The organism is Shewanella sp. A32, from assembly GCF_029167175.1.
GTDB classification, from domain to species: domain Bacteria; phylum Pseudomonadota; class Gammaproteobacteria; order Enterobacterales; family Shewanellaceae; genus Shewanella; species Shewanella yunxiaonensis.
Genome location: NZ_JARFTS010000029.1, coordinates 1 through 44960 on the forward strand (window position 1 = coordinate 1; position 44960 = coordinate 44960).

At 48.0% G+C, this 44960-nt stretch carries 37 protein-coding genes, 3 tRNA genes and 1 pseudogene; 18 read left to right on the forward strand and 23 right to left on the reverse strand.

Translation table 11 applies throughout. The features are described from left to right. Positions 1-77: 77 nt before the first annotated feature. Positions 78-239, reverse strand: a pseudogene (locus PY479_RS15880) (transposase); the annotation flags it as partial. A 196-nt stretch (positions 240-435) separates the two neighbouring features. On the opposite strand from PY479_RS15880, the gene PY479_RS15885 reads away from it, so the two are divergent. Together PY479_RS15885 and PY479_RS15890 are read left to right on the forward strand one after the other, a co-directional pair. After that, positions 436-1260: a hypothetical protein gene (locus PY479_RS15885; RefSeq protein ID WP_275484363.1), complete on the forward strand. Its 825-nt coding sequence runs from the start codon at positions 436-438 to the stop codon at positions 1258-1260. Beyond that, positions 1253-1783 (forward strand): hypothetical protein, encoded by a 531-nt coding sequence (locus tag PY479_RS15890; RefSeq protein WP_275484364.1) that lies wholly within the window; start codon positions 1253-1255, stop codon positions 1781-1783. Before PY479_RS15885 ends, PY479_RS15890 begins: the two co-directional genes overlap by 8 nt. A 189-nt stretch (positions 1784-1972) precedes the next feature. Here PY479_RS15890 and PY479_RS15895 read toward each other — a convergent pair. From PY479_RS15895 to PY479_RS15910, 4 genes are all read right to left on the reverse strand, one after another. After that, positions 1973-2059: transfer RNA gene (locus PY479_RS15895), tRNA-Leu, on the reverse strand. An 11-nt stretch (positions 2060-2070) separates the two neighbouring features. Next, positions 2071-2144 (reverse strand) — tRNA-Cys (locus PY479_RS15900). Positions 2145-2149: 5 nt separating this feature from the next. Further along, a tRNA-Gly gene (locus tag PY479_RS15905) sits at positions 2150-2225 on the reverse strand. 200 nt (positions 2226-2425) lie between these two features. Next, complete coding sequence (locus PY479_RS15910) at positions 2426-3868, reverse strand: glyceraldehyde-3-phosphate dehydrogenase (RefSeq protein ID WP_212593500.1); 1443 nt, start codon at positions 3866-3868, stop codon at positions 2426-2428. 245 nt (positions 3869-4113) lie between these two features. Here PY479_RS15910 and PY479_RS15915 point away from each other — a divergent pair, with 245 nt between their 5' ends. Both PY479_RS15915 and gap read left to right on the forward strand, forming a co-directional pair. After that, a complete protein-coding gene (locus tag PY479_RS15915) occupies positions 4114-4947 on the forward strand; it encodes a DUF2989 domain-containing protein (RefSeq protein ID WP_275484381.1) in 834 nt (277 codons plus the stop codon). A gap of 211 nt (positions 4948-5158) precedes the next feature. Next, positions 5159-6169, forward strand: a complete 1011-nt coding sequence (gene gap / locus PY479_RS15920; protein ID WP_212593502.1) for a type I glyceraldehyde-3-phosphate dehydrogenase — start codon at positions 5159-5161, stop codon at positions 6167-6169. Between the two features lie 57 nt (positions 6170-6226). On the opposite strand, the gene PY479_RS15925 is transcribed toward gap, so the two are convergent. The 4 genes from PY479_RS15925 to dapA all read right to left on the reverse strand — a co-directional run bounded on the left by PY479_RS15925 (position 6227) and on the right by dapA (position 12707). Then, complete coding sequence (locus PY479_RS15925; protein ID WP_275484365.1) at positions 6227-9319, reverse strand: efflux RND transporter permease subunit; 3093 nt, start codon at positions 9317-9319, stop codon at positions 6227-6229. Positions 9320-9334: 15 nt separating this feature from the next. After that, positions 9335-10387: an efflux RND transporter periplasmic adaptor subunit gene (locus tag PY479_RS15930; protein WP_275484366.1), complete on the reverse strand. Its 1053-nt coding sequence runs from the start codon at positions 10385-10387 to the stop codon at positions 9335-9337. A gap of 315 nt (positions 10388-10702) precedes the next feature. After that, positions 10703-11818: an outer membrane protein assembly factor BamC gene (gene bamC, locus PY479_RS15935; protein WP_212593505.1), complete on the reverse strand. Its 1116-nt coding sequence runs from the start codon at positions 11816-11818 to the stop codon at positions 10703-10705. Between the two features lie 4 nt (positions 11819-11822). Then, the gene (gene dapA, locus PY479_RS15940; RefSeq protein WP_275484367.1) at positions 11823-12707 is read right to left on the reverse strand and encodes a 4-hydroxy-tetrahydrodipicolinate synthase; all 885 of its coding nucleotides are present in this window, start codon (positions 12705-12707) and stop codon (positions 11823-11825) included. A gap of 172 nt (positions 12708-12879) precedes the next feature. Between dapA and PY479_RS15945 the strand changes: the two genes are divergently transcribed. Beyond that, a complete protein-coding gene (locus PY479_RS15945; protein ID WP_212593507.1) occupies positions 12880-13428 on the forward strand; it encodes an ACT domain-containing protein in 549 nt (182 codons plus the stop codon). 25 nt (positions 13429-13453) lie between these two features. Continuing rightward, complete coding sequence (gene bcp / locus PY479_RS15950; RefSeq protein WP_275484368.1) at positions 13454-13924, forward strand: thioredoxin-dependent thiol peroxidase; 471 nt, start codon at positions 13454-13456, stop codon at positions 13922-13924. Positions 13925-13977: 53 nt separating this feature from the next. On the opposite strand, the gene PY479_RS15955 is transcribed toward bcp, so the two are convergent. Then, a complete protein-coding gene (locus tag PY479_RS15955) occupies positions 13978-15069 on the reverse strand; it encodes an AI-2E family transporter (RefSeq protein WP_212593509.1) in 1092 nt (363 codons plus the stop codon). 308 nt (positions 15070-15377) lie between these two features. Between PY479_RS15955 and PY479_RS15960 the strand changes: the two genes are divergently transcribed. From PY479_RS15960 to PY479_RS15970, 3 genes are all read left to right on the forward strand, one after another. Next, complete coding sequence (locus PY479_RS15960) at positions 15378-16838, forward strand: M48 family metalloprotease (RefSeq protein WP_212593510.1); 1461 nt, start codon at positions 15378-15380, stop codon at positions 16836-16838. Between the two features lie 92 nt (positions 16839-16930). Continuing rightward, the gene (arsC, locus tag PY479_RS15965) at positions 16931-17281 is read left to right on the forward strand and encodes an arsenate reductase (glutaredoxin) (protein WP_275484369.1); all 351 of its coding nucleotides are present in this window, start codon (positions 16931-16933) and stop codon (positions 17279-17281) included. Positions 17282-17429: 148 nt separating this feature from the next. Further along, the gene (locus tag PY479_RS15970) at positions 17430-19352 is read left to right on the forward strand and encodes a hypothetical protein (protein WP_275484370.1); all 1923 of its coding nucleotides are present in this window, start codon (positions 17430-17432) and stop codon (positions 19350-19352) included. Between the two features lie 32 nt (positions 19353-19384). Here the strand turns inward: PY479_RS15970 and hda are convergent, their stop codons facing one another. Next, complete coding sequence (gene hda / locus PY479_RS15975) at positions 19385-20095, reverse strand: DnaA inactivator Hda (RefSeq protein ID WP_212593513.1); 711 nt, start codon at positions 20093-20095, stop codon at positions 19385-19387. Positions 20096-20146: 51 nt separating this feature from the next. After that, positions 20147-21223, reverse strand: a complete 1077-nt coding sequence (locus tag PY479_RS15980; protein ID WP_275484371.1) for a DUF2066 domain-containing protein — start codon at positions 21221-21223, stop codon at positions 20147-20149. A gap of 206 nt (positions 21224-21429) precedes the next feature. On the opposite strand from PY479_RS15980, the gene PY479_RS15985 reads away from it, so the two are divergent. Continuing rightward, positions 21430-22659 carry a uracil-xanthine permease family protein gene (locus PY479_RS15985; protein WP_212593515.1) on the forward strand — a complete coding sequence of 410 codons (1230 nt, stop codon included), beginning with the start codon at positions 21430-21432 and terminating at the stop codon, positions 22657-22659. Positions 22660-22713: 54 nt separating this feature from the next. On the opposite strand, the gene ruvB is transcribed toward PY479_RS15985, so the two are convergent. The 5 genes from ruvB to aspS all read right to left on the reverse strand — a co-directional run bounded on the left by ruvB (position 22714) and on the right by aspS (position 27498). Continuing rightward, positions 22714-23721 carry a Holliday junction branch migration DNA helicase RuvB gene (gene ruvB / locus PY479_RS15990; RefSeq protein WP_212593516.1) on the reverse strand — a complete coding sequence of 336 codons (1008 nt, stop codon included), beginning with the start codon at positions 23719-23721 and terminating at the stop codon, positions 22714-22716. Positions 23722-23736: 15 nt separating this feature from the next. Beyond that, positions 23737-24351 (reverse strand): Holliday junction branch migration protein RuvA, encoded by a 615-nt coding sequence (gene ruvA / locus PY479_RS15995; RefSeq protein WP_212593517.1) that lies wholly within the window; start codon positions 24349-24351, stop codon positions 23737-23739. Further along, positions 24348-24869: a crossover junction endodeoxyribonuclease RuvC gene (gene ruvC / locus PY479_RS16000; protein ID WP_212593518.1), complete on the reverse strand. Its 522-nt coding sequence runs from the start codon at positions 24867-24869 to the stop codon at positions 24348-24350. Before ruvC ends, ruvA begins: the two co-directional genes overlap by 4 nt. Positions 24870-24877: 8 nt before the next feature. Then, entirely contained in the window at positions 24878-25627 is a 750-nt protein-coding gene (locus tag PY479_RS16005; RefSeq protein ID WP_212593519.1) for a YebC/PmpR family DNA-binding transcriptional regulator, read from the reverse strand. Between the two features lie 92 nt (positions 25628-25719). After that, the gene (gene aspS, locus PY479_RS16010) at positions 25720-27498 is read right to left on the reverse strand and encodes an aspartate--tRNA ligase (RefSeq protein ID WP_212593520.1); all 1779 of its coding nucleotides are present in this window, start codon (positions 27496-27498) and stop codon (positions 25720-25722) included. 299 nt (positions 27499-27797) lie between these two features. On the opposite strand from aspS, the gene cmoA reads away from it, so the two are divergent. From cmoA to PY479_RS16030, 4 genes are all read left to right on the forward strand, one after another. Beyond that, the gene (gene cmoA / locus PY479_RS16015; RefSeq protein ID WP_275484372.1) at positions 27798-28529 is read left to right on the forward strand and encodes a carboxy-S-adenosyl-L-methionine synthase CmoA; all 732 of its coding nucleotides are present in this window, start codon (positions 27798-27800) and stop codon (positions 28527-28529) included. Beyond that, complete coding sequence (gene cmoB / locus PY479_RS16020) at positions 28526-29494, forward strand: tRNA 5-methoxyuridine(34)/uridine 5-oxyacetic acid(34) synthase CmoB (RefSeq protein WP_275484373.1); 969 nt, start codon at positions 28526-28528, stop codon at positions 29492-29494. The genes cmoA and cmoB overlap by 4 nt, the downstream gene beginning before the upstream one ends. A gap of 95 nt (positions 29495-29589) precedes the next feature. Further along, positions 29590-31344 carry a M3 family metallopeptidase gene (locus PY479_RS16025; RefSeq protein ID WP_275484374.1) on the forward strand — a complete coding sequence of 585 codons (1755 nt, stop codon included), beginning with the start codon at positions 29590-29592 and terminating at the stop codon, positions 31342-31344. A 133-nt stretch (positions 31345-31477) separates the two neighbouring features. Next, entirely contained in the window at positions 31478-32383 is a 906-nt protein-coding gene (locus tag PY479_RS16030) for a LysR family transcriptional regulator (protein ID WP_212593524.1), read from the forward strand. Positions 32384-32404: 21 nt separating this feature from the next. On the opposite strand, the gene PY479_RS16035 is transcribed toward PY479_RS16030, so the two are convergent. After that, positions 32405-33385 carry a putative metalloprotease CJM1_0395 family protein gene (locus PY479_RS16035; RefSeq protein ID WP_275484375.1) on the reverse strand — a complete coding sequence of 327 codons (981 nt, stop codon included), beginning with the start codon at positions 33383-33385 and terminating at the stop codon, positions 32405-32407. 58 nt (positions 33386-33443) lie between these two features. After that, positions 33444-33722 carry a chemotaxis protein gene (locus tag PY479_RS16040; protein WP_212593526.1) on the reverse strand — a complete coding sequence of 93 codons (279 nt, stop codon included), beginning with the start codon at positions 33720-33722 and terminating at the stop codon, positions 33444-33446. Between the two features lie 300 nt (positions 33723-34022). On the opposite strand from PY479_RS16040, the gene PY479_RS16045 reads away from it, so the two are divergent. Next, positions 34023-34688, forward strand: a complete 666-nt coding sequence (locus PY479_RS16045) for a hemolysin III family protein (protein WP_212593527.1) — start codon at positions 34023-34025, stop codon at positions 34686-34688. Between the two features lie 10 nt (positions 34689-34698). Here the strand turns inward: PY479_RS16045 and PY479_RS16050 are convergent, their stop codons facing one another. From PY479_RS16050 to imuA, 3 genes are read right to left on the reverse strand one after another with little or no spacing between them, the layout of a single operon-like run. Further along, positions 34699-37803 carry an error-prone DNA polymerase gene (locus tag PY479_RS16050; protein WP_275484376.1) on the reverse strand — a complete coding sequence of 1035 codons (3105 nt, stop codon included), beginning with the start codon at positions 37801-37803 and terminating at the stop codon, positions 34699-34701. Then, positions 37803-39443 (reverse strand): hypothetical protein, encoded by a 1641-nt coding sequence (locus PY479_RS16055; protein ID WP_275484377.1) that lies wholly within the window; start codon positions 39441-39443, stop codon positions 37803-37805. Before PY479_RS16055 ends, PY479_RS16050 begins: the two co-directional genes overlap by 1 nt. After that, on the reverse strand, positions 39436-40176 hold the full coding sequence (gene imuA, locus PY479_RS16060; RefSeq protein ID WP_275484378.1) for a translesion DNA synthesis-associated protein ImuA: 741 nt from the start codon (positions 40174-40176) through the stop codon (positions 39436-39438). The genes PY479_RS16055 and imuA overlap by 8 nt, the downstream gene beginning before the upstream one ends. Before the next feature lie 158 nt (positions 40177-40334). On the opposite strand from imuA, the gene PY479_RS16065 reads away from it, so the two are divergent. Both PY479_RS16065 and PY479_RS16070 read left to right on the forward strand, forming a co-directional pair. Continuing rightward, positions 40335-40697, forward strand: a complete 363-nt coding sequence (locus PY479_RS16065) for a methylated-DNA--[protein]-cysteine S-methyltransferase (RefSeq protein WP_212593531.1) — start codon at positions 40335-40337, stop codon at positions 40695-40697. Between the two features lie 16 nt (positions 40698-40713). Continuing rightward, complete coding sequence (locus PY479_RS16070) at positions 40714-41448, forward strand: DUF3108 domain-containing protein (protein ID WP_228730300.1); 735 nt, start codon at positions 40714-40716, stop codon at positions 41446-41448. Here PY479_RS16070 and PY479_RS16075 read toward each other — a convergent pair. Continuing rightward, complete coding sequence (locus PY479_RS16075; protein WP_275484379.1) at positions 41389-42192, reverse strand: class II glutamine amidotransferase; 804 nt, start codon at positions 42190-42192, stop codon at positions 41389-41391. The genes PY479_RS16070 and PY479_RS16075 overlap by 60 nt on opposite strands. Positions 42193-42428: 236 nt before the next feature. Between PY479_RS16075 and fadE the strand changes: the two genes are divergently transcribed. Continuing rightward, a complete protein-coding gene (fadE, locus tag PY479_RS16080; RefSeq protein WP_275484380.1) occupies positions 42429-44879 on the forward strand; it encodes an acyl-CoA dehydrogenase FadE in 2451 nt (816 codons plus the stop codon). Positions 44880-44960 lie beyond the last annotated feature (81 nt).

Consider the following 44960-nt stretch of genomic DNA (forward strand, 5'->3'; position numbering starts at 1 on the left):
AAAATGATGTCACCTAGAGAGTATCGAGCTCTTAAAGTGGCGAGTTAAGCTGTCCGTTTTGGTGGGGGCAACTACAGGGCCATGAGTGATGCATCCATGCCTCCGAATTTAGCCCGCCATTTGTAAAACGTCGCAGAGCTCATGCCATGTTCGCGACACAGTTCTGGAACTGGCGCTCCGGCTTCAGCTTGTTTAAGGATCGACATGATTTGGCTGTCGGTGAATTTTGATGTTTTCATAAAGAATCGCCTGCGCATATGGTACGAGAAAATTCTACTTTTGACGCCAGCTAATTTAAGGGGGGATTACCCATGCAATCGTATTGAGTCATTAACGGAAGATGGAAAGTCTTTTCGGTTCATAAATAGGTACCAAAATTACGACAATGACATGCTGCTATGCCAGGTTGTCCAATACGAACAAGGCCAGAGTCAAATGACCATTTTGATAGACGAAAAGGCCAACATGTTCGAAGTAAACCCAATCTCAGCACAAGATATCAAACGAAGTAAAGTCAGTAGTAACGATAGTAAATCAACCGAGTTTTTAGAGTCCATGGCTTACTTTGGGGTGATGGGTAATCACATGGTTGTAATGGGTTCACAATCTCTAAAGTCCAAGGAGTTGGAACGACATTTACAGTGGTACCTAAACACGCTAACGGAACAGAATATTAGTTCAGCGATAATTTTAACTGATAGGCCCACAGCAAAAGCGATGAAACAACTTGAAAAGTCGCCGGCTAAAAGCGTGTCCATAGGGTCAGATATTATTTATAAGCAAGAATCTGTCGAACAATCAGAAAGTCCAAAATTCGAACAATATGAGCACGATGTAAAAGAGGCCAAGAGTGTTAGGTGGACCCCCTATGGCTTAGGCGCTTCGATTCTAGAGCTACTCAAAGATAATGGTTATATCGGTAATTTCAATTTTGATGAAACTCTCGATGATGCAAATTTACAGGTCAGTATTGAGTTCAAATACAACCGAAAAACGACTAAGTCAGGTCAAAGAGTTATCGATACATTATCAACATCATTACGCCATTTAGATAAGGAAGATGTTAAAATTAACCTTAAGGGGGGTGGCGAGATCAAAGGGGAAGACTTGAAACTAAGTCACCAAATCAATGTCGGTTTTTTTGATGGGAAAGTTGATGAGTCTGACTTGTACTATCAAATGAAAGCCTGGCTTAAATCAAAGGTTACAACTCTAGAAGTGGAATCAGACATACAGGATATTTTGCACAGCGATGACTAGTGCGGGAAAACAGAGAGGAAACGTCTTTGCATTTTTACTACCACTCTTCGTGGCAGGGACTGTTTGTGCCTTAATCTTTCGAGCTTACGCTGATGTCATCCCAGCAGGAGGACCAGTTCCCTATGTATTTGTTTCGCTTTTTATTTTCCCTATAGCTGCAATTTGGCCGTTGGTTAAGGACTTAACTGAGCTTCAAGAGATTAGCTATATAACCCCCCCAGAACGCCGTAGACTGTCTAATCTGGTTAAGGACATACAAAAATACTTAATCGCTAGTGCGGTATTGTTACTCATCTTTGCTTGTATCACAGCGACCGCTCTATACTTGGTGGTGATTAAAAGTGTAGAAACAAAAGCAGCTATGAGCGGTATCGGGTTCTTCTTCGGCTGCGAGATATACATTTTTATTTTTCTTTTCACAATGCGACTAAAAGTTCAAAACTATAAAGCGACTCTTGCAGCGCGCATCGAAGAACTAAAACAGTCTAAAAAGCTACTTGCCCGATTTAAAGACAAGAAGTAAACACTCCACGCGTTCCACTGCTTCAGCTCAATCCCTATCTCTGAGGTTCGTGATTTGCCGTTTAAAAAATGCATGATGTTAGGAAATCATCTTAGGAAAATGTTAGGAAATGAGCGTTTTGAGAAATTAAGGCATAAAAAAAGAGGTAAGCTATTTAAGCTAACCTCTTAATTATTATCGATAAGTAGGTGGTACCCGAGGCCGGACTTGAACCGGCACGCTGTAACCAGCGAGGGATTTTAAATCCCTTGTGTCTACCGATTCCACCACTCGGGCTCATCGATAAATGGAGGCGCGACCCGGAGTCGAACCGAGGTCCACGGATTTGCAATCCGCTGCATGACCACTCTGCCATCGCGCCTTTTTTGGAGCGACATACCGGGTTCGAACCGGTGACCTATACCTTGGCAAGGTATCGCTCTACCAACTGAGCTAATGTCGCATTCCTTCTGCATTCAGAGCTTTTGTCCTGACTGCGGTTTGGCATTCTACCGATTTAACCTAGGGAGTCAATCTGCATTTTGGCATTTTATTGCAATGCTGAATCGTATGCTGGCTATTTGGCCAATTGATTGATTTTCCCGTGCATTCAGTAACCAGTGGACGTCCTTGTCCACGGTATTCATGTCTTACTTTTAAAGCTTATTTTTCAATTTTTGGCAAACTAACAAACTCTAAACCAAGCATCTTGCGCATTACGCCAACCACCTGGCAGCTGTAACCAAATTCGTTATCGTACCAAACGTACAGAATTGCACGATTGCCTTCGGCAATGGTGGCCTGAGAATCGACAACCCCGGCATAACGAGACCCGACTAAGTCGCTGGACACAATTTCGTGTGACTCAGTGAAGTCTACCTGATTTTGCAATTCAGATTGCAGTGCGATACCTCTCAGGTATTCGTTGATATCTTCTTTGCTCGTTTCTGTTTCCAGATTCAGACTCAGGATCGCCAATGATACGTTTGGTGTTGGAACACGAATGGCGTTACCAGTGAGTTTACCGGCTAATACAGGCAATGCTTTCGCAACAGCTTTGGCGGCACCAGTTTCAGTAATTACCATGTTCAGCGGAGCGCTGCGACCGCGACGATCGGCTTTGTGGTAATTGTCGATCAGGTTTTGGTCATTCGTGTAGGAGTGAATAGTTTCAACGTGACCATTCACAATGTGGTATTTGTCGTTGACAGCTTTCAATACTGGAGTAATGGCGTTAGTGGTACAGCTGGCAGCAGATACAATGATATCTTCTGGCAGGATGTCGTTGTCGTTGACACCATAAACAACGTTCTTGATGGCACCTTTAGCTGGTGCAGTCAGCAATACTTTGCTGGCACCTGGGCATTTCAGATGTTGTCCCAACCCGGCTTCATCTTTCCAGATACCGGTATTATCAACCACCAGCGCATCTTCGATGCCATATTTAGTGTAATCCACTTCATCGGGTGAATTAGCATAAATCACTTGGATGAATGTGCCGTTCGCGATAATGGCGTTATTTTCTTCATCCACTTCTACTGAGCCATTAAATGGACCGTGAACGGAATCGCGACGCAGCAGACTAGCACGTTTTTCCAAATCGCCAGCACGGCCACCACGAAGAACGATTGCGCGCAGACGTAATTTGTTGCTGCGGCCAGTACGCTCAATCAGTAAACGAGCTAATAAGCGACCAATTCGGCCAAAACCATAAAGCACTACGTTACGTGGTTCTACTTCATCCTGACAGGCAATCGCTTCTGCCAGTTCTTCTTTCATGTAACTTTCAATCGCTTCAGTACCAGTATGGTCAGCCCAATATTTTACGGCCAGCTTACCGATATCCACTTTACACTGTCTGACGGGCAACTTGCTGAGCGCTTCCAGGAATGGAAAACTTTCGCGCAACCGCAGTTTTTCACCAACATGGCGTCTTACCAGACGATGGGCTTTGATAATATCGATTGTGGAAGCGTTCAGTAACGGTTTGCCATAAACCACCACTTCAACGCCCTGATTACGGTACAATTTACCCAGCATCGGCTGCATAGCTTCAGCCAGTTCAAATCGTTCTTGCCAACTTTGCAGGTACTTATCAGCGCTCATTTACAGTTCCTTTAGGTCCCAATCTCCAAAAATGACAGGAAATGATTGAGTAACAAATAAAAACGACCAATAATCGGAACGATGACACCTATGCCAGCGTTTTTTGGTCGGCGCTATTTTAAAGAAATCTTGTTTAACAGGCCAGCTTCGAATTTTTGGCAAGCGTGTAGTTTTATTATATTTTTCAGGGTGAAAAGATGCTTTCAGGAAGAAATTTTGTATTAATTACATCATTTTCTACAATAATGCTGCTTTGTGGCTGTGACAGGCTCACTACAACAGCCAAAATCTGTAAGAATAATCCTGAAATTTGTATGGATTTGCATAAAGATGGCTGGTGTCGCTCGCAACGTTCTGAACTTGTTTTTGACCGACTGGAGGTCAAAGAGGCACAGTCCCCGACTGGTGAGCAGTTATATCGGCTACTGATCGCGACTGAAAAATACAATCGCTGTGTCTGGTTGGGCTCAGGTGTCAAACACATCGAGCATCAGGAGCGCAGCAATGATCGCGCGCGTGCATATGGTCTGAGTTCTCAAGCATTGAGCAAACTTGAAGATCAAATCAAAAATCGTCAGGAGCCGATACTGGTATTTTATCGCTGGAGTCGGCTTGGGGATGAATCAGCACTGGACATTCTGCTGCAACAAGAAGCCGAGCAGCAAGTGACCAGACCCGAAATACTGGCGGCGTTGGGTGGTTATTACCTGAAACGAGATTCGCAGAAAGCATTATCGCTATACCTCGATGCCATGCGCCGAGTATCAAAAGAAGAGTTTGACAGCGACTGGCTGTTGGGTGCAGCACAAGCTTATCTGCAGTTAGGCTTACCGCAACAAAGTTACTTAATGTCAAAAACCAATCTGCTTCTCAGTGATAATCCTGTCAATGAAACCCAGTTAAATGCGCTGGTAGGTGACAAACGACAATTGGCCAAACTTAATGAAGATGCTAAAGCCTTAGCCAATACACTCAGCAGCGGCACATACGCCGATAGTCACTGGCCGGAACGCTTGCGACAAGCAGCAAAACCCGCCGCCATATCGACGACGAGTGATCAGAAATCGGAACAGCAATAACAGTCGTGACATCTTGGCGATTATCAACTATTACGCAAATCCCCTGCCAGTTAGTTATTCCTACATAATTTATTTTCATCAAATGGTAGATGAGATTAATTTTTGCTGAATTTACCCACAAATACTGCCAAAAACACGCTTTTCCCTTGACTGAATTGTGCAGTTTTGTAATTTTATTACTAAATGATATTAATGGTCTGAGGGATGATTTATGACTATCCGCATCGCAATTAACGGCTATGGCCGTATCGGACGCAATGTACTGCGCGCGTTATATGAGAATGAAAAGCACTATCCCATTGAGATTGTTGCAATTAATGATCTGGGTGACTCAAGTATTAACGCGCACCTGACGAAATATGATTCGGTACATGGCCGGTTTAATGCCACCGTTGAACATGACGACGAAGCCATATATGTCAACGGCGATAAAATTCTGACCTATTCAGAACGTGATCCCGCCAATCTGCCATGGGCAGCACTCAATATTGATGTGGTATTCGAATGTACCGGAATTTTCACCTCTAAAGAAAGTGCTCAGCCTCATATTGATGCAGGTGCGAAAAAGGTGATCATTTCCGCCCCGGCAAAAAACGTGGATGCGACTGTAGTTTACGGTGTTAACAATCAAATTTTGACTGCTGATATGACCGTGATTTCCAACGCTTCATGCACCACTAACTGTCTTGCCCCCATCGCAAAACCACTCAACGATGCATTGGGGATTGAATCAGGGTTGATGACAACAATTCATTCCTACACCAATGATCAGCGCCTGTCAGATGTATACCATAAGGATTTACGACGCGCTCGCGCAGCAGCCTTGTCAATGATCCCCACCAAAACCGGAGCAGCGGCAGCAGTTGGGCTGGTAGTGCCAGAACTGCAGGGTAAATTTGATGGCTTGGCCGTCAGGGTTCCCACCGTCAATGTATCGCTAGTGGACCTGTCGTTTATTGCTTCTCGAGATACCAGTATTGAAGAAGTGAATGACATTGTTGCCAAAGCAGCACAACAGGCACCGATGAGTGAAGTGCTGGCAATCAATACTGAACCACTCGTTTCTATCGATTTTAATCATAACCCCTACTCTTCTAATTTTGATGCCACGCAAACACGTGTTAAGGGCCGCCTAGTGAAAGTGATGTCCTGGTACGATAACGAATGGGGTTTTAGTAATCGGATGCTAGATAATGCCGTGGCACTGATGAACGCCAAATAACGGTTCAATCAACGACAAAAAAAGGCCTGCGATATTGCAGGCCTTTTTGCATCAATGTCATTCATTTAATTGCTGTTCTAGCTTCCGGCTAACCGCTAATGGTGAACCTGAATGGCGTGCAAGTAACGAATACGCTACGGGGATCACTAACAAGGTAAAGAGCGTCGCCAACAAAATACCAAAAAGTACTACGACACCAATCACAAAGCGGGTTTCAGCACCGGCACCGGATGCCATCACCAACGGTACTGCCCCCGCCGCCGTAGTGATCCCAGTCATCAGAATCGGCCGCAGTCTTTGCCGCGACGCTTGAATGATCGCGTCATGAAAGGCAATACCGCGGTCACGCAACTGATTGGCAAATTCCACAATCAAAATACCGTTCTTGGCCGCCAACCCCACCAGCATAATAATGCCAATCTGACTGTAGATGTTCAGACTTTGTCCAGTCAGCCAAAGTCCGATTAATGCACCCGACATCGCGAGCGGGACCGTTAGCATAATGACTAACGGATGAATATAACTTTCAAATTGTGCTGCCAGCACTAAAAACACCACCCCTAACGCCAGTAAGAACACAAAATACATTGAGTTACCAGACTCCTGGTAATCGAGCGATTGTCCTTTGTAACTGATGACCGCCTCGGCAGGAAGATTCTGGCGAACCAAATCATTTAGGTAATTCAGCGCTTCACCCAGGGAATACCCCTCCGCCAAACTACCTTCAATAGTAATGGCCCGCATACGGTTGTAGCGGTTCAGCTCACTGGCATCCGCAAACTCTTGTACTGACACCAAATTAGATAAGGGAAGGAGTTCATTTGTGCGTTCTGAGCGGACGTAGATATTCTGTAAATCCGCCGGGGTATTCTGATGACTGCGTTCCCCTTCAATAATCACATCATATTCTTCGCCGTCACGCATAAAGGTAGTGACCAGACGTGACCCCAACATGGATTCGAGTGTACGACCTATTTGGGCGTTAGACACCCCCAGATCAGCTGCGCGGTCTTTATCAATCACCACTCGAAGTTGTGGCTTGGTTTCCTTATAGTCAAAGTCCAATCCTGTCAGCCCAGGATTTTCTGCGGCTTTTTGCATCAGAATATCGCGCCATTGTGCAAGTTCTTCATAAGTGGGGCCGCCCAGCACAAATTGCACCGGCTTATTTACCCCCCGACCAAATGCCTGTCGCATCACCGGAAATGCACGAATACCTGATAAGTCCTTCAGCCGGTTATTAATATCCGCAATAATCGCTTTCGCAGGCCGTCGTACCGACCAATCGTTGAGTACAATAACCGCCATACCATTTGAGAAATTTGCGCCGCCGCCCCAACCTCTTGGAGCCCTGACTAATAAGCGTTTAATTTCCCCGCTATCGACCAGCGGCATCAATCGTTTCTCGACTTCATCCATATAACCCGCAATGTATTCATAGCTGGCCCCTTGAGGGCCATTCACCATCAGAAATAATGAGCCGCGATCTTCCTGAGGGGCGAACTCTTGCGGTACCTGTTTAAACAAAAAGCCACTCACTGCAAACGCAAGGATGACCAATGTGCTGGTCGCAATGGGTCGAGCCATCGCGCGTTCAAGACTTACCTGATAAAAAGCACCGAGTTTGGTCATGCCGTTGTCAACCAACCGCATTAATGCCGTATCCTGCGACGAAGGTTTTAGCACTTTGGAACACATCATAGGACTGAGTGTTAATGCCACCACTGACGAAAATATAACCGCAGCACTCATGGTGACCGCAAACTCTTTAAACAGTTTGCCCAGATCCCCTTCTAAGAAACTGATCGGCATAAATACTGCTACCAGCACAGCGGTGGTTGCTATCACCGCAAACGCCACTTCCCGAGCACCGAGAAAAGCGGCTCGCAGCGGCGGTTCGCCGGACTCGATACGACGATGAACGTTTTCAAGCATAACGATGGCATCGTCTACCACCATGCCAATCGCTAAAATTAACGCCAGCAAAGTAAGCAAATTGATGGTGTAGCCTAGTGCATAAAGCACGATGAAGGTCGCCAGTAATGACACTGGAACTGCTAATGCGGGGATCAGCATTGCCCGTACGCTGCCGAGGAAGATGTAGATCACGACCACAACCAGCGCAACAGCAATGAACAGTGTTTGATAAACCTCTTTGATGGAGGCCTCAATAAACACCGAACTATCGTAAGAACGCTTAATCTGCATGCCTTGAGGCAACGTCGGATTGATTTCATCCACCAAACGATTTACTGCGCGAGCGACCTCTAAGGTATTGGCAGTCGATTGTTTAGAGACCCCAAGGCCAATCATCGACTCACCGTTACCACGAAACATAATGCGATTTTCTTCGGAGCCAAGCTCCACTCGCGCGACATCCCCCAGCGTCACCAAATAACCGTCATCACCGCGCTTTACTACTAATCTGGAAAAATCCTTTTCGGTCATAAAGCCACGTTTTAGACGTACGGTAAAATGACGTTCCTGCGATTCGATTGAGCCTGCGGGTAGCTCCACGTTCTCGGCACGCAGCGCCGCTTCGACATCTGCGACCGTAAGATGCCGCGCAGCCAAGGCTTGACGATCCAGCCATATCCGCATCGCATAAACTTTACCGCCACCAATACGCATCATTGCAATGCCGTCGATAACTGAAAAACGGTCAGTCAGATAACGCCGCGCGTAATCGGTCAGTTGGATAGTCGACAGTTGATCGGACACCAAGTTAAGCCACATGATAACTTCATCACCACCATTGGCTTTTTGCACTTCTGGAGGATCGGCTTCTTCTGGCAAATTATTAAGCAGGCCCGACACGCGATCCCGAACATCGTTGGCGGCCGCTTCAATATCGCGACCGATATCAAACTCCAGCACTACCGATGAACGGCCGTCACGGCTACTGGAGCTGATGTGGCGAATCCCTTCAATGCCGCTGATCCGGTCTTCCACCAACTGGGTAATACGACTTTCCACCACCGCAGCACTTGCACCGCGATAATTGGTTTCAATCGAGACGATGGGCGGATCGATGTTTGGGTATTCTCGTAATGGCAGTTTTTCAAAAGCAACCAGACCAAAGGCAATCAATAGCAAGCTGATAACCGAGGCGAATACCGGGCGTTTTACCGAAATATCAGAGAGGATCATGTTTAGTGCCTCTCATCAGTTGAAGCTTTCAGCGGGTTTGGGGATCACGGATTGACCATCTCGTACTTTCATCAAACCGCGTGTAATGACATATTCCCCTTGTTGCACACCATCGGTAATCTCGACCCACCCACGGCTGCGCAAACCAAGCGTAACATCTCGCTGTTGTGCTTTGTTGTCAGCGGTAACAACATAGACCTGATGTCTTTCCTGAATGGGTACAATAGCTGATTCCGGGATCAATAACCCTTCACGCTGCTGCTTAATCAATTTTACCTTCATCAACATCCCGGGCAGCAGCTGATTATCCGGATTTGGCATCACAGCTCTAACAGTGACCGCACGCGTTTGGGGGTTAATCCGGCTATCGACGGTCGTGACTTCACCACTGTACACTTTGTCGTCGTAGGCAACGGCACTTGCCTGCACTTTTTTGCCTGGCTGCAATTGCGCGATAAATCGTTCGGGTACCGGAAAATCCAATTTAATGGTGGCAATATCATCAAGGGTAGTCATCAACGTTCCTGGCGTGACTAAGCCGCCTTCAGATACTTCCCGCAGCCCCAGTTTTCCTGAGAATGGGGCCCTAATCTGCCGATCATTCACCGCAGAATTAGCCACCTCCACTTGCGCGATGGCACTATCAACCAGCGTTTGCAGCCGGTCCTGCTCAGAAGCGGCAATGGTGCGGCTTTCCACCAATCCACGTATCCGTTTTAATTCACGGCGATTTTCAGCTAATTGAACCTGGGCGAGTTTGAGTTGTGCTTGTTGTTGCGCATCATTGAGTTGCACCAGCAGTTGTCCTGCAGTCACGATGTCGCCGTCATTAAAGTAAATTTTAGTGATTAAATCACTCACTTTGGGGGTGATGACTACTGACTCGTTCGCTTTAACCGTGCCCAGCGCTTCAACTTCATCTTGAATCGAATGCATATCCGCTTGATAGACTACAACCTCTACCACGGCCTTATCAGCTATACCCGGACTGGGGGCATTTTGGTTAACTAACCACCCGATCCCCAAGGCACTTATCATCACTAAAACCAACCACACGCTTTTTTTCATTAGTTCCTCGGGTATGGATTTTGTCAGCGTTACTACAGCTGTCGTTAAACAGATGACCAATGAGCTGAATGTTGAAAGCGCATTATGAAAATTGACTTAAAATTGTTAGGTCGCCATTTCAACATCCCCATGTTTTTATTAAGGATATATGTCGATTTAACTGTCAATCTTATCTAATTTCAGTCAATTATAGACAAATCTGATGGTTCACTGAGGATAGTCTGACAGTGGTCCGATGGGCAGGGTTAAGTGTAAACAAATGCAACAACAATAAAAAAAGCGCCTAATTAGGCGCTTTTTTTATCAATGAGTTAATTAACGTACTTTGCGATCTTCGCTCATGACATTGGAAACAGCTTTATAAACACTTTCGACTTTATCATTACTCAGTGGTTGATCTTCGTTGTCACGGATCCTGATTTCAGTCTTATTACTGTCTTTGGCGTCTTGCTTGACCAACAGACGGTAGTTGTCTTTATTCTTCAGCTTAATTTCGTCATCGCTGAACAGCGAACTCCAGAAACCAGATGTGTCATTGAATTTCACATAGTACAAGCCTTTGGCTGAATCCATGTCGATGACTTCAAAACCAACTTCAGGTAATACTATCGCCAGTCTGTCCCATGTGCTTTTCAATGGTGCATCAGCGAGCCAGAAGCTCTCATCTTTGTCCGATGCCGCTGTAACGTAGGTTACGTCGATACCCTTGCTCTGTTTTACACGCATATTCTGAACGATACGAGAACGCTCTTTGGCCATGTAACCGATGGTGCTATTCAGCATGTCAATGGCATAACGCTTTTTATCTTCGTTGTTCAGCAATACCTGGCTATCTTCACCATTGTAACTTTGTTGATGATCCAACAGGTTGATAACCAGATTACCGGTACGACCATGCGGCCTAACTTCCAATAGGAACTCGTAACGCTGACGAACTTTGTACACTTTGTCCGCACCAATCCATGGGCTGTCGATGACTTCATCATGTTCGATCCAGTCAGTATCGATGACGCCGTTATCGTAATCTTCCTTGGCAATGGCGTAGTCTTTGCTTTTAAGGAAACCTTCCACAACCGCAAACATCTCTTTCTTAAGATCAACGGTGCTATCAATGGTTTCCACTACAACTTTAATGTTATCAGCACCTTCTTCGATATGCGTGCCATCTGCCATCGGCAAAATCTGCAGCGGTGGACGGATATCCAGAGCATCACCTACCAACGCCTTATTCGATTTCGTCCCGACGGCTGGAATAGCATAGTCCTGGCTGAATTTGGGGCTTAATAAACCTTCAGGGATTTTCAGAGGACCGGTGCTTTGGGCATTGATATAATCAAAATTGCCATCAGCCTGACGACGAGTTAACGGTGTGGTACAGGCTGTTACCGTAAGTGCAGCGAGAACCAGTGAAATTTCCTTCAATTTTAACATTAAGTTATTTGACCTCTATGCGGGCTTTTTTCATTGCTTGAAGCAACAGACCATGAAACTCCTCAGAAAGTTCAGTCAAAGGCAAACGAATTGTGCCATAACTGATCAATCCCATACGATGGGCAGCCCATTTTACGGGGATTGGGTTAGCTTCACAAAACAGTGCTTTATAGAGATCTTTAATGTCGGCTTCAGCCGCAACCGCAGCGGCGTCATCACCACGCAAAGCCGCGTCACACATCGCTTTAAAGGCTGCTGGCACAATGTTATTAGCCACGGAGATAACGCCATTACCACCAAGTTCCAAAAACTCTCTGCCCGTCGCATCATCACCACTAAACAACAAGAAATCATCGCCGCAAAGTGCCCGCAATTTTTTCACCCGAGAAAGATCACCGGTAGCTTCTTTTACCGCAATGATGTTGGGCACTTCCACCAACCGAGCAACGGTTTCCGGTTTCATATCAACCGACGTACGACCTGGCACGTTATACAGGATCTGTGGAATATCGGTTGATTCTGCAATTGCTTTGTAATGCGCAACTAATCCATGCTGGGTCGGCTTGTTGTAATATGGCGTCACGCCGAGCATGGCGGCGAGGTCAAGATTTGACATCGCGTGGGTAAGTTCAATCGCCTCTGCAGTTGCATTGGCTCCGTTACCGCCGATCACAGGGATACGACCGGCAGCAAATTTTATCGTTTGGGCAACAACGTCAACGTGCTCTTGCATGGGCAAGGTCGCTGACTCACCTGTGGTGCCGACCGAAACAATGGCATCTGTACCATTGTCGACATGAAACTCCACCAAACGTTCTAAACTGGCATAATCCACAGAGCCGTCTGGGCTCATAGGGGTAATTAAGGCAACGATGCTTCCGCTAATCATGAGATTTCCCCAAATATTCAGGATTCGCTATGGTACTGAGCCAGCGAAATGATCACAAGGGGCGTAGGGCTAACAATTGGAATAAGTTGTGGTAGCATTAGCCAAAGCATAAAAATCTCTCCTGCGTCGCTGTGTTAGCGCAACCAGCGCCCCGAAAACACGAGGAAAATTCATGACCAATTACCTGGTCGTCACCGCCATGGGGACGGATCGTCCCGGACTGGTTGCCAAATTGGCACGTCTGGCTACTGACTGTGATTGTGACATCGTTGACAGCCGCATGGCTCAGTTTGGCAATGAATTCACCATGATTATGATGATGGCGGGATCTTGGCCTGCAATCACTAAGTTGGAGACTTCCCTCCCGGGATTATGTGTCGAACTAGAATTGCTGATGGTGATGAAGCGCACCTCTAAGCACGTGCCATTACGCTATATCTCCAGACTGGAAGTGACGTTTAACGGTCAGGATCAGCGCGGCACCATGCGTAACATCACGCAATTTTTAGCTGATCGCTCCTTAGACCTGGCAATGGTCAGATCCTTTGCTGAAGAACCTGAAAATGGTGAGCAAAAGCAGCATCTGCTGTTCACCATCAATGTTCCAGAGAAAGTTGACCTAGAGAAACTGGAAAAAAGTATTTACGAGTTGGCAGCGGAAATGTCCCTGAGCTGCACTATCCGCAGAATGCAGGGCGTACCGGTGCCAGAAATTGATTGATCTGAGATAACAAGGATACGTGGAAATGAATACGTTGAAAGCAGGTGCCGTTGCGCCTTCGTTTACTCTGAAGAATCAGTATGGTGACGATGTTTCATTGCAGGATAAATTGCAACAAGGGAAGGTGTTGGTTTATTTCTACCCGAAAGCCTTAACACCAGGTTGTACCGTACAGGCCTGTGGACTGCGTGATACCAAGAGCGAGCTGGCGGAACTCGGGGTATCTATATTAGGGATCAGTACGGACCCGGTCGCCAAGTTGCATAAGTTCATGGAAAAGCACCAACTCAATTTTGATCTGTTAAGTGATGAAAACCATGCGATTGCTGACGCCTTTGGCGTGTGCGGCGAAAAGAAATTCATGGGGAAAGTTTATGATGGCCTCCACCGTATCAGTTTTCTGATTGCACAAAATGGCAACGTGGAAAAGGTATTCGATAACTTCAAGACCAAAGATCATCATGAAGTTGTACTAAACTACCTGAAGGGCCAATAGCATTCGCCAACTAAAAAGCCACCGAAATGGTGGCTTTTCTATTGGTGCTGACGCTATTCGGCCGTTTTCGATAAAGCGGCCTGCAGTGCTTGTTCGCCAGAATTTGGCCACACGTTAATAACCGCCTTAACTAATGACGCTAATGGGATCGCAAAAAACACCCCCCAAACGCCCCATAAGCCGCCGAAGATCATCACGGCGGCAATAATCACCACAGGATGCAAATCTACCGCATCTGAAAACAACAAAGGCACCAGCACGTTGCCATCCAGCGCCTGGATAACACCATAGCCGAGCATCAAATAGCCAAATTCAGCACTGACGCCCCATTGGAAAAAAGCGACCAACACAATTGGCAAGGTAACCAGAGTGGCACCCACATAAGGAATTAACACGGAGAGCCCAGTGGCTACCCCGAGTAACGCAGCGTAATTCAATCCCATCAAGGCAAAGAAGATGTATGTCGCAACACCTACGATAACAATTTCTATCACCTTGCCACGGATATAGTTAAAGATCTGCTGTTCCATTTCATACCAGACCTTACGTGCTAACTCCCGATTGCTCGGAAAAAAGCGCTTACTGCCTTTGATTAACTGGTCTTTATCTTTTAAAAAGAAAAATACCAACAACGGCACCAAGATCGCGTAAACCATCAAGATTAGCAACGAGGCTGAATATCCAAGCAATTGTTTGCCGATCCCCAGCAGATGTTGGGTATCCAGTAACTTTTTCAGTTCAGCTAACATCGAATTAAGTTGGTCAGCGCTGATAAATTGCGGATGTTCCTGTGCCAATCGTTGCAGCATAGTCACGCCTTTATCTAACATCGTGGGCAACTCTGCTATCAACGCGGCCCCCTGACGCCAAATGCTCGGAATAAGGCCAAATGAAATCAGGATCATAACCCCAACAAATAACACCAATACCAGCGAGGCTGCGGTAGTGCGATTGATACCAATACGCGCCATTTGTGCCACTGGCCATTCCAGTAAAAAGGCCAACACTAGTGCAACCAATAACGGCATTAACAAGCCGCCGGCAAAATACAAAATCAACGCTATCCCTAACAGGATAAACAATAAGGTTAAAGCCTGTGGATCACTAAAACGGGCGCGGTACCAACGACTCAGATAGTCGAACATTAACGAGCTTCCTGTTTGAAAAAACGCTTTGGCGTGAATTGGGGTGAAGTTCCACCACTATATCGGTTCGGATTAACCAATTTACAGAACTTTGCGGGAACATACTATCAACCGGGACTGTCAGATTGCAGTATGATAATCGCAACCGGATAACCGCATAATAGTTAACTTCATCAATGCTGATAATTAGCTGTATGTGCTTGCTAAATATAAAGTTGGCCTATTATCCTAAGTTGCAAGTCAAACCACAAGCCAAGTAGCAATATCCTACTGGCAAAATTTCTGAAGGTTCAAGCTTGAGTACATTGATGTTTTCATGTTTCAAACGCTTAATATTGACTTCTGTTGCAGCAGCAAGTCTGGGGGTTTGCGCCCACAGTTTTGCTAGCAGCGACGATCTGCCAGACCTTGGTACCGCCGCTAGTCATGCACTAAGTATTGATAAAGAGATGATTTATGGTGATGCGTATATGCGTGTCATCCGAGCGCAGGCGCCAGTGCTCTATGATCCACTACTCGCCCAGTACATTACGGAACTCGGCAATCGCTTAGTCGCCCACGCGAATAACGTGCGAACCCCCTTTTACTTTTTCATGTTGCAAAACGATGAAATTAACGCGTTTGCATTCTTTGGTGGGCACGTTGCCGTGCATACCGGGCTGTTCTTATATGCTGACAACGAAAGCGAAATGGCGTCGGTACTCGCGCATGAAATCTCGCACGTCACACAACGTCACCTTGCTCGTTCCATTGAAGCACAACAGAAAACCGGACCGGTGACACTCGCAGGCATGTTGGGCGCGATATTACTGACCATTGCTGCACCACAAGCTGGTATGGCGGCACTAGCAAGCACACAGGCTCTCAGCGCTCAATCACAGATTAACTACACTCGACAGCATGAACAGGAAGCTGACCGCTTCGGTATGCAAACAATGGTAGCGGCCGGGTTTGACCCCAATGCCGCGGCGACATTTTTCAGCAAATTAGCGGCTAAATACCGATATACCAGCAAACCACCACAGATGTTGCTGACACACCCGTTGCCTGAATCACGTATCTCTGAAGCCAGAGATCGAGCAGCACAATATCCGCATATCACTGTGGCACCGAGCTTAAACTTCCATCTCGCCAAAGCCAGAATACAGGTGAGGTTCTCTAGTTATACTGATACCGCTGTCTTATCCTTGTTTAACGAACAGTTAGCGAAAAAAGACTACGTGTTTAAAGAAGCCGCGCTGTATGGCAAAGCATTAGCGTTGTTTCGAATGAAAGATTACAAAGGCGCAGAAGCCATTATCGATCCCCTGTTAAAACAAGATCCGGATAATCTTTTTTATCTGGATACCAAAACGGATCTGCTGACTGAGGCGAAAAAGTATGATCAAGCGATTAAATTGCTAGAGGCGCAGCGACAAATGCGTCCATCGTCGCTGGTGATTAATACCAACCTTGCCAATGCCTATCTGGAAGATAAGCAAGCGGCCAAAGCGATTCCCATACTGGAACAGATGACTTTTGATGACAAAGAGAACTTATTGCCATTTCAGATGTTGAACGAAGCCTATGAACAAACCGGTAACAAGGCGATGCAATATTATGAAAAAGCAGAAGTTATGGCATTAAGAGCCGATTTCAGCGGCGCGATTGATCAACTGAATTTCGCCTATCGTGAATCAGATGGACAGCCGCTGCAAATTGCCAGAATTGAAGCCAAGTTACGGCAATTCCGCGATGCCGAAGAACAGATGAAAAGTCTTAAACAATAGCCTGTCACTCGTTAACTCAGCGGCTGCGTCTGACGCAGCCGTAATTTTTTGTTATGCTCGCGCTAATCCCCTGTTGAAAGGTTATTGTTAAGATGCCAAACGTAACGCTATATCATAATCCTCGCTGCTCCAAAAGCCGCGACGCACTGACATTATTGCAAAACACCGGCTGCCATATCGACATCATCGAGTATTTGAAAACACCGCCTGATGCCAACGCGATCAAAACCCTCCTCGCGCAATTACAGTTATCTCCCAGAGAACTGATGCGAACCAAAGAAGCCGAATACAAAGAACTGGGGTTGGATAATCCGAAATTAACTGATGATGAATTAATCGCCGCGCTGGTGGCAACCCCAAAACTTATAGAGCGACCTATCGCTGTTGCGAACGGCAAAGCTATTATTGGCAGACCGCCTATTCAAGTATTGAGCATTCTATAACTAAAATGCCTGGCATAAATCCCAGGCATTTTACTTTCTAAGACAAATAGATCCGTCACATCACGTTGGGCTTCCTCTCAGCCTGTGTTATATTTTTTACTACATTTTTGCAAATAATTGCTAACAAGCGCTAGCAGAGGAAATTGCCATGCGACGGATTGTTTTTCTGTTGTCGGTGTTAATGTTTGCAGGTTGTGGTGGCGGTTCTGGCTCAGGGACGGATACGCCGACGCAGACACCATCAAAGACGCTTGCCCGCTGTACGGCACAAAGTGTTCCTCAAACCATTATTGGCGACCATCTCACCTTTTACCTGCAGTCACAATATCTGACGCAACAGCAAAGCAGCATCGTCGCCACCCTCAACAATAGTCAAAGTTCTGGCTACCAATTTCATTGGCAACAACTTTCTGGCCCGTCACTTACCCTTGTTATCGCAGATAGTCCGGTATTACCGTTCGTGGCTACAGCCAGTGGCGACTATCGTTTTCAACTCACAGTGAGTGGCAAAGGCGTAACTTACGTTGAAGACATATTACTCAATGTAACAGATGGTGAAGGGTTAAACGTGAGACTTGATCACCAGGTGGTCGAAGGTGGGGATGTAAGTTTACGTTTAGACAGGGAAAATGGCGGCGTACCGCAAAATATTGCATGGTGCATTGCCTATGGCCCCGATGTGGAAATGAATTTAGACAACACCGAAGTCCCGTTATTTACAGCACCGCAAACAGTTACTGATACGCTACTCATAGTGCGAGCGACCGGCAGTATCAATGGGGTTGAGATGGCGGATGATGTCAGTCTGTTAGTCACCAATGAAGCGAGTATCACGTCCACTTATTTCACCACCCCAGTGGCTCGAACTCATCTATATCGAGAAAATTCTCCGTGGCGCGAAGTTTTACAAAATTGTGTGTATTCCAATCAATTAGGCGACAGTTGCAGCTTAACTACACTACCGCTCATTGGTCAGGAAACCACGGAAAATGACGCCGACAAAGAAGCCATTATGAATAGAGTGTTGGTGTCTCATGATTGGATGGGTGAAAATTTTGAGGCGTTTTTGAATACCTTAGATAGCCAAAGTGATTTTGCTAAGCTGTTGCAATCAGTCACCGCGATTGTCATTAGCTATGATGTAAGACCTTCATTTTATTGGGTGGTGACTGGCGCAATTTACTTAGATCCGGAAGACCTATGGTTAACAGCCGTCCAACGTGACACGATAAACGAAGCACCGGATTACCGTTCGGCCTATGGGGAAGATCTACAATTTTTAGTGCCCTGGCGTTATGTCAAAGATAATGACTATGCCTCAATTTATCGTGACAGAGCGTTGCGACAGTCCAGAACTTTAGCGGAACTGGAACCTGATTTAGCATCATTGCTTTACCATGAATTAGCACATGCCAACGATTACTTCCCCCGCAGTATTCATAGCAGTCTGACAGGACCAACATTGTTGGATGATTACTCAAAACGGTCAAACAACCAAGCGTTGGGTTCTGATCAATTAGCAGTGCTCTACCCTTTGCAATCAGCTGAAATGATGTCACTCGCTGGCGTACGTTTCTTGGGTGATACCGCCACTGCGACCGAAAAAGCCTACGTCCCGGGCGATGTCTCAGGATTTTTCAGTCCAGATCGCGCCAACGATTTTTATAACTACAGCACCTCTCGCGAAGATGCCGCCATGCTGTTTGAGGAAACCATGATGAGTTACCGACTCGGCATTCAACGTGATGTCGCGATCACAGATAAACCCGCAGTGATCAGCGCCAGCACCGTTACGGTGGATTGGGGTGAACGTGGGCGTGTTGCCGACGCGGATATCCAACCGCGAGCAGCTATGATCATCAACTATTTGATGCCTGAATTAGATGGAAGCGCTATCGCCGCATCGCTACCAACACCGGTGAGCATGCGCGCGGGTGAAAGCTGGTTGTCGAACCTGGTGCTGAGTGATAGCAGTAATAGCAAAAATGCGCCGCAAATGATCCAGTCTTTAGATGAAACAGCACATCCACTACAACTCAGCGGTGACCGCCATCCACAAGCTCTGCAATAACGCAAAAGGGCCGCATTAATTGCGGCCCTTTTCTAAAGTCTGAGGATCTCTTTAATAAACGGAATGGTGAGCTTACGTTGATGAACCATAGAGGCTTTATCTAACTTATCCAGCACATCAAATAATGTCCGAAGATCGCGCGCCAATCGGTTTAATAAAAATTTGCCCACATCCTCTGGCAACTGCAGTCCGCGCATCGCCGCACGACGTTGCAACGCCGCCAGTTTTTCATCATCCGCCATAGGATGCAGCTGATAATTCAGCCCCCATTGCATTCGGGAAACCAGATCTGGCAGTACGAAACCACATTCAGCGGGCGCGTGACGACCACTCACCACCAGAGCACAGTCTGAGCGTTCCGCCACACGATTATAAAGATCAAATAGCGCCTCTTCCCACAACGGGTGTCCGGCAATCGCATCGACGTCATCGATGCATACCAGATGCAGCATTTCCAATCCTTCCAGTAATGCGGTTGAAATACTGGCATGAATGCCTAGAGGGACATAGAAACTACTACGCCCATGTTCGTTGGCATGGGCACAAGCGGCATGAATAAGGTGGGTGCGCCCCGACTTTTCTGGCCCCCACAAAAACAGAGCCTGAGGTCCGTGACCTTCAGCACAAGCCCGCAGTGTTTGGATCAGCTGATCATTCCCTGCTGCGGGGTAGTAGCTTTGAAAGGTCTCGTCATCCGGCAAATGCACCGGCAGCGATAACTGCAGTGGAACATGTTGAGTCAATCAGAGTATCCCATTAAATCTTACGAGAACAGCACGTGCTATCCACCAATTTTATTGGCGGCTATGCCATTCGTATGTGCCAGCACTGACACTGTTGTCAAATCCTGCACTGGCAGTCTCCGGTGCCGCAACCATTCGCGATTCTAGGCTAAATAAATTTTTGAGTTCAGCTACCGAGCCAAACAATTGCAACCGATAGCTGACTTTATCACCCTGCAGCTGATCAATGGTGACGGACTTCACCGCGGTCAGTTGCTTTAGAAACGCTTCTATTTCTACTAACTGCTTTTGAGTGATGGCGCTAAAGGTCACGGTTGTTTGCTGAGATTCACCAGAATCAGCGACCGCATAACGAGAGACAAAGTAGTTGGAAAGCGTGAACATCATTGCCGCAATTGCAGCAGGCTTATCTACAGCAGTATTTTGGTCAGAAATTAGGGGCTGCATAAAAGCTTGCTCACTATTCGTCTTATCGTACAACGAAATTTGATAATGAATGCCGTCGCCAACCGTCGTCAGCGATGCCATCGCAAAATAATCCGCCTGATATCGTGCAGAAGCTCTGGCAACGGTATCGGCAAACTGGCCACGGACATCATTCACGTTAACCGCTTGCAGATCATCCAGATCCATTAATGGAAATAGCACAGGGATCCCACGCTGAGATGACGCATCAGCAAACAGCTGGCGCTCGTCATTAGTGACCCCATCCGCGACAATTTGCGGTTGGTTATTTTCATCACTTGCTAACCAGATGAGCGTCAGTGGGCGCTGCCGCCCCCATACGGGTTCACCAGCAGCACGTAACAGGTTAATGATCTTATCATGCTCGAATAATGCCTGTAACTTAAGTTGGCCTTGATCATCGGTATAACCAAACTGCATCACCATTGATGATGCCTGCCCCAGACGTTCAGCCACCATATTATTGTTGAGCACACTGCGCGCACCGGAATTTTTCACCAATACGTTGCTGAGCGCTTCACGAATGGCCGCCTCACGATCAGCATCCGAACGTGAGGCAACATTGACAACAGACTGGTCAAGCTGACTGACCTCGACCGCAGATGCATGCATGCTGCCTAACAACCAACAACACCCCAATAGCCGAAAAAATAGTTTGCGCATAAATTGTTTAATCTGGATTGGCGCCAATGGCGCAAGTGTACCATAGATCGTCCCTAGCGGAATCGACTTAACTTGCTCCGAGTACGCTTGGAACCTATTCCCATTGCAATTGCAAAAAATTTGAGCTGTATCGCTCAAAAAAATCCGAACATGTAGATGGGATGCTGTTAGCATATGCCGGTTTAACTACACCACGGATAAAAACGATGAAAAACCTCACCCTTCCGCTGCAAGGTGCACAAATGTTATTTGTTGCCTTCGGCGCGCTGGTATTGGTCCCGCTGCTCACGGGGCTCGACGCCAGTGTTGCACTATTTACTGCCGGTATCGGCACTCTGATATTCCAACTGGTCACTAAACGCCAAGTGCCAATCTTTCTGGCATCTTCTTTTGCCTTCATTGCGCCGATCACATACGGTGTTGGACACTGGGGCGTATCCGCCACCATGGGCGGATTGATCGCCGCTGGCGCTGTATACCTGGTGTTATCAACGCTGGTGAAACTGCGAGGTCCTGAATTTATAACTCGTCTGTTGCCACCCGTTGTTGTTGGCCCGGTGATTATGATCATCGGTCTTGGGCTGGCGCCCACCGCCGTTAACATGGCCTTAGGTAAAACGGGTGACGGCAGTGCCGTGTTAGTGCCGCAACAAGCCGCGCTGATGATCTCGATTGCCTCACTGGTAACAACCATTACCGTGGCCATTTTCGCCAAAGGTTTACTGCGATTGATGCCCATTTTAGCCGGTATTATTGTGGGCTATGTCTTAAGTCTGTTTATGGGCATTGTCGATTTCGGCGCTATTGATAATGCAGCTTGGTTCTCCATTCCGAACTTCGTTACACCAGAATTTAACTGGAAAGCCATCGCCTTTATGATCCCCGTTGCAATTGCACCAGCGGTCGAACATATCGGTGATATTGTGGCAATCTCAAATGTCACGGGGAAAGACTTCCTGCAAAAACCTGGTTTGCATCGCACCCTGGCAGGTGACGGTCTGGCAACCATGGCAGCAGTTGCCCTAGGTGGTCCACCAAATACCACGTATTCCGAAGTGACTGGTGCGGTTACCCTGACCCGCAATTTTAACCCTGTCACTATGACCTGGGCAGCCATTACTGCAATTATCCTGGCATTTGTCGGTAAGTTAGGTGCAGCACTGCAAACAATTCCTGTGCCAGTGATGGGCGGCATTATGTGCCTGCTGTTTGGTTCCATTGCGGCTATCGGTCTGAATTCCATGATCCGCGCGCAGGTGGATTTGGCGCAACCACGCAATTTGGCAATTGTGGGGGTTACCTTGGTATTTGGTATCGGTGGCATGGCGTTTGGTGTAGGTGATTTCAGCCTTACCGGGATCAGTCTCTGTGGTATTGTGGCGATTCTGATGAATCTGGTGTTGCCACATGATTTACCTCATCACGAGAAAGCCTGATCATTGCCTTATCAAAAAGCCGCTCAAGTGAGCGGCTTTTTGATGTCTGATACCCTACTCCGGTTTCATTATGCCGAAATGGCGATATGCACGATCAGTAGCGATACGGCCTCGCGGTGTCCGCTGAATAAATCCTTGCTGAATTAAGAATGGCTCCAATACGTCTTCAATAGTTTCGCGCTCTTCACCAATTGCCGCTGCCACGTTATCCAATCCTACCGGGCCGCCCATAAACTTATCGATAATCGCCAGTAACAGCTTGCGGTCCATGTAGTCAAAGCCTTCGCCGTCCACATCCAGCATGTCCAGCGCCTGTTGCGCCACCGTCTGGGTAATACGGCCATCATGTTTAACTTCGGCAAAATCTCGCACTCGCCGCAACAACCGATTGGCAATACGCGGAGTGCCGCGGGAACGACAAGCAATTTCTCTGGCGCCATCCTGTTCTAACGGCAGTCCCAGCATCGAAGCGGACCGAGTCACAATAGTGCTGAGATCGTCCACATTGTAAAACTCTAACCGCAGCGGGATCCCGAAACGTGCACGCAATGGCGAAGTCAACGCTCCGGCACGGGTGGTCGCGCCGATCAATGTAAACGGAGGAATATCCAGTTTGATAGAACGCGCAGCCGGGCCTTCACCAATCATGATGTCTAACTGATAATCTTCCATTGCGGGATAAAGAATTTCTTCAACCACAGGGCTTAACCGATGGATTTCATCGATAAACAGCACATCGCCAGCTTCGAGATTAGTCAGCAGTGCCGCTAAGTCACCCGCTTTTTCCAACACCGGACCGGAAGTGGACTTGATGTTAACGCCCATTTCATTAGCAACAATCATCGCCAAGGTGGTTTTCCCCAATCCTGGCGGGCCATAGATCAACATGTGATCTAAGGCTTCGTTACGGTTTTTGGCTGCCTGAATAAATACTTTCAGTTGAGTTCTGGCTTCATTCTGCCCGGTGTATTCATCCAGCAGTTTTGGCCGCATGGCGCGGTCGATCAACTCTTCCTGCGGATTGTTGCTGTGGGGCTGAATCAGTCTGTCTGCCTCAATCATAACCAGGCCTCATGCTTATAACATCGATTTAAGCGCAGCTTTAATAAGGGTTTCAGAATCCATCCCCTCTTCAAAAGCTGATGATACCGCTTTACTGGCTTGTGCCGGTTTGTAACCCAGCGCCAGCAAAGCCGCCATAGCATCTTCTTCGGCACTGTTGATAATGGGCGGCGCATAATTGGATTTGAGCACAAACTCACGTTCGTTACCGCTGGCAGTTTCCAGCAGGCTCTTGAGTTTATCGCGCATTTCTACCAATAAACGCTCGGCGGTTTTTTTACCCACACCGGGAAGTTTCACCAACGTGGCAATATCATCACGCTCGACACAATTGACAAACTCTTGGGCGGTCATGCCTGACAAAATGGTTAACGCCAGTTTCGGACCAACACCGTTAGCTTTGATCAGCAACCGGAACAGCGACCGCTCCTGTTTGGTGATGAAACCATACAAAAGTTGCGCATCTTCCCGCACCACGAAATGGGTGTAAATGGTTGCCGCCTGGTTCAATTCTGGTAGTTCGTAAAAGCTGGTGAGCGGCATCTGCAATTCATAGCCAACCCCCTGCACATCCAACAGCACATCCGGAGCCTGTTTTTCCAGCAGAATACCGTGTAAACGCCCTATCATTTATATCTTCCGTAAGTTCTGATACTTGCCTTGCCGCCAAGAGAGACCAGGCTCTGACAGGTATGATAATGACACAGTGCCACGCTGAGTGCATCTGCAGCATCCGCCTGCGGTTTTGCGGGTAGTTGCAACAGGTGCTGGATCATATGCTGTACCTGGGTCTTCTGAGCGCGGCCAGTACCGACAATGGCGCTTTTAATTTGCGTGGCGGAGTACTCTGACACCGGTAATCCTGCCACGGTAGCTGCAACAATTGCCGCACCACGCGCTTGACCAAGTTTAAGTGCAGAGTCAGCATTTTTTGCCATAAACACTCGCTCAATTGCGAGCTGTTCGGGTTGATACTGACGAATAATTTCAGAAATGCCGTCGAAAATCTGTTTCAGCCGAGAGGGAAGATCTTCTGAGGATGTGCGAATGCAGCCACTGCCTAAGTAAAGCTGGTGTCGTCCCTGACACTGGATAACACCGTAACCGGTGATCCGAGAGCCAGGGTCAACACCCAGGATAATCGACATAAGCCGCCTTATACGTCCAGTTTTTCCATGATTTCGTCTGAGATTTCACCATTATGGTAAACCTCTTGTACGTCATCATGGTCTTCCAGCATATCGATAAGACGTAGGAATTTAGGGGCAGTTTCTTCGTCTAATTCTGCTTTCGTAGAAGGCACCATAGTCACTTCAGCGTTAACTGACTCAAAACCCGCCGCATCCAGTGCATCTTTCACTGCACCAAACGCACTTGGTGTGGTGTAAACATCAACGGAACTGTCGTCATTGACCACAACATCGTCGGCACCCGCTTCCAGTGCGGCTTCCATTATGGCATCTTCGTCGGTACCTTCATCATAGGAGATAACGCCCTGTTTGGTGAACAGGTAAGCAACTGAACCATCAGTACCTAAATTACCACCGGATTTGTTAAAGGCATTACGGACGCCGGTCACCGAACGATTGCGGTTGTCGGTCATACATTCCACCATTACTGCAGTGCCACCTGGGCCATAACCTTCATACACGATGGTTTCCAGATTTTCGCCATCCAGTTCACCGGCACCACGTTTGATCGCACGATCCACGGTATCGCGAGTCATGTTGTTGGACAGGGCTTTGTCTATCGCTGCACGCAATCGAGGGTTAGAATCGGGATCAGGGCCACCTTCACGGGCACTGACAGTCAGTTCCCGGATAAATTTGGTGAAAAGCTTACCGCGCTTAGCGTCTTGACGACCTTTGCGGTGTTTGATGTTGGCCCATTTACTATGACCTGCCATAAATCACTCCTCATGCTATCAGGCAAACACTGGCCTGATATAAACAGACCGAGGCCACGGGCCCCGGTTTGATTGCGGGTTAAACACTATAATTATTCAGCTTTATCGCTGTTTTTTGCCACTACATTGATACCAAGTTCCGCCAACTGTTGAGGGTTAGCAGGACTTGGAGCATTTGTCAGTGGACAAGCCGCCGTAGTGGTTTTCGGGAACGCCATCACATCACGGATGGAACTGGCACCGGTCATCAACATCACCATGCGGTCAAGGCCAAACGCCAGACCTGCATGTGGCGGAGTACCATAGCGCAGAGCTTCCAGCAAGAAGCCGAATTTTTCCTGCGCTTCCTGTTCTTCAATTCCCAGAATATTAAATACAGTAGCCTGCATTTTCTGCTTATGAATACGTACAGAACCGCCACCTAATTCCACGCCATTGAGCACCATATCGTATGCATCGGAGACTGCGGCGCCAGGGTTGGCGGCCAGTTCTTCGGCTGTCACCGAACTTGGAGCGGTGAAAGGATGGTGCACGGCATGCCAGCCGCCATCGGCCTTCTCGAACATCGGGAAGTCGATCACCCACAACGGACGCCACTCACCTTGCAGCAGATTGAAATCCTGACCCAGTTTCAAACGTAGCGCACCCATCGCCTCTGCCACAACGGTAGCATTATCCGCACCAAACAGCAGAATGTCGCCGCTCTGAGCTTCAGTGCGCGCCAGCAGTGCTTTTACTACGTCTTCATTGAGGAACTTGAGAATTGGTGATTGGATGCCATCCATTCCAGCAGCCAGATCATTGACCTTCATCCATGCCAGACCTTTTGCACCAAACACACTGATATATTTACCATAGTCATCAATCTGTTTACGTGACATGGCAGCACCGCCCGGTACCCGAATGGTGACTACGCGACCTTCTGGATCATTTGCCGGGCCTTTAAATACGGCAAATTCTACATCTTTAACAAGGTCTGCAATATCGACCAATTCCAGCGGGTTACGCAGATCTGGCTTATCAGAACCAAAACGGCGCATGGCTTCCTGCCAGGTCATTACTGGGAATTTACCGAGATCAACATTCAGCAGTTCCAGGAACAGACCACGCACCATCTCTTCTGTGATTTCACGTACCTGATCGGATGTCAGAAACGAGGTTTCAATATCAATCTGCGTAAACTCAGGCTGGCGGTCAGCACGCAGGTCTTCGTCACGGAAGCACTTAACGATCTGATAGTAGCGGTCAAAACCTGACATCATCAGCAACTGTTTGAACAGCTGTGGTGATTGAGGCAAGGCAAAGAATTCACCTTTATAGGTGCGACTCGGCACCAAATAGTCACGCGCACCTTCTGGAGTTGCTTTTGTCAGAATGGGCGTTTCAATATCCAAGAAACCGTGAGTGTCTAAAAACCGACGAACAGCACTAGTCACTTGTGCGCGGAAGATTAACCGTTGCGTCATCTCTGGACGACGCAAATCCAGGTAACGATACTTCAGACGCTGTTCTTCACTGTTATTCTGGTAGTTATCCATACTCAGCGGTAGCGGATCAGCAGCGTTTATAATCGTCAGTTCTGTTCCCAGCACTTCGATTTCGCCAGTGCGCATTTGACTGTTTACCTGGCTGTCAGGGCGTGCTCGGACGATCCCTTTTACCTGCACACAAAACTCAGCACGCAGACTGCTGGCAACTTTGAACACCTCTGGCATATCCGGGTCGTAAACCACTTGGATCAAACCTTCACGGTCACGTAGATCCAAAAATATTACGCCACCGAGGTCACGGCTACGATTAACCCACCCTGCCAGGGTGACTTCTTGTCCAACGTGAGACTTATTAACGTCCCCACAATAATGGCTGCGCATCTTGTTATCCTTTGTTGCTGCCGGATGGCGCCGGAATGAATTACAAAAATAAGGGCGGCATTATATGAAAAAACTGCCGTTTACCAAAGCCCTTCTGTTTCAGACGGTGAAGTATCAAACACTTTATCTAGTTTGGCTATAGCTTGCCTCCTGTCCTACATGTAAACGTACAAAAATCCGACAACCGCCCCTATCTCATCAACGTTCGGTGGCTATGGCAAGGTCTAGTGTTAGCGAAGCTTGATGCGAAGCGTTAGCTTTCGGTAAAATGCGCAGGTTTTCCCCTATCAGACATATCCATGAACAGTTCTCAGGACACTATTTACGCGACCGCACATACTCAGGTTGCCGACTTTGCTTTTGATGACCGGGTTGCCGGCGTCTTTAGTGACATGATCAAACGCTCTGTCCCCGGTTACGGACAGATAGTTGCCACTATCGGTGACTATGCAAAAAGGTTAGTTCAGCCCAATAGCAACATTTATGATCTGGGTTGTTCGCTCGGCGCGGCGACGTTAAGTATTCGGCGGCATATTGAGGGGCGACATTGCCGTATCATCGCCGTGGATAGTTCCGAAGCGATGATCGATCGCTGCCGTGAAAATCTGGCAGCTTATGTCAGCCATACAGATGTAGAGCTAAAGTGTGCTGACATTCGTGAATGCCAGATTGAGAATGCTTCGTTGGTAGTGCTCAATTTCACCTTGCAATTTTTACCACCGGAAGAACGTGATGCGCTATTAAGCCATATCTATCAAGGGCTATTGCCTGGTGGAGCATTGATTCTTTCCGAGAAACTGCGTTTCTCCGATGACACAATTCAGCAGTTGCTGGATGCGCAACATCTGGATTTCAAACGCGCCAATGGTTATAGCGAACTGGAAATCAGTCAAAAACGCAGTGCACTGGAAAATGTTATGAAAACCGACACGCTCGAACAACACTATGCTCGATTTACCAATGCCGGTTTTACCCATGCTAACGTCTGGTTTCAATGCTTTAATTTTGCCTCAATGGTGGCAGTCAAGTGATCAGTTTCAGCGGATTTTATCGGGATATCGCCGATTCCCAACTTAGTATTCTGTTAGAGAGTTTACCGGCCAAGATCGGTAACTGGCAGCGAGAAAACAACAATGGCTCACTTCCCAAGTGGGGAAAAGTCTTGGCAAAACTCAATTATCCAACGCCGGATCAGCTGGATCTTAAAGATAGTGTCAGCATTGGCAGTGGTGCCCAGCTATCAGCAGGACAACGTGAAAAATTAGAGAATCTGCTGCAACTACTGCATCCCTGGCGAAAAGGTCCGTTCGATATTCATGGCATTCATATTGATACTGAATGGCGTTCTGACTGGAAGTGGGAGCGGATAGCTCCCCATATCAGCCCGTTGCAATCTCGCACCGTGTTGGATGTGGGTTGCGGTAGTGGTTATCACATGTGGCGAATGTTTGGTGCCGGTGCCAGAATGGTTGTGGGGATTGATCCCTCGCCTTTGTTTCTCTGTCAGTTTGAAGCCGTCAAAAAGCTCGCCGGTAGTGAATATCCCGTGCACCTGCTGCCATTAGGTATCGAAGAGATGCCGGCATCAGAGGCGTTTGACACGGTGTTTTCCATGGGCGTGTTGTATCACCGTAAGTCACCGATTGATCACCTGCTGCAACTCCATGACCAGTTGCGTGATGGCGGGGAACTGGTACTGGAAACGCTGGTCATCGATGGTGATGAGCAAGCGGTATTGGTTCCAGAAGATCGCTACGGCAAAATGAATAATGTATGGTTCATCCCGTCTGTTGCTGCCTTAGAACGGTGGCTAAGACGATGTGATTTTAAAGATATCCGCTGTGTTAACCTTGATGTGACATCACTGGCGGAACAACGCTCAACGCCTTGGATGCGGAACGAGTCACTTGTTGATTACCTCGATCCGAACAATGTCGATTATACGGTTGAAGGCTATCCTGCACCTAAGAGGGCTACCATTATCGCCGTAAAATAATGGCATCGTTTTGCATGGACGCATTCAACTTAGCGTTCACCGTCATGGGATGACATTGCCGAACATCGGATGCCAAAAGGATATATTATTTGCTCATGCAAAAAATTTTGATGCTGTTGTTGAAACTAATATGCGGATGCACATTAGTTTTACTGACGTTACCAGCGCGTGCGACAGCGGCCGCCGCCGTACCGTTGCTGGTCAATCAGTGTCTCAATTACAGTACCGATTTCCATCCTGATTTCAGCTCTATCATCACCTTAGAACGACAAACGATCGGTCTGCAAAACATTAATGATCAGGTAAATTATTACCGTAGTTTTGTACTACCAGAAGCCGCACAGGAAGCCTTGCTGCAGTGTCAACTTGCCGTGGCAGATGCGGTAAATCGCGTTCTGATCAGTCCTCAATTGCGCCCTATTCTTGACGATTTACAACGCAGTAACGAACTGTCGCACCACCGTCTGGCGGCAAAGTTTCAGTATCTTTTAGCGCATCAGTTACCTTTGTCGGAAAAAGCCAAACTCAGTACGGCACAAGCCAGTATCCGCCAGCATCTGAAGAGTAATAACTTTCAGCTGGATTGGGGCAGCTGCGCCTTGGCTGTTACGACACCGACGGTTCAAAAAAAATCGCTGTCTGATCATCGCGACGACACTACAGAAGCTAAAGATGCTGCAGCGCCTGAACCTTTAGTGCGCAATATTGCGACTTATATGCTCCAACAATCAGATGAAGATTGTCGAAAGCTAGTTTGGCGCAAATACCAGGCGCGCGCTAAAAGTAGTAATCAGACAATGCTAACCACTGTGCAACAACTGCGGCTACAGCAAGCACAAAATGCCGGCTATAACTCCTACGTCGACTATTTGCTTGCAGAACAACTCATGGGTTCGGCTGATAACCTATCAAATTTTCTGAATGCTTTTTCGCAGCGATTAGATATCGCCCCATGGAATATTGGGAAGGAATTAACTGATTTAAAAATAACGAAAATTAATAAAATTTCAGCTGATGATTTCATGCAAACCGTATCACAGCGACTGGCCAATATTGGCATTACCCATGAAAATATTGATAAACGTTGGATGCGTTTGTGGTATCGCGGGCGGTTGCTTGGAGAGTTGTTAATCGCGGCAGCCCCCAAGAATCGCCATATTTTGATCCGTCGCAGTGTCATCGGGCAGCAAGCAGGACAAAGCCAGCTTGAATTAAAAGCCGAGCTAAAAACTTTACGTGATTACCAAACCGCAGTATCCGCCTTAAGCGAGGCACTGACACAGTTAGCCGCTGGAGGCCGTTTTTACCTCGATAACGGTTTTACGTTACCGCAGGATGCTGGTCGCATTGGTGAATTATGGCTAGAAGATTATTTGAGTCAGGGCTTTCCGCAACAATTACGACCCTCACCGGACAGTCGTGAACAACTGGCGGAAAGTTACCGCCAGCACATGGCGCTTTTCCATGCTTATGTCGCCCTTGAATTTTATCAGACCCCGAACAAACAACCGTCAACTTCCCTGTTTAGTCACTTATTTGCGGGACAATGGCCAGAGGTGCATGATTACGCCTACTCATTTGCGGATATTGCAGACACCGGCCCCTTAATTTACGAGTCACTTTGGCAACAGTTTGTAGCAGATGCAATCTATCAAACGACTGCCAACTGTGCCCCAGAGAAGTTATTTGAAGTGTTGATCGTGAATGAAAATGGCGCAGATATTCGCCAAACCTTGTTTGATATCTGGGGGCCTGACGCCGTTACTCGATTAATTGCCCAGATCCAGCAAGGACAATTTCACCCCGATCATCTGCCCCAATGGTGCCCTTTAGACAAATTCACGCCATAACCAACCGCTTTCACTAACGAAAACACATAATTTGTCACCCAGATCATTATCTGTGCCTCCTCTAGTGAATTTTGTTTGAATATTTCGAAAGAAATTAGCATGATGGGGGTCAATTCAGTTAATTTTTACGATTATGCACAGACCTAAATCCACGCTAGAACAATGGCGTATTCTGCAAGCAGTTGTTGATTATGGTGGTTACGCGCAGGCAGCAGATAAGCTGAATAAGAGTCAATCATCACTCAATCATGCTGTTGCTAAACTGCAGTCTCAATTAGGTATTCAATTGCTCGAAGTGCGTGGACGCAAAGCGTATCTCACTGAACAAGGTGAAGTGTTGCTGCGCCGGTCGCGTCATGTGACCCAAGCAGTCAGTGAGTTGGAACAATTGGCCAATAACCTCGAACAGGGGTGGGAACCTACGCTCGCCATCGCCCGAGAATTGGTGTATCCAATGGATAAGTTGACTGATGCGTTAGCCGCATTTCTGCCCGAAAGTCGAGGAACTCGAGTGACCGTTGTTGATACCGTCATCAATGGTACCAATGAACTGATCCAGAATAATCAAGTGGATTTAGCCATTTGCGGTACACCACCGAAAGGTTACATTGCACAGCCGCTTTGTGACCTTGATTTCTATTTGGTTTGTCATCCTTCCCATCCACTGGCGCTGACACCTGAACTGGAAGATGATCATATTCTTGCGCAGCACTTGCAGATTGTGATTAAAGATACAGGCGTGAACCCGCAGCAAGAAACGGGTTGGCTTAAAGCTGAGCAACGCTGGACCGTTAGCAATTTTCATGAGGCTAAGGTGATCCTCAGTAAGGGTATTGGCTTCTGTTGGGTTCCTGCACATTTGGTGGAAAAAGAATTAGCAGCTGGCGAACTGGTTCGGTTAAAGATTAAAGGTTCGAACTCTCGCAGAATTGTGCTGACGCTGGTGGTACCGCAGCGCGATAAACAAGGCCCAGCGTCTAAGTTACTGGAATCATTGATCCTGGCGCTTCATGGTGAAAAACCTTTAGCCACAAGTTAACCCGGTTCTGACCAAAATCCACTACAACAATGACATGAGATTGTCGCTGTCATGATCATGCAATAGCTGCCCTTGTATCTGTTCTTCCAGTGTGGCGTTAGGCAAGCTGATATCATCCAGATCATGATCATTGCGTGGTGGAGATAACCCACCCGTTCCCGGATTTGGTACCATTTGATGATGCACTTGCCCCATGACGCGGACAATGCTTATGGGGTAGTTATTTGTGTTCGATGTCTGCGTATCCGCATTACTACTGTCCGCCGAGTTGCTTGCAGCAGCTTGATCTTTAGCCGCGGTATTGGCAGAGATATCAGACGTTATCGGTTTATTACTTTCCATATCTCTTAATGCCGCGGCCTGTTCTCTCGCGGTGTTATATTTTCGCATAGCCTCCGCTGCCACTTGTATGTCTGCCAGTGAAGGCTGTTGTGGTGCCATAGCCGCAGCATAAACCTGTCGCATTTTGGTCATGGTGGCGATGGGATCACCCGGCACAATTGAGACATCAATTTGGACTTCACCATCCACCGCATAACGTTTGCCATCGGCCCCATGTTCATAGTCAAACTGAGGCGAGCCTGCATAAACGCCACCGACAGCGGCATGAGCCTGTTCATGAGTGCGGACTTCTTGATCGCGTTGTTGCAAGGATTCGAGTTGTTGCTGCGCTTGCTGTTGTTTAGCGTTATCCGCACTCACGGAAGCTTGAGCTGTCGCGCTGGAATTGGCGGATTCAGCGGTTTGATCCTGATCGTTTACTGAAGTATCGGCAGCATCTTCTGCCGCCGTTTGATTGCCGCTACTGTCATACAGTGCTGCAGCACCTAGGACGCCATAGGACAAACTCACCAACGATGAACGCCCGCTATCCACAACAATATCATTAGCAGAGAGTTTTGCAGTCTCAGTTACCAGAGATGATGGAAACGCGGATACACGGTTAGACGGAGTCTGACTAGCGGACGAGGCTTGCCCGACTAACGTTTTAGATACAAGCATCGCGCTATTAACGTTAGTCCTTGTTGGCGCATTCGATGAGAGAAGCGCCGGGAACATACTACACCTCAATATCTATGATGCTGCCCAGTGCATCATTTTCTCGCTGCAACACATCAACAGAGGCTTCTCCCTGACGTTGAGAGGCCATTGCTGAAACCAAGGCATCAGTTGTATCACGGCTTTTCGGGGTGGCGGCAACAGCCGAGCTGGTATCTGTAGATGAGGTAGTTGCAGGTTGAGTGACAGCCTGAGCGACATCAACTGTTGCCTGAGTTAATCCAGACTGCGCAGATTGCAGCCCCTGTATGCCTGCGGCGAATGCTGGCTGTATTTGCATTACTCAACCTCCAACAATAAGGATTTGATTGGCATTAATTAACGCTTGATTATTGTACAAATCAGATTTGAAGTACAGTGAGCACTGACAGCCGACTGGGTAAATCTTTGCAAAATAATCTTTGGTCCAACAATGTTCGAACTTAACCTTAAAAAGATAGAGATAATTTTGAAATTAACGATAACTGACAAAGACTCATATTTAAAATTTAAGCTAACACATGTTCACTTAAATATAGTATTTAACCAGTGCTATTGATACACTCAAAACTTAAGGCGCCAACGAACACCTACTATAGCCATGACAGTAAAAACCGCAGAAGAATCCATTACTAGTAGTTATTCCGTTAATGAAGAGCTAGCAAATAGTATTAGCCATGGTTTGGGAATTATTCTCGGAATTGTCGCGCTAACACTGATGCTGAGTAAAGGCTGGTATTCCCTTAATAGCATTCAGTTAACAGGTGTAAGCATATACGGGGCCAGTTTTATACTGTTATTTCTTTGTTCAACGCTATATCACAGTATTCCGCAGCTACATTGGAAGCGCCGGCTGAAAGTTCTCGATCATTGCGCTATTTATCTGCTGATTGCTGGCACTTACACCCCCATGATGCTGATCTCCATGAATGGCACGGGTACTGAGTGGGTGCTGATAGCCATTTGGTCTCTGGCCGCAGGCGGTGTGCTGTTTAAAAGTTTCTTTGTGCATAGATTCAAAGCATTGAGTCTGACGTTGTATCTGGTCATGGGGTGGCTTTGCATGGCAATTCTGCCACAACTGATTACACATCTCTCCAGCACGGGCTTCTGGCTACTACTCTCCGGGGGGCTAAGTTACAGTCTCGGGGTACCCTTCTATGCCATTAAAGCGATCCCCTTTAACCATGCTATCTGGCACCTGTTTGTACTGGGTGGCGCAGTGTGCCACTTTCTGTGCATTTATCTGAGCGTCATTCCATCTTGAACCGTGCGTGTCAGTGAAAATCTCGTGATTTCACGAGCAGTTGTTCCATCACCGCAGACAAATTCTGTAACTTTCCGGCAATCAGATGCAGAACACCAGATGAGAATTCAACAATTCCGCTGACCTTGAGAATACGTGCCGACAGGTAGGGTTGTCGCTGCGCCTTGGCCGTTCCACTCCAGATAATCACATTAATATGCCCGGTCTCATCTTCCAGGGTGACGAAAGTGACACCACTAGCGGTTCCCGGTCGTTGTCGACCAACCACCAGTCCCGCGACCGTTACCAACTGTCCATGACGGCACTGCCATAAGGACTCAGCGGTATAACAATGTGGCAAACCGCCCTGCTGGCGCAACAAAGCCATAGGGTGACGCCCCAAAGACAACCCAATATGGGCATAATCTGCCAGCATAGCATCCACTTCGGTTACTCGTGGCAAAGTGACATCCATTTCTACCGTATCTGCCAGCGTAAGCAATGGTAGCTGTTGCTGCTGTGCGGCTGCCAATTGCCAACGCGCCTGATGTCGATCTCCACTGAGTTCCGCGAACGCATCGGCACTGGCTAATGCCTCCAGATCGTCTCGATTGAGCTGTAATGACGCAAGCTGTGACAACTGCTGAAAACCTGAAGCTCGTGTTTGTAGTAGCTTGGTTGCCGCGCTGAAACTTAATCCTTTAACCAGACGCATTCCTAGTCGCAAAGCAAAAGCGCCTTCGGCGGTTGTTTCCAGCGTACAGTCCCAATCACTATGATTAATGGCGACCGGTAAGACACTGACACCATGACGCCGCAGATCCTGCACCAGCTGTGACGGGCTGTAGAATCCCATCGGCTGACTGTTGAGTAATGCACAACAAAACGCAGCAGGATGGTAATGTTTCAGATAGGCCGACACATATGCCAATAGTGCAAAACTGGCAGAATGCGATTCTGGGAAACCATATTCACCAAAACCCCGGATCTGACTGAAAATCTGTCTCGCAAAACTTTCGCTGTAACCGCGCGCGGCCATGCCATCAAGTAACTTCTGTTCAAACTGTTCCAATTCACCGGTGCGTTTCCAACTGGCCATTGCCCGCCGTAACTGATCAGCTTCCCCCCCACTGAATCCTGCGGCAACCATCGCCAGATGGATCACCTGTTCCTGAAAAATCGGTACACCGAGCGTGCGTTCGAGTACGCTACGCACCGCGTCTGAAGGGTAAACAACTGCTTCCAGTCCATCTCGGCGTCGTAAGTAAGGATGCACCATATCGCCCTGAATCGGTCCGGGGCGAACAATGGCAATCTGCACCACCAAATCGTAGTAACAAGCCGGCTTCAGCCGCGGTAACATGCTGGTTTGGGCGCGAGATTCAACCTGAAAAACGCCCATACTGTCCCCGCGCTGTAACATCCGGTAAACCGCTGGGTCCTCCCAACAGATTTGCGCCATAGAAAATGGTTGCAGGTGGCGACTGAGTAACTCAAAACACTTGCGAATAGCCGTCAGCATACCCAGTGCCAGCACGTCTACTTTCAACAATCCCAGACTTTCCAGATCGTCTTTATCCCACTGGATCACCGTTCTGTCTGGCATAGCGGCATTTTCTATCGGAACCAGTTCTGCCAAAGGGCCCGCAGAAATAATAAAGCCACCGACATGCTGCGACAGATGGCGAGGGAACCCCATAAGCCCTTGCACTAATGGCAAGAGCCAGCAGCCTAGTCCCTGCTGAGGAATGAATGCCTGTCGCTGTAATTGTTGTTGCCAGTCTTCTTGCGGATCACGACGATCCACCGCCGCCATCAAGGCTTCAATGCGCTGTTCGTCCAAGGCTAATGCCTTACCCACATCTCGCATCGCACTACGAAATCGGTAACTGATAACACTGGCAGCCAATGCTGCACGCGCTCTGCCATATTTCTGATAGATATACTGAATGACTTCCTCACGCCTCTCGTGCTCAAAATCCACATCAATGTCTGGTGGCTCGTGGCGCTCCTTGGAGATAAACCGCTCAAACAACATGTTGATTTTGGTCGGATCGACTTCAGTGATCCCGAGACAAAAACACACGACTGAGTTAGCGGCAGAACCTCGTCCCTGATGCAGAATTTGTTGTGCTTTAGCAAAGTTGACTAAGTCATAAATCGTCAGAAAGAAATATTCATACTGCAGTTCGCCGATAATCTGTAATTCACGGCGGTACTGCTGGGATACTGACGCTGGCACATTATCGTGATAACGGCGTTTAGCCCCCTTTTCCACTTCCTGCGCCAGATATTGTGTTGCGGTCAATCCGGCGGGAACCAACTCCGCCGGATATTCATATCTGAGTTCATCCAGAGAGAAATGGCAATTCTCTGCAATTCGTAGAGCGTTATCCAACCATGATTGTGGAAAGCGCTTCTTGATTGCGGATATTGGCTTCATTGCTGTTTCAGCATTAAGGCTAAGCAGAGCGCCGGCATGAGGAATATCGGTGTTATGGCGAATACAGGTCAACACATCTAATAATCGTTGCCGCTGCGGTGCATGCATACGAACGTTACCAGCCGCCACACAGGTTAATCCGGCCACGTCTGCCAATTGTTGCTGCAGATTAAGTTGCCAAGCTTCTCCTGCGATGAGCTGACGTTCCATCAACAAATATGGCAATACACCTAATGCCTCTGTTATCTGCTGCAATAGTTGCTGTAACTGGGTTAACGCCTGAAACTGCCCCATGGCAGTCCATTCTGGGGACAGCGGTAATGGCGGTGGTCGCCATAAGCAAATACAGGTTTGTTGTAACGAAGCAAAATCCGCCAATGACAGCTGATAACTCCCTTTCGCCGCACGGCGACGTCCCAGCGTGATAAGACTGCTTAATCTGGCATATCCCAAACGATCTGGGGCCAGCACCACGAGTAATCCCTGTGGCAATTGAAACTCCGCGCCAACGATCAGGGCAATTTGATGTTTTTTAGCAGCTTCGTGAGCTTTCACAATACCGGCCAATGAACATTCATCCGTGATCGCAATCGCTTGATAACCTAAGCGAGCCGCTTCAGCCACCAGCTCCTCCGGATGAGAAGCACTCCGCAGGAAACTGTAATTGGAAATAGCGTGCAATTCGGCGTACATCAGCTCATCCAGCCATGTAACAACAATTGCCCCTGACTACGAAAAACCCAGCAATAACCACCTTGCCGATGGCGCGCCAGAAAATAGTCTCTCGCAGGGAAATTATCGGTAAACCAAGGAGATACTATGCGCTCTGGGCCTCTGAGTATGTCGACATCATCTACCGACAAAGGTTGCGGTTCAGCCAACAACCATAAAGGCCTGAGCGCCATCACCGGCACAGGCAACTTCGCCGGTTGCGGAGGCCACTGTTGGATCGGCTGACTATGGCTTGCCTGTTCCGGTAATGGCGATGCCTGATAGCACAATTGACGCACGCGTTCTTTGCCAAGCCTGGCCTGCAGTCGTGCGAGTAACTCCGGAAATGGTTGCTGCTCGTGGCTAGTTTTACTCAAGACGCCATTCTGCAGTTGCTGCGCAATAAAATGCCGGACTTGCAGTTCCAGCTCGATCACCGGCTGTGGCAGCGTCAACCGTTCCAACTGCAGACGACATAATTGCAACAACCCAGCCTGACGAAATTCGCCTAGCGGATAATCAATACGCAAGATCATCGGAGCAATATTATTACTACGGAAAAACAGGGTCAGCTGCAGTTGCTGTACAGCCAATTGCCGTACCCGCAAATACGTCGCCAATTGCGCAAACATTGGCGCTAATGGAAACATCACCCCTTGGATATAACTGACATCATGCAGTAATAATCGCTTTAGCCGGAAGATGGGGGGCAGATGATACGCCTTACGTGAATAACTGAGACGTCCTTCCAATTGCAGCAGTAATGTCAGCAATGGTTGCCCAAAACGTTTACCTAGTTCTGGTCGAGGTAATGATTGTAGTTGTTGCCAGCAGTTGATCCCCATTGCCAATAGTCGTTGCTGAGTCTTATCGTCCAGCGGTAATGCTTGTAGTGGCAACTGTGATGGCAACTGGGTAGTTATCACAGTTGCAGGCACTGCTTGAGTCTGATATTCAGCATGGGACTCCGTGACCTGATTTTCTGATGGTAGTTGCCAGGGAACTGCCAATAACCGGTTACGGGTTTGTCTCGGTGTCGATACCCGGTTCATGCCGAGGGCCGTTGGTGTCGATGCTTTCACACCTTTTGCTAACAACGCCGCATGCAGCGGGTAACGCGCCAGTGCCAGCGCATAATGTAAACCGTAACACTGACAGCGCTGGTGATAACTTTCCATAAAACGTGACTGGCTGCCAAATAAGCGCAACATCGATCCCATCTCCAGCACCAGCGTTTCTGTCGGCCAATTCACCGCTGATCCCGCATCAGAGTTAAGCGGCTCTTGCTGCAACAGCGGCGGCCAGATACGTGCACTAAAATCGTAATTCCACTGACATAACCAATGTTGTAATGCTTCGCAATCAACCTCTTGTAGCGACAATAACACCAGATCTGGCAACAACGCCTGAGCGGTCGTCTGACTCATGCCAGATTTAACCCCCCGAGCGGCGGCGTTGGGGCTGACTGAATGCAACTGTTTGGCTGCAGTATCGTATAACGCCAATGGCGGCAATCCAGCAAAGACTGATGTCGCGGGAGCGACGGTCGTCGATTGCAGGCTCCAGGCCTGATATTGCAATTGCAGCTGTGGGAAATAAACCCCTAGCCAACATTCAGTCATGATAGTTGCTCACCTGCCGATCCGACTCTTGCGCATGCTCCCAAGGGCCAGCCACCACATTCGACGGGGAAGATAGTGTTACCTCAGCCAATGCATACCATCCAGGTACCATGACGCCCGACAGCACAATTTCCGGCACTGGCCAGCCACCTCGGCGTTTGAGGATCTGTAATCGGCTACGATTACCCGCCAGAGGTTCCAATGCTAACTTCAACGGCACAGGATGATTATTTCCGGCCTGAGATACCGGTAACAGGCAGAATCCCAAGGCGTTTCCTGACTCCGCAGCCAATTGCAAACGCCGCGCTTCCTTGAGCGATAAATGCGCGAACCATCCCAGCACCAGCGGACAACTGCCATTCGCCAGGAGCTGTTCCATCGCCCATAATGCTTCACGCCTTTCAGTAACATCCAGCCATAAAAAATATTCTGGTGGTAACTGCAGCCAGGCTAGGGTCTGTGCATTAGGTATAAAATTTGGCGCGACCAATGCCACCGGCTGATACGTTTCAGCTGACAGATATTGGCGCAACAGCGGCAATAACAAGCCTAATTCGCCCACCCCGGGAACCGGTGTTAACAACTCACAAATGCCATGGGCCGGCCACTTAGGCAAGCTATCCACCAGCTCAGGGAAACCGGTGTCATAACCAGATGCGACTTGTTGCTCTGGTTGTCCACGCCAGAGGTCCTGTCGCATCAATAGAGATTCAATTGCACGATTAACAGACATCGCCTTGCACCATTACTGTATTTCTATACAGTATAATTCAATCAGCAAGTGCTGCAAGTCCCGTGTAAAATAGCGGTGTACTAACGCGTCATACAAATGTTGCTTTTGTAACGACGTAGGTTTTTCTACAATTTACGGAAAATGCTCTGGAGCGCTTTATGGCACACGCGACAGATCCAGCGAACCCCTCACCACCACAACGTATCTGGCAGGTGGTCGCCATGATCCCGCAAGGCAGAGTCGCGAGTTATGGCAAGATAGCCGACTATGCCGGTTTACCGGGACGGGCACGTTATGTTTCCCGAGCACTGAAACTGGCGCCGGATACACTAGCGTTACCCTGGCATCGGGTTATCAACGCTCAAGGGAAAATTGCTTTTGCTAAAGATAGCGAATCATTTCGCGAGCAAAGCTACTTGTTGCGTTGCGAAGGTGTAACAGTGAACCAAGGCCGAATTGCATTGTCTGAATTTGAGTGGCGACCAGATATGGCAACATTGGTGCTGTGCCTACCGTTTTAGTGAGAGGAGAGATTATTTGAAAATCCGTCGTATGTTATGCCTGTTGTGGTTATTACCGCTAACGGTGCTGGCCGCCCCCAGTCCGTTAACACCACAAGTAGTGGAGTATCAGGTGAAATATGGCAGTTTTAGTCTCGGTGGCGCACGCTTTACCTTAGCGGCGCCGCAAGGCAACACCTATCACTATGAAATGGACAGTGACTTGAGCCTGATAGTGCTATCCGATAAACGCAAAATTACCAGTGTGTTCACCGATGTGGATGGACAGTTACAGCCATTACGCTTTATTCATGAACGGACCGGGACAGGTAAAGATTTCAACGAGCAGATCGCATTTGCCCGCGATCAAGGCAAAGTGTTTAGCGTTTATAAAGGCGAAAAAACCAAACTGAATTATACCGATACTCTGTACGATGCCATGATGTTGCAGTTACAGTTCCGCTTAGATCTCATGAATGGTAAGCAAAAATTTAACTACAAAATGGTGAAAGACAACGAGATTGAAGATTACCATTTTCGTAACTTGGGGCAGGAAACCGTGAAGCTCCCCAGCGGCAGTTATCAGACGGTCCATCTGGAGCTGATACGCAAAAGCCAAAAACGCCACACCGATGTCTGGATGGCACCGGATTTAGGCTATCTGCCAGTGCGTTTTGTTCATGAAGAGAAAGGTAACACCATGGAACTGACCTTAAAGCAGGTGCAGTTCAGCGGTGCTACCGGACAGGCGCAACTCGCCAAGACAGAATAACTTCCAGTCGCCCGGCTGCAACACTTGCCATTGTTCGTTGTCAGTCAGTGGCCGGGTCGCCACCACGGTTACCACGTCGTTTGGTGTCGTTTCCTGGTGGAAATCAATCACCACATCAGTATCGATCAATTTAGCCGTTCCGAAGGGTGCGCGGCGGGTAATATAGCAAAGATTGTTACTGCAGAAATTCATCAGATACCGGCCATCGCTGAGGATCATATTGAAGACCCCTAATTGCCGAATATGTTCAGCCAGCGCGGCAATATACTCAAATACGGGCATCATATCTGCGGGTTCTTGCTCGCCGAACTTGGCGACTAAGGATTCCAGTATCCAGCAAAACGCCTGTTCACTGTCAGTTTCGCCAACGCTCTGATAACGTCGCGTCACAAATTTATCCTGATAGCCTGTCAGCTGCCCATTGTGGGCATAAGTCCAATATCGCCCCCACAGTTCGCGGGTAAAGGGATGGGTGTTTTCTAATGAGACTTTACCACGGTTGGCTTGACGGATATGGCTGATTACCACTTCGCTTTTAATAGGATAAGACTTGATTAACCGCGCCACCTGGGAACGACTGCTGGGTGCGGCATCTTTGAACGTACGGCTACCCTTGCCTTCATAAAAGGTAATGCCCCAACCATCCACATGGGGGCCTGTCACGCCACCACGTTCAGCAAGACCGGTAAAACTGAACACGATATCGGTCGGGATATTTGCGCTCATTGCTAGCAGTTCACACATGGAAAACATCTCTGAAAATCACACAATTTCATAGCATTGTATCTATCTACAGCAAGAAGTGAAATTGTGCCTTTAAAAATATTCAAACGTTTGTTTGAAAATCACTTGAGTTCGATCACGATCACGTTTACTTTTAAAGCGACACAGGTCTGACCACAGACTAAAATTATGATAAAGATCGGCAAGTTTTGTCGGCATACATCCCGTCACGGGGGCATATAAAAAGGAGAATCACAGTGATTACCCTACTTTGGATCATCGTCTTATTGTTGATTTTGGGTGCTGCTGCTTACCTGAGAGTATCGTTGATGACCGCAACGCTGGCCGCGGCGGCCACGCTGCTCGTTGGCAATCTCATCGGGGTAACCGGTGCATGGAGTTGGATAGTGTTCTTAATCGTAGCACTGCCACTCAACATCAGCCCATTCAGGCAAACCGTCATCACCCGACCATTATTAAAGTTGTATCGCGGCATCATGCCGGAGATGTCCAATACTGAAAAAGATGCGATTGAAGCGGGTACCACCTGGTGGGAGGCAGATCTGTTTGCTGGCAATCCTAACTGGAAAAAACTCCACAACTATCCCAAAGCGCGCCTGAGCGCAGAAGAACAAGCATTCCTGGATGGCCCGGTAGAAGAAGTCTGTGCCATGGTGAATCAGCATCGAGTCTCACACGAATTAGCTGATCTACCACAGGAAGTCTGGAGCTTCCTCAAGAGCAAAGGCTTTTTCGCGATGATCATCAAGAAAAAATTTGGTGGTCTGGAGTTTTCCGCCTATGCGCAATCTCGCGTGCTGCAAAAATTAGCAGGCGTGAGCAGCGAACTGGCATCCACTGTTGGGGTTCCTAACTCTCTTGGTCCCGGAGAACTGTTACAGCACTACGGTACTGAAGCGCAGCAGGATTATTACCTACCACGGCTCGCCACTGGAGAAGAAGTCCCCTGTTTTGCGTTAACCAGCCCAGAAGCAGGTTCAGATGCCGGCTCAATTCCCGATTATGGCGTCGTCTGCAAGGGCATGTGGGAAGGTGAAGAAGTATTGGGGATGAAACTCACCTGGAATAAACGCTATATCACCTTGGCACCAATTGCCACCGTGCTGGGACTGGCGTTTAAACTGCGAGATCCTGAGCACCTTATGGGTAAACAAGAAGACATCGGCATCACCTGTGCCCTGATCCCAACCGATCTGACAGGAGTAGAAACCGGACGACGGCACTTCCCATTAAACTGTATGTTCCTCAACGGCCCTACCCTGGGTAAAGATGTGTTCGTGCCACTGAGTTTCATCATTGGCGGGCCAGAAATGGCGGGGCAAGGGTGGCGCATGCTGGTAGAGTGCCTGTCTGTCGGTCGTGGAATTACCCTGCCCTCCAATTCTGCAGGGGGCATCAAAACCTTGGCCTTGGCAACAGGTGCCTACGCGCGCATCCGTCGTCAATTCAAACTGCCAATTGGTAAGCTGGAAGGTATCGAAGAGCCGATGGCGCGCATTGGGGGTAACGCCTACCTCATGGATGCGGTGACTGCCCTGACGACGACAGGAATTGATCTGGGTGAAAAGCCTTCAGTGATCTCCGCTATCGTTAAATACCACCTCACTGACAGAATGCAGAAGTGTTTGATCGACGGGATGGATATCCACGGTGGTAAAGGGATCTGCCTTGGCCCGAATAACTACCTCGGCCGAGCCTATCAGGCAGCACCTATCGCCGTGACCGTCGAAGGAGCCAATATTCTGACCCGTTCGATGATCATCTACGGTCAGGGCGCTATTCGTTGTCATCCGTATATTCTGGCGGAAATGGAAGCCGCATTTGATGACAACCCAAATCGCGGTCTGCGCCAGTTCGATATGGCACTGTTCGGCCATATCGGTTTCAGTTTAAGTAACTTTGTCCGCAGTTTGTGGCTGGGACTCACCGGCGCTCGTCTTTCCAATGCACCGTTTAGTGATAACACTAAACGTTACTACCAGCAGATGAACCGCTTCAGTGCCAATCTGGCATTATTGTCAGATCTGGCGATGGCCACGCTGGGGGGGGGACTGAAACGTAAAGAGCGCATTTCGGCGCGTTTAGGTGACATGCTGAGTCAGCTATATCTGGCCTCTGCAACACTGAAACGTTATCAGGATGAAGGACGCTTGGGCGAGGACTTGCCGTTAGTCCAGTGGGCAGTAGAAGATGCACTGTATAAGCTGCAAAGCTCACTCGATGACCTACTGGATAACTTCCCATCTGGCCTAGGGGGTATTCTGCGAGCGTTACTGTTCCCGTTTGGTCGTCCGCTAAAACGGCCTAGCGATAAACTGGATCACCGCGTTGCCCGCATCATGCAAACCCCATGTGCCAGCCGGGATCGGTTGGGTAAAGGTCAGTTCCTGAAAGCAATCAGCAATAATCCTGTCGGTATTCAGGAACAAACGTTGCGGGATATTTTGTTGGCTGAACCACTTTATGACAAAGTCTGTCAAGCCACTGGCAAACGACTGCCCTTCATGCAATTGAATAAAATTGCTGAGGAAGGCAAAGCGTTAGGAGTACTGTCCGATGATGAAGTCAAACAGCTAGAAAAAGCTGAAATTGGCCGACTCAAATCGATCAATGTGGATGATTTTGATCCTGAGGAACTCAAAGCCCAAAGCGTGAATTCGCAACAAAGCAGTGAAGAAGCTGCCTGATATTATGTCCCGTCCTAAGATAGGTTGACAGTTTTTAGGCCAGCTCCCGTAGCTGGCCTTTTCTATTGTGCACCTGATTGG

Coding starts and splice junctions, on each gene's coding strand:
- PY479_RS15885 (WP_275484363.1), top strand. CDS start 436: ATGACCATTTTGATAGACGAAAAGGCCAACATGTTCGAAGTAAACCCA.
- PY479_RS15890 (WP_275484364.1), top strand. CDS start 1,253: ATGACTAGTGCGGGAAAACAGAGAGGAAACGTCTTTGCATTTTTACTA.
- PY479_RS15910 (WP_212593500.1), bottom strand. CDS start 3,868: ATGAGCGCTGATAAGTACCTGCAAAGTTGGCAAGAACGATTTGAACTG.
- PY479_RS15915 (WP_275484381.1), top strand. CDS start 4,114: ATGCTGCTTTGTGGCTGTGACAGGCTCACTACAACAGCCAAAATCTGT.
- gap (WP_212593502.1), top strand. CDS start 5,159: ATGACTATCCGCATCGCAATTAACGGCTATGGCCGTATCGGACGCAAT.
- PY479_RS15925 (WP_275484365.1), bottom strand. CDS start 9,319: ATGATCCTCTCTGATATTTCGGTAAAACGCCCGGTATTCGCCTCGGTT.
- PY479_RS15930 (WP_275484366.1), bottom strand. CDS start 10,387: ATGAAAAAAAGCGTGTGGTTGGTTTTAGTGATGATAAGTGCCTTGGGG.
- bamC (WP_212593505.1), bottom strand. CDS start 11,818: ATGTTAAAATTGAAGGAAATTTCACTGGTTCTCGCTGCACTTACGGTA.
- dapA (WP_275484367.1), bottom strand. CDS start 12,707: ATGATTAGCGGAAGCATCGTTGCCTTAATTACCCCTATGAGCCCAGAC.
- PY479_RS15945 (WP_212593507.1), top strand. CDS start 12,880: ATGACCAATTACCTGGTCGTCACCGCCATGGGGACGGATCGTCCCGGA.
- bcp (WP_275484368.1), top strand. CDS start 13,454: ATGAATACGTTGAAAGCAGGTGCCGTTGCGCCTTCGTTTACTCTGAAG.
- PY479_RS15955 (WP_212593509.1), bottom strand. CDS start 15,069: ATGTTCGACTATCTGAGTCGTTGGTACCGCGCCCGTTTTAGTGATCCA.
- PY479_RS15960 (WP_212593510.1), top strand. CDS start 15,378: ATGTTTTCATGTTTCAAACGCTTAATATTGACTTCTGTTGCAGCAGCA.
- arsC (WP_275484369.1), top strand. CDS start 16,931: ATGCCAAACGTAACGCTATATCATAATCCTCGCTGCTCCAAAAGCCGC.
- PY479_RS15970 (WP_275484370.1), top strand. CDS start 17,430: ATGCGACGGATTGTTTTTCTGTTGTCGGTGTTAATGTTTGCAGGTTGT.
- PY479_RS15980 (WP_275484371.1), bottom strand. CDS start 21,223: ATGCGCAAACTATTTTTTCGGCTATTGGGGTGTTGTTGGTTGTTAGGC.
- PY479_RS15985 (WP_212593515.1), top strand. CDS start 21,430: ATGAAAAACCTCACCCTTCCGCTGCAAGGTGCACAAATGTTATTTGTT.
- ruvB (WP_212593516.1), bottom strand. CDS start 23,721: ATGATTGAGGCAGACAGACTGATTCAGCCCCACAGCAACAATCCGCAG.
- ruvA (WP_212593517.1), bottom strand. CDS start 24,351: ATGATAGGGCGTTTACACGGTATTCTGCTGGAAAAACAGGCTCCGGAT.
- ruvC (WP_212593518.1), bottom strand. CDS start 24,869: ATGTCGATTATCCTGGGTGTTGACCCTGGCTCTCGGATCACCGGTTAC.
- PY479_RS16005 (WP_212593519.1), bottom strand. CDS start 25,627: ATGGCAGGTCATAGTAAATGGGCCAACATCAAACACCGCAAAGGTCGT.
- aspS (WP_212593520.1), bottom strand. CDS start 27,498: ATGCGCAGCCATTATTGTGGGGACGTTAATAAGTCTCACGTTGGACAA.
- cmoA (WP_275484372.1), top strand. CDS start 27,798: ATGAACAGTTCTCAGGACACTATTTACGCGACCGCACATACTCAGGTT.
- PY479_RS16025 (WP_275484374.1), top strand. CDS start 29,590: ATGCAAAAAATTTTGATGCTGTTGTTGAAACTAATATGCGGATGCACA.
- PY479_RS16030 (WP_212593524.1), top strand. CDS start 31,478: ATGCACAGACCTAAATCCACGCTAGAACAATGGCGTATTCTGCAAGCA.
- PY479_RS16035 (WP_275484375.1), bottom strand. CDS start 33,385: ATGCTTGTATCTAAAACGTTAGTCGGGCAAGCCTCGTCCGCTAGTCAG.
- PY479_RS16040 (WP_212593526.1), bottom strand. CDS start 33,722: ATGCAAATACAGCCAGCATTCGCCGCAGGCATACAGGGGCTGCAATCT.
- PY479_RS16045 (WP_212593527.1), top strand. CDS start 34,023: ATGACAGTAAAAACCGCAGAAGAATCCATTACTAGTAGTTATTCCGTT.
- PY479_RS16050 (WP_275484376.1), bottom strand. CDS start 37,803: ATGTACGCCGAATTGCACGCTATTTCCAATTACAGTTTCCTGCGGAGT.
- PY479_RS16055 (WP_275484377.1), bottom strand. CDS start 39,443: ATGACTGAATGTTGGCTAGGGGTTTATTTCCCACAGCTGCAATTGCAA.
- imuA (WP_275484378.1), bottom strand. CDS start 40,176: ATGTCTGTTAATCGTGCAATTGAATCTCTATTGATGCGACAGGACCTC.
- PY479_RS16065 (WP_212593531.1), top strand. CDS start 40,335: ATGGCACACGCGACAGATCCAGCGAACCCCTCACCACCACAACGTATC.
- PY479_RS16075 (WP_275484379.1), bottom strand. CDS start 42,192: ATGTGTGAACTGCTAGCAATGAGCGCAAATATCCCGACCGATATCGTG.